The following is a 57671-nucleotide window of genomic DNA, read 5'->3' as shown; positions in this document are numbered from 1 at the left end:
CGGGACGTTTCGGCGGGCTGCAGTGTGTGGGCCTGTCGGCCGATACTGCGGATGAACTCCGTCAGCAGCGCGCCGGTGGCTGCCCGGCCGGACAGCTTCCGTCCGAACAGGTGGCGCATCTTGTGTGCGGGGACGGGCAGCAGGGACGCGGGTAGGTCGAGGCCGAGGCCCTCTACCCGGGAACGCGCCGGGCCCCCTCCCTGGGAGCCGAAGAACCGCGTGTCGTACGCGTAGGAGCTGTGCACCAGGTTGATATCACCAGCCTCGATCAAATCGAGGCGGCCAGTGCGAGAGGCGGTGGACAGTCCGTGGCCCGAGGTCAGAAACGTCAGGTGGACCATCTCCTCGTCGGACCGCCTGATCATCTTCTCGGTACGCCTGGCCCGGATCGAGGGGAAGGACGTCTCCAGGAGCGACACCGGTCCCAGCTCGAGCTGCCTCATCCGCGCGGTGAACGTCTCGACGTGACCGCTGGTCAGTTCCGCGGCCCTGGTCCGTCCCATCGCGTCGCGCCAGAACTCGAAGCCCTCCGGCCCCGAGGGTCCCGCCTCCCATGCCCCGTCCGTCCACTCCATCGGCATCCCCTTCCCGAGTAACCTGTTCGTCTCGCGTTCCGGTTGGCCCCGTCGACGACCGGCACGGCCCTGCGGGAGGGCGGCTTTGCCGTCAGGCGCGCCGTCCGCGCGAACGGGCCAGCATGATCATCCAAGGCCGGCTCCGCCCGCGTGTCACCGCCCCCGTCAACCGGCCCAAGGCCGCGTACGCAGGCGGTCCTTTGCCCCGCCGTTCGTTCAGTGCGCCGGCTGTCGAGCCTGCTCGTATGAGTCCAGGTCCGGTACGACCTTCCCACCGCGTGCGGGGCCGTGTCGAGTATGCCCACTGCCACAACAGGGCGGCAATTGCACGCGATCCGCCCCATCAAGGACGTAGATGTCGCGGCGGCCGCCCTTTCTGCACAGGATGGGAATTGGGCTCAGGGAATTTCGCGTGCCGCCCTGAATCTTCTTGGTATTTCCTCGGTGTCTGGAATCAGTCGGAACCAGTCCCCTGCCTGACACTCGGTCCGCGCCGGCCCGTCTTTGGCCGGCTGCGAGTTGGCACAGGGTCCACATCTCTTGGCAGCGCGTCCAGATTATTCCGGCCTCACCGCCGCGTTCGGCGCCCTTGCGGCTGTGGCAGGCGGCCGGCCGCAGCCGCTCTCCCGCGGCCCTCGCCGCCGTCGGCGGGCCCGGCCGCCAGCTGCGCCAGTCCGGCGCGCGAGTCGTAAGTTCCGGCCCGCGGGACAGCCCTTCCCGTCCAGGAGCCGCGATGGGGAGCCGCCCGCTGCGGCACGCGGCCGATCGATGCCGAATCGCCTCGCCGCCGGGCGCGCGGAGGGATTTCCGACCTTAAGCTACCGCGCGATCATTATGTCGAATATTTCCTTAAACCGCCGGATCGGCTTGATTGTCAGAATGTATCCCCCTTGTGTCGGATGCCCCTCGCTGTGACCCTTTGGAGGGCCTGTTACTTCAAGGCCTCTTGGTCATTGCTTTGTGGGACATTCACCTTCCGGTCGGCGCTGGATCCGGCTGGGAAACCGATCTTGGGAGTGGTTTTGCCACGGAATTCTCAGGCCTCATCCGCGTTCGCGGGTGGGGCTTTCACCATGCGAAGGACGCGACGGATAGCCGTCCTCGCCGCCCTCGGCCTGCTGGTGGAGACGGGAGTGGCGCTGGACGCCCTCTCCGCCTCCGCGGCGGCCGCCGACGCCAAACCGTCCGCGCAGCAGACGGCCTCCCAGGTCACGGAGGCGCCCGACCAGTCCTCCGCGCTGCTGGCGGCGCGGCTGAACAACCGCCGGATCGAGGTCACCGGCGCTCGCACCGAGACCACCACGCTGTGGGCCGAGCCGAATGGCGGCCTCACCCAGGAGCTCTCGGCCGGCCCGGTCCGGATGCGGGTCGGCGACGCCTGGGTGCCGGTCGACACCACCCTGGTGGAGACCGGCGACGGCTCCGTCGCCCCGAAGGCACACCCGGAGGGCCTGGTCTTCTCCGGCGGTGACGCCTCGGTGAAGGTCGGCGACGCCCTGCCGGGCACCACGCCGCCGGCCGCGCCGTCCGCGTCCGCAGCACCTCCTGCCGCTGCCGCACCTTCCGCATCCGCGTCCGCGTCGGCGTCCGCATCGACCTCTGCGTCCGCGTCCGCCGCTGCTTCGCCTTCCGCCTCCGCTGCCACCTCAGCCTCCGCGTCCTCCTCCGGGCACGCGTCGCGCGCACTGGAGCGCCCGACGCTGACCGCCGCCGACGCGGCCCCGGCGGAGCGGGAGTTGGTGAAGCTCGGCTCCGGCGGGGGCCGGGTCGAGCTGGGCTGGCTGGGCCGGCTGCCCAAGCCGAAGCTGTCGGGTTCGACCGCCACCTACACCGACGCCCGTCCGGGCGTGGACCTGGTGCTGGAGGCGACCCGAACCGGCTTCGAGCAGTACCTGGTCGTCAAGAACAGGGGCGCTGTCTCGCAGGCCGGCACGCTCACCCTGCCGCTGGACACCACCGGCTACCGGGTGGAGCCCCAGGAGGACGGCTCGATCCACCTCACCGACCCGGCGGGCGCCAAGCCGACCGTCCGGATCCCGGCCCCGGTGATGTGGGACGCCTCGGTGGACGAGAAGTCCGGCGAGCACCTGCACCGCGGCGCGGTGTCGATGGAGCTGAAGGGCGAGGGCGCGGACGCCGAGCTGGTGTTCACCCCGGACGCCGCGTTCCTGGCCGACCCGGCGACCGCGTTCCCGGTCACCGTGGACCCGGTGGTCGACGTCGGCACCAACTTCGACACCTTCGTGCAGAGCGACACCACCTCCGACCAGTCCTCGGCTACCGAGCTGAAGATCGGCACGTACAACGGCGGTGCGGTCAAGGCGCGTTCGTTCCTGCACTTCCCCGGCGGGGACTTCAACGGGAAGCAGATCAAGAGCGCCAAGCTGTACCTGGCCAACTTCCACTCCTACTCGTGCACCGCGAAGCAGTGGGAGGTCTGGTCGGCCCAGTACGCCTCGACCGGCAGTCGTTGGAGCAACCAGCCCGGGCTGATCTCCCGCTACGCGGTCTCGGACGAGACCCGCGACATCGCCGGCGACGGTGACAGCTACGACTGCTACGGCAACGGCGGCACCTACTGGGTCGGCGCGGACGTCACCAACCTGGTCCGGGACTGGGCCGGTATGGGCGTGGGCACCTACGCCCTCGGCCTGAAGGCCGCGAACGAGAGCGACTCGTACGGGTGGAAGAAGTTCGAGTCCTCCGAGGGCGCGCACTCCCCGTTCCTGTCGATCACCTACAACTCGGTCCCGCCGACCCCGCCCACGGTCGAGGTCCTGCCCTCGCAGCAGGGCAACCCGCGCTACACCTCCTCCGCGAACCCGGTCTTCCAGGTCCTGGCCAGCGACCCGGACGGCGGCACGGTCGGCGCGGACTTCGACCTCTACCGGGACGGCGCCTTCGTCAACCGCTTCTACAAGGAAGGCCCGAACGGAAGTTACCTGTCGGCCCGCCCGTCCGACTTCGGGCTCAGCCGGCTCGACGAAGGAGTGTCCTACTCGATCGGCGCGCGGCTGTGGGACGGCCAGGCCAACTCCGGCTGGACGCCCAGCGTCACCGTCATCGCGGACACCGCCAAACCCGGCGCCCCGCTGGTCGCCTCCGCCACCTACCCGTCCGACGGGCTGTGGCACGGCGCGGCCGGCCAGGCGGGCGCCTTCACCTTCACCCCGGCGAGCGGCGTCACCGACCAGAGCGCCTTCGTGTACAGCCTCGACGGCGCCGCCGCGGTGACCGTCGACGCGACCGGCACCGCCAACGCCAGCATCACCCCGGCCGCAGACGGGCACCACACGCTGAAGGTGCAGTCCAAGGACCGGGCGGGCAACCTGTCCGACCCGACCTCGTACACCTTCTCGGTCGGCCAGGCCGGCCTGGCCTCGCCGGTGGACGGCAGCCAGTCCGCCAAACGGGTGAAGCTGCAGGTCGACGCGCAGACCCAGTACAAGCGTGTGGTCTACCAGTACCGGCGCGGCCCGGGCGCCACCGAGTACGACGTGCCGACGGCCAACCTCACCAAGGCCGACAACACCCCCGTCACCGACCCCAAGCCGCTGCTCGCCGACCTCGGCCCGCACGCCAACTGGACGGTCGTCGACACCCTCGGCAACGTCGGCGGCGTGGTGCAGATCCGCGCCCTGCTGTTCCCGCAGGACGGCTCCGGCAGCGGCTACGCCACCGCCTGGAACACCATCACCGTCGACCGCAACGCCGACGGCGCGGCGGGCGCGGAGATCGGGGCCGGCTCGGTCAACCTGCTGACCGGCGACTACTCGGTCGGCGTGACCGACGCCGACGAGGCCGGCTCCTCGGTGGCCCGCTCCTCGTCCTCGCGCGACCTCGCACGCGGCTGGCAGCCGCAGGGCGAGCGCCTGACGCCCAACCAGCGCCAGGTCACCTACGACACCACCGGGTTCGTCACCGGCCAGAACACCGTCGAGCGCTCCACCGCACGCGGCCACGACAACTCGACCGACTCGCTGCGAATCGTGCCCACCGGCACCGACTCGTACGCCGCCCTCGGCGCCGACAACGCCCTGGCGATGGGCATGAAACCGGGCAAGACCTACCGGCTGACCGGCTGGATCTACGTCCCGGCCGCCACCGGCCTCAGCCCCGACTACACCGACCGCGGCCTGCGGCTGGCCGGCTTCGTCCACACCTCGGCGGGCTACGCCCAGACCACCTCCAACAAGGCGTCCTTCACCGACGGCTGGCAGCAGCTGACCGTCGACCTGGCCGTCCCGCAAGGCGCCACCGAGGCGTTCTTCCGCCTCTACAACGGCTTCTCCGCCTCCGGCAAGGAGGTCTTCTTCGACGACCTGTCGCTGAAGGAGATCGTCGCGCCGTTCGGCCCGCAGTGGTCCGGCGGCCCCGACGCGGGCACCGGCTCCGACTACCGCTCGCTGTCCTTCCCGGAGTCCGACCTCGCGGAGATCAAGCTCAACGACGACTCCTCGCTGACCTTCGCCAAGGGCACCGGCGGGACGTTCTTCCCCGAGCCCGGCGCCGAGTCGCTCACCCTGACCGCCCAGCCCGGCGCGTCCGGCCCGATCACCACCCCGACCACCGGGCGCTGCCTGGACGTCAACAACTCGAACACCGCCAACGGCACCGCCGTCCAGACCTGGGACTGCAACCCGTCCACCGCCCAGCAGTGGACGCTGGCCGACAACGGCTCGCTCCAGGCCCTCGGCAAGTGCCTGGACGTGCCGAACTCCTCCACCGCGGACTACGTCAAGCTCCAACTGTGGGACTGCAACGGCACCGGCGCCCAGAAATGGGAGCTGCGCCCGGACGGCAGCCTGATGAACGCCAACTCCGGCAAGTGCCTGGACGCCCCGGATTCCGGCGGACAGGGCACCCAGGTCACCCAGCACTGGTGCCACGGCGGTCTCAACCAGAAGTGGAACCCGGCCAACACCGGCACCACCTACACCCTGACCGACCTGGACGGCTCCACCACCGTCTTCGCCCGCGGCTCCGGCACCGACCAGTTCCAGGTCCGCAGCGAGAGCGGCCCGGAGGCAGCCTCCACCACCCGCTACGTCTACGACGTCACCGACGGCCGGGTGCTGCCCAAGCGCGCGGTACCCGCCGTCGAGCCGGGTGTGGACGACGCCAACAAGTGCACCGTGGACCCGCTGCCGCGCGGCTGCGACGCGATGGACTACGAGTACGCGACCACCACCACGGCGGCCGCCGGGACCCCGGGTGACTTCACCGACCGGATCCGCGCGGTGAAGTCCTGGTCGTGGAACCCGGCCACCTCCAAGCAGGAGGCCGTTGAGGTCACCCGCTACCTGTACGACGAGCAGGGCCGGCTGGTGCAGGTCTGGGACCCGCGCCTGGCCCAGCCGCTGAAGACCGCCTACAGCTACGACGCGGCGGGCCGGGTCACCCGGATCGCCCCCGCGGGCGAGCTGCCGTGGGACTTCGACTACGGCGCCGCGGCCGGCGACCCGGACGCCGGGCGGCTGCTGAAGGTCCGCCGGGGCACCCTCGCCGCGGGCTCGAAGAGCCAGGTGAACGGCGAGATTGCCACCAAGGTGGTCTACAATGTGCCGCTGACCCGCGGCGCGGGCGGCCCGTACGACCTGTCCGGCGCGGATGTCGCGCAGTGGGCCCAGACCGACGCCCCCACCGACGCCACCGCGGTGTTCGGACCGGAGGACGAGCCCGGCACCCACACCGCGACCGCCACCGCCCCCGGCAAGGACGGCTACAAGCCCGCCGTGGTGCACTACCTCAACGCCTCCGGCAACGAGGTCAACACCGCCACCCCGTCGGTGACCGACAAGGGCGACATCGACACCAGCGAGTACGACCGCTACGGCAACGTCGTGCGCACCCTGGATGCCACCAACCGCTCGATCGCGCTGGGCACCCACCCGGACACCGCGCGGTTCGCCGCCGAACTCGGCCTGCCCGCCGCGTCCACGGACCGGGCCCGGCTGCTCGACTCCCGCACCACCTACAGCGCCGACGGCCTCGACGTGCTGGAGACCCTCGGCCCGCTCTACCGCGCCACCCTCGCCGAGGACGTGGCCGGCGCCACCACCCCGGCGACCGTGACGGTCGAGGGCGAGGCGATGCCGCGCCTGGGCACCACCGCGCAGGTCATCACCCAGAACGGCGACGCCGCCTGGGTGGCGGGCGGCGGCTGGTCCGGCAACGCGCAGGTGATGCTGGTCGGCACGAAGGCCGGCGACAGCGCCTCGTTCCGGGTCACCGTCCCGGAGGAGGGCAAGTACCTCCTCTCCGCGAGGATGACCCGGGCCGTCGACTACGGCACCGTCAAGTTCGTCCTGGACGGCACCGACGTCACCGGCAGCTTCGACGGCTACAACAACGGCGTCACCACCTCGCCCTGGTCGGCCGGCGCGCCCGTGCAGCTGGCCCGCGGCGACCACCAGCTCGACCTGGTCGTCACCGGCACCAACCCGTCCGCCACCTCGCCCTACTACCAGGCGGGCATCGACACTCTCACCCTGACCAAGACCACCGTCAACCCGTCGCTGGCCGCCGGCACCCCCGTGCTGGCCCGCGACCACAACACCAACACCTACGACGAGGGCAAGCCCGACGGTCAGGCCTACCACCTGGTCACCACCGCCACCGACGGTGCCCGCATCGACGGCTACGCGCAGGACGCCGAGCAGCGGGTCACCAAGAACGGCTACGGCGCGCCGATCGGCGGCACCCCGGGCTGGACGCTGAAGACCGCGACGTCCGTCACCACGGACGCCGCTCCCGGCGGCGCCAACCTGACCGCCACCGTCAAGTTCGACGCCTCCGGGCGCGCGCTGGAGTCCCGCAAGCCGGGCTCCACGGGCACCGACGCCTCCACGGTGAGGACCGTGTTCTACACGGCTGGCGCCAATGCGGACGACGCCGCCTGCGGCAACCGTCCCGAGTGGGCGGGCAGCCCGTGCACCACCGGCCCCGCAGGTGCGATCACCGGCGCCGACGCCGCGCGGATGCCGACCACCCTTCCCGTCAAGCGGGTCACCCGCTACTCCCGCTTCGGCGAGGCCGAAGAGGTCACCGAGACCAATGCGGGCAAGTCCCGCACGTCGGTGACGGTCTACGACGGCGCGGACCGGATCGTCTCGGCCCAGATCACCTCCGACCAGGGCCAAGCCCTCCCGCAGGTCACCACCGAGTACGACCCGGCCAGCGGCGACATCGTCAAGACCACCGCCGGCGGCAAGTCGCTGACCCGCGTCATCGACGCCCTCGGCCGGCTCATCTCCTACACGGACGCCGACGGCGGCACCACCACCACCGAGTTCGACAAGTACGGCAAGCCGACCAAGGTCACCGACCCGACCGGCTCCACCACCTACACCTACGACCGCGCCAAGGAACCCCGCGGCCTGGTCACCTCCGTCACCGACAGCGTCGCGGGCGAGTTCACCGCCAAGTACGGCCCCGACGGGCAACTGGTCGAGCAGACCTACCCCGGCGGGATCGTCCGCAAGGACACCTTCAACGCGGTGGGCGAGGCCACCGGCCGCACCTACACCCGCACCTCGGACGGCGCGACCGTCTGGGCGCAGTCGAGCGACGTCTCCACCCAGGGCGTCGTCGCCACCGACACCTCGTCCACCGCGACCCGCTCCTACACCTACGACCGCCTCGGCCGCCTCACCAAGGCGCAGCAGAGCACCGTCGCCGCCGGCTGTGTGACGCGTCAGTACACCTTCGACGCGCACTCCAACCGCCTCGCCAAGTCCACCTCCCCGTCCACCGCGAACGGCGGCTGCGCCACCGCCAACCCCGTCACCGAGACCCACACCTACGACAGCGCCGACCGCCTCACCGACCCGGGCTTCACCTACGACGCCTTCGGCCGCACGGTGACCACCGGCACCGGCTCCACCAACACCTACTGGGCCAACGACAAGGCCGCCTCCCAGCAGAAGGGCGACGACAGGCAGACCTGGCAGCTCGACCCGGCCCACCGCTTCACCGCCTTCACCACCGAGAAGAAGCAGGCCGACGGCTCCTGGGCCAACGCCACCAGCAAGCTCAACCACTACGGCGACGACGGCGACGAGGTCCGCTGGACCATCGAGGACACCACCCAGGGCACCTTGACCCGCAACGTCTCCGGCCCCGACACCGACTTGGTCGCCACCACCAGCAAGACCGGCGACGTCCAACTCCAGCTCACCAACCTGTTCGGCAGCGTCGTAGTCACAACCGACACCGCGCTGACCGCCCCCAAGGTGCTGGACTTCGACGAGTTCGGCATCCCCCAGGACGGCCAGACCGGCGTCCGCTACGGCTGGCTCGGCGGCAAGCAACGCTCCGCCGAGGCCCTCGACGGCGACATCCTGATGGGCGCCCGCCTCTACAGCCCCGCCCTCGGCCGCTTCCTGCAGACCGACCCCGTCCCCGGCGGCAACGCCAGCCCCTACGACTACTGCACCGGCGACCCGATCAACTGCACCGACCTCGACGGCAACTGGGGCATGCCCAAGTGGCTGAAGAAAACGGTCCAGGTCGTCGCCAAGGTCGCCGAAGTCGCCTCCTACATCCCCGGCCCCATCGGCGGCATCGCCGCCGCCGTCTCCTCGGTCTCCTACGCAGCCACTGGCAACTGGGCCAAGGCAGCCGAGATGGCTGTGTCTGTGGTAACAGCGGCGGTAGGTGCTACGGCAGTTGTCAAGGGTGCCACGCTTGCGGTCAAGGCAGTAAGGGCGTCTAGGGCAGCAAAGCCCTTGACGAAGATGAAGGTCGCCTTCAATAGCAAGTTCCGGCCTGGCATCAATTTTCAGCAGCAGAAGAACCACATTCTGAACAGTAAGAATTATCTCAACCGAATCAAGGGGGGTAAGGACACTTCCTACTGGACCGTTAGTGAAAAGAACGCTACCCGACTTACCAGGATTGCGTGGGTTTTCGGCAAGAAGACTGGCAGGTCAGGCGGGGAGAGGGTGCTTAATGTTCGGCGGCCCATCGGCAGGGCCCCGGCATCCAAGGGCGGTGGCCCGCAGAGTAAGGTTCGAGTAACAGGAAAGCGAAACAAGCGCACCGGTAAGATGGAGATCCACGGAACTCCATGGTTTTAAGTATGCCGCGTGATACGGGTAAAGAATGGAGTGTGGTGGGCGTGGAAGATGCTGACCTTCTCTCTGCTGCAGTGGCTGACGCTATCCGAGCGTACGGTTCACTCGAAGAGCCGAACTTCGTCTTCGCCTCCCGTTGCTTCGAGCGTCAACCGCACAAGGCACTCGTGGGTGAGTTGGCGAGCTTTGCGCGCGTTGGGGACCAGACCAACCTGAACGACGATGTCTGCTTTTACTACAAGGTAGATTCTGCGGATGGAAACTGGCATCTCCTGCTATCCATGGTGGGTCCATATGCAATGCTCTTTCGGGCGCCGAGGGCCCACTGGTGGACATCGCGGGTCGTTTTGAGTCCGATCACCAGTGGCTTCAACGAAGAGGAATCGGTGATTGCTGATCTAATTCTTCAGAAAGGCTTCACCCTCCTGTCTGGAGAGCAATCAAAAATCCCGGTAGATTTTCAGTCGTGGCCGGGCGGCCCAATGGAAGGGGGGCCTCTTTTCAGGGTTCTGTTCAGTGATGTCTTTGATCTTGCATGGTGAAGTAGCCTGCAACGCATAAACGAGAGTGGGTGGACTCTGTTCCGCCCACCCTCGATTTCCTTTATGTGACCGGATTAAACCGTGGTGTTTCGACAGCTGCGAGGTCACTGCTGCGCCGTTTCTGGAACCGATTATCCGCGACGTATTGAATAGTATTTCATGCTCTCATGAATAGATGGTTTATGCCGCACTGAAGGGAAAATTCTGACGTCAGGAGTGGCTGTTAAATTAATTTTCCGTGTCTGGTTTGAACCCCCCTGTGGCAGCCAGCCGAACTTGTCGGCGGGCTGTTCTGTGTCTTACTTGTTTTGCGGCAAAACTCGTTCAACATGATCCTCAGAGTTAGAGGTCATCTCATTTGGATGGCTAGACTCTGGGCGTGCTGATCGTGGAGCGTCTCGTACCGGACGAGTTGTGGGAACTGTTCCAGTTGGTGGTGCCGACGGCGCCGACCCGGCCACAGGGCGGTGGCCGGCGCCGCTACGGGGAACGCGAGGTGTTGGCGGCGATCGTCTTCGTGGCGACCTCCGGATGCACGTGGGCTCAACTGCCGCCTTGCTTCGGTCCATCCGGGCCGACTGCCCATCGGCGGTTCGCCGAGTGGAGCAAGGCCAGGGTGTGGGTCAAGCTCCACCGGGTCGTCCTGGACGAACTTGGCGCGAGGGGCGAACTGGACTGGTCCCGCTGCGCGGTTGACTCCGTGAACATGCGGGCCCTGAAAAGGTGCCCCTATGGCTTTCGTCAAGCGGCGGTGGCGGCCGGGGGTTGGTAGAGGGTGCCATCTCTGAGCATGGCGAAGAGCACATCGATGCGGCGTCGGGCGAGTGCGACGAGGGCGGCGACGTGGTGCTTGCCTTCGCGTCGTTTCCGGTCGTAGTAGGCGCGTGACTCCGGCTGGGACAGCGACGCGAACGCGGCCAGGTAGAAGGCCCGTTTGAGCTGCTTGTTGCCTCGTCGGGATGGGTGCTCGCCGCGGATGGAGGAGCCGGAGGCGCGGGTGACGGGTGCCAGGCCGGCGTAGGCGGCCAGGTGGCCGGAGGTCGGGAAGCCGCGGGCGTCGCCGACGTCGATGAGGATTCGGGCGGCGGTCCTGATCCCGATGCCGGGCATCGAGGTCAGGACCGGGGAAAGAGGGTGGGCCTCCAGCAGTTCCTCGATCCTCACGGCGAGGAGTTTGCGCTGGTCGAGCACGGAACTGAGTGAGTTGGCGAGGCTGGGGACGATCAAGGCGGCGGCCTCGGTGCCGGGGACGACGACACTCTGCTCGTCCAGGGCGGTGAGGATGTCTTCGACCAGGCGCTCGGCCATCTGCGGGGCCTTAGGCCGCAGCAGCGTGATCAGTCTCCGCCGCCCGGCCTTCCTCAACTGGGCCGGGGAGCCGTGGCGTTCGAGCAGGGCGAGGACGGCCGGGTGGTCGAGCCGTGGGCCCAGGACGCGCTCGAGCGACGGGTGGATCTGGGTGAGCAGGCCGCGCAGCCGGTTCTTGATCCTTGTCGACTCGTCGGCGAGGTCGTCGTCGAATCCGGCGATCATTTCCAATTCGGCGACGGTCTCGTCGCTGGGCGCCAGGTCGCGCAGGGTGTGCTGCATGGCACGGGCGGCGTCCGCGATGACGTGCGCGTCGCGGGCGTCGGTCTTCGCCTCGCCCGGATAGAGGTCGGCGATCCGGCGCATGGTCAGGCCGGGCAGGTAGGCGATGCGACAGCCGGCGTCGCGGCCGACGGCCAGCGGAAGGGCTCCGACGGTGGCCGGCTGGTCGACCACCACCAGCATCGTCCCGTGCTTGGCCTGCAGTTTCGTGAACAGCTCACGCAGCCTGGGCTCGCTGTTGGGCAGTGCCTTGTCGAAGACCTTCTTGCCGGCCGGCGTGAGCGGGGTGGCATGATGTTCGCCCTTGCCGACGTCCAGGCCGAGATAGAGGTCTATGCCATCGGTGCTGGTCAACTGCCCCTCCCCAGGTCTCGCTCTCCCCGGCCCTGCGGCATCGGCGTGCCGGCATCCACGTTACGGAGAGCCTGCCTCACCCGGTGCGGGATCGGCGCTCAAGCCCCTCATCAGCGGTCTGCCACCGCCTCCGAGCCCGGTGACACCACCTTTTCGATCATGCTCGACGAGGGATCTCAGTCATGCCGGGCCGGGAGGCCGGGAACCCCATTGCGGGGCCACGAAGAAGGTAACGGGGACCTGACAGGTCCGAATCCTGTCGATCGGGGCAAGTTCGGGTCGAAGATCCACTTGCTCACCGAGCGCACCGGTTTACCCCTGTCGCTCGCGATATCCGGTGCCAACGTCCACGACAGCCAGGCGCTGATCCCGCTGGCCGACGCCATCCCGCCCATCCGATCGCGCCGCGGCCCCAGGCGACGCAGGCCCGGCAAGCTCCATGGCGACAAAGCCTACGATCATCGCTTCATCCGCGCCTACCTGCGACGACGACAGATCCCGGCGCGCATCGCCTGCCGAGGCGTCGACTCCTCCCAGCGCCTCGGTCGACACCGATGGGTGATCGAGCGCACCGTCGCCTGGCTCAGCGGCTTCCGCCGACTCCACCGCCGCTACGAACGCAAGGGCGAGCACTTCGCCGCGTTCGCCAGCATCGCCCCAGCAGTCATCTGCCTACGGCGAATCCCCAAATGAGATGACCTCTAACAGCGTGTCCCATGTGGTGATTGGGTCGTTGGATTGGTTATGGGGAGTGGTGGGTGGGATTGGATCGTTCCTGACGGCTTGTGGGATCTGGTGGCGCCGTTGCTGCCGGCAGCTCGGGTGTGGCCGCAGGGCGGTGGGACAGCGAACTTGGACGACGAGGCGGTGTTCGCCGCGATCGTCTACGTGCTGACGACCGGATGCGCGTGGCGGCACCTGCCGCCGTGCTTCGGGCTGTCGAAGTCCACGGTGCACCGCCGCTTCATGCTCTGGACCAGGGACGGCCTGTGGGGCCGGCTACGGCGGGCGATGCTGGAACGCCTGGCCGCTGCGGAGGTGCTCGACGTGTCGAGGGTGATCGTCGACTCGGTGCATGTCCGCGCGAAAAGGGGGGCGCCCACACCGGTCCGAGCCCCGTCGACCGGGGCAAGCCCGGCTCCAAGGTGCACGTCCTGTCCGACCGCAGCGGGCTGCCCCTCATCGTCGGTATCTCGGCCGGCGACGTCCATGACCAGCACGGACTGATCCCGCTCGTCCAGGCCCTCCAAATGAAACACGATCCGGACCGAGGCCTGCACTACCGTCCCCGCAAGGTCCACGCGGACAAGGCCTACGACAGCCCCGAGCTGCGGAGATGGCTTCGCCGACAGCAGATCCTGCCCCGGATCGCCCGCAAGGGCATCGAGTCCAGCCAGGCGCTCGGCCGACACAGGTGGGTCATCGAGCGAACGATGGCCTGGCTCACCGGCTACCACCGTATCGCCCGCCGCTACGAGGACGATCACCTGCTCTACCTGGCCTTCTGCGACCTCGCCGCCACCATCACCTGCCACAAACGACTGGCCAAACTCACCACATAGGACAAGCTCTAACTGGGGCCTCGGGAACGAGTACGAGGGCTTTCCGCTGATGTACCACTGGCGCATCCTGCCCGACTCCCCTCCCGAAGGGGTCGCCGACGAGTTCGGGGGCATCGATGGTGCGGTCGCGCACTGGGAGGGGTCATCGGCCGTGCGTGAGCGGCTGGAGGCCATCGGCCGGTCCTCGTCCAGCCTGGTTCTCTTCCTGGAACACCTCCCGCAGACCCTCGGTGACTGGCTGCACGACTACAGGACCGCCGCGTCGGAAGGCAGGAAGAGCTCGCCGTACCCGTGGGTGGACCAAGCCCTGACGCGCGGCACCGCCTTCATGAGCTCGCACGGACTCGTCCACTTCGACACCCACTTCGCCAATGTCCTGACCGACGGCCAGATGCTGTACTTCGCGGACTTCGGACTCGCCCTGAGTTCCGGCTTCGAACTGTCAGCGGCTGAAGCGGAGTTCCTCTCCGACCACCTCGCGTATGACCGCTGCCACACCGTGAGCCATCTGCTCCGCCATCACCTGCCCGATGGCCTGCGCGGCGGGATGGAACACGAGGCGTTCCTGCGCGAGTGGGACGCAGGCCACCGGCCCGATGGCGTCCCGGGCGAGATCGCCTCGATCATCAACCGGCACTCCCGAGCTGCCGTGATCTTCGGCGAGTTCGCCCGTCGTTTGCTCACCGAGAGCAAGCGGACGCCATTTCCGGCCTCCGAGGTCGGGCGGGCCTGGAGCCCTGCGGTCGCGGCACCCCATTGAGACCAGCCTTTGGCAGAAGATCGTCGTCAGGACGTCGCGGGACGGGTTGTGTGCCGGGGGCCGAGGCGGCGTCGTAGTTCGAGGTTCTCGCTCTGGGGGGCTTCGAGGGCCTGCCGCAGGGCCTGGACCTCGTCGCGGTGCCGCCGCTTTGGGCAGTGAGGGGGCGCACGACGCTGCTGGGCGAGTCGTCGGGCGGCTGCGTGGCCGGTTGTGGTCAGGTGTTCTCGCTGCCGCGTTGGTTCAGGGCCCGGGTCAGGTCCCGGTTGGCGGAGCGTGCGGCGTCCAGGTCGGCGCGGGCTTCCTCCAACTCCAGCGCACGACACCTCCCTACTGGAGCGACCTCGGCTACTGGGAACAGGAGTACAGGGAGCAGCCCGTGCGCCTGCTCGTCCGCTGCCAGCACAGCGGCCACCGGGAGCCCTGGAACCTGGCCTACGAGAAGGAGTTCTTCGTGCAGGACTGGATCCTTTTCACCATTGAGGAGAACGGTTGACACCGTCCCCGCAAACACAACGGGGCCGTCACCTCCAGGAGGTGACGGCCCCGCCGTTGTTCGGCGCCGGCTACCTGAGCACCAGGCCGTGCTTGGCCAGCGCCGCGATCTGCTCCTTGCTCAGCGTGGCCCGGCGGGTGCGCTGGTTGCCCACCCAGCTCCCGAGATTGATGGGGGCCGCCTCGATGCTCTCCACCGCGTCCGGGCCGACCACCACCCGCTCCAGCACCTCCACGTGCGACCGGGGCACGGGCTTGCCCCGGCCCTCCCGGGCGACGAACTGGGCGAACGCGGCCACCGCGAGCGCGAACCGGTCGGCCCGCGAGACCGCCTCCTGCCACCAGGTCCGCGCCGCCACCTAGGCGCGCTGCCAGGTGATCGGCCAGACCGTTACCCCGTACGAACTGATCTCTTAAGGCATGCTTCCAGCCCGGTGCCGGTTCGTTCGGCTCCCCTACTGGTTCGTTGTCGCCTGCGCGGTGTGGGTGGCGCGTTGGCGGTATTCGTGGGCGGCGTCGGGTTGTCCGTCGACGTCCAGAGCATCGGCGGCCAGGAGGTAAGCGCGTGCGAGCAGCGGCCCGTACAGGCTTGGATTGTCGATAAGGTGCGGGCCAACGGCCTGGACCACCTCGGCGCCATCCCGCCAAGCGCCCGTTTTGTCGTCGGGTAGAAGGGAATATCCCCGTTCGGTCAGGATCATCGCCAGATTCACACGCGAAGCCATCGTCTCCCGGTGACCAGCCCGGAGAACCCGCGTCCTGTCCTCCATCACGGACCGCAGCAGGTCAACGGCCTCGTCGGTGCGCCCGGTCTGGTGGTAGGCGTGGGCGAGGTTGTTTTTGGACGTGAGAGTGTCGGGCGCGTCCTCGCCCAGGATCCTGATCCGTTCTTTGAGGTTCTGTTCGAACAGGGGGATGGCGCTGTGAAGGTCGCCAGCGTCCTGGTAGGCCTGGGCGAGGTTGTTGCGGGAATGCAGGGTGTAGGGGGCGTCCTTGCCCAGCACTCGGATCATGGACCGCAGGGTCGGTTCGTGGATGGCGATGGCACGGGGGAAGTCGCCTGCGGCCCGGTAGGCGTTGGCGAGGTTGTTTTGGGAGGCGAGGGTGTCGGGCGCGTCCTCGCCCAAGATCCTGACCCGGCCTTCGAGGGTCTGTTCGAAGAGGGGGATGGCGCGTTGGACGTCGCCGGCGTCCTGGTAAGCGTTGGCGAGGTTGTTGCGGGTGGTGAGGGTGTCGGGTGAGTCCTCGCCTAGGATCCGCGCCGTGGCCTGCAAGGTCTGCTCAAGGAGAGGGATGGCGCGGGTGAGGTTGCCTGCCACCCGGTAGGCGTTGCCCAGGTTGTTGCAGGCGGTAAGGGTCCCGGGTCTGTCCCAACCCAAGATCCGGATCATGGACAGCAGGTTCTGTTCGAAGAGGGGGACGGCGCGTTGGACGTCGCCGGCGTCCTGGTAGGCGTTGGCGAGTTCGTTGCGGGAGTTGAGGGTGTCAGGTGCGTCCTCGCCCAGGAGTTGCTTCCTGGTGTTGAGGGAGCGGCTCAGGTGGTTGACGGCGCGCCGCGCCTGTCCCTGCTGGTTGAGGAAGTAGCCGGCCGCGTCGAAGACGGCGGCGGTGTTCTCGCTGTCGGTGCTCGCAGAGGTGTGATCGGCGAGGGCGTCGACGTGGGGAAGCAGGGCGCGCAGGGCCGACCACTGCGCGGGTTGGTCCGGGTCGAGCAACAGCGCGACCTGTAGGCACAGGGTGGCCTGGTGGAGGGCAGTGGTGATGTCGCCGTTCTGGCGGTGGGGGTCGTCGGGGGCGGGGGTGCGGGCGAGGGTCTGGACGAGGCGGTGGACAGTGAGGGTGCCGTCCGGGCTACCGGTGATCATGTTGTAGGCGAGGAGCCGGCCGATCGCGGTGGCGACTTCGGGCGGAGCGCCGAGGGGGTCCAGGAGATGGCGGGGGATGCGGTCGGGGGCGTACCAGGCCAGGATCCGTAGGATCTCTCCGGCGAGGGGGGTGTCGGTGAGGCGGTCCAGGGTCAGGCGCCAGATCCGGGCCACGGTCCGGTCGGAGTCGGTGCCCTCCCCGCCCGCGGCGAGCATGTCGGCCGGATACTGGGCCAGCATCTCCAGATACCTGCTCGGAACCGTTCCGGTCTGCGCGCAGTACGCGGCAGCCTGCTCGACGGCCAGCGCCAGGTGGCCGACCTCCTCGCATACCGCTCCGGCGCCGTCCGAGGACCGGGGGCCGTCGTGGGTGAGGACCCGGACGAACAGGTCCACGGCGTCGTCCTCGGTGAGGACACCGAGTCGGACAGTGGTGGCATGGTGATGCCAGCCGCTCGCGCGCCGGGTGGTGATCAGGACCCGCCCACGAGGAACACGCTCCAGCAGAGGTGCGATGTGGGCGGGGTCCTCGACGTTGTCCAGTACCAGCAGCCACCCGCCGTTTCTGGCCAGCCAGGCCACCGCGCGCTGCGTCTGCTGGTCTTCGGGCAGGCCCGCGAGTGCGGGCTTCAGGGTTCGGGCGAGTTCGGCGAGTCCGGCCTGCAGTGCGGTGGGGGTGTCGGCGGTGATCCGCCACCTTAGCGACTCGTTGCGCCGTGAGGCCCAGTGGGCGGCGAGGGCGCTCTTGCCGATCCCGCCCAGGCCGTGGACGGCATGGACCACCACCTCGCCCGCCCGCTCGAACGCCTGCTCTAGGAGGGCGAGTTCTTCGGTGCGGCCGACGAACAGCCCGCCGGGGATGTTCGAGACCCCTTTTGCGGCGTCCGGCGGGATCGGAGTGAACGCCTCCACTGGCAGCACGAGAGCGTGTTCGGCCTGCACTGAGTAGGTAGGGGAGTTGACGACGTTCCCGCCCGCGACGATCGCACCCCCGCTGCCCCACTGCCCCGCTCCGGCTTCCTGCCAGTTGCCTACGGCCTCATGCTCGACACCCAGCTCGTGGAGATTTGCGCTGGCTTCCGCCTCCATGTTGTCATGGTCTTGTCGCGTAGCCTTCTTCTTGAACCACTTCACGGACGCTGTTCCGTCTGGGAGTTGGTCACGTTGCCGCGTGCAACGATGGCCCCGGTGCTGCCGTGCGTCCCCGACGTCGGTCCGGGGCCGGAGGCCGGGGCGGTGCCGCTGGCGGAGGTCGAGGAGCCGGCCACATCCCCGCCAGCGACGATTGCGCCACCGCTGCCGGTCATCGGCTCGACTTGCGGGGCTGGGGGAGTGGGGGTGGGTGTGTTGGTGCGCAACTGCCACAACGCCACCACGACCGCGGCGACCCCAGTCACCGCGCTCACTGCGCCCCACGCTTGCCCGGCGCCGTCCGGGTGCGTGCCCGTCACCCACCACACCGCCCCCGCCGACGCGCCCGCACCCACGACGCCCAGTGCCCACCAACACATCCGCTGCAAACCAGTCATGCCATTATCGTTCCACCCCTCCAGCATGATCACGTACGTCCAACTCCCGACCGCAGCGGACCTGTTGCACATCTCCTCCTTGGCTCCGCGATTCAGCCGGAATGCGGACATGCCGCCCGCGGGATGACGGCCCCGCCGTTGTTCGGCGCCGGCTACCCGAGCACCAGGCCGTGCTCGGCGAGAGCCGCGATCGGCTCCTCACTCAGCGAGGCCCGGCGGGTGCGCTGGTTGCCCACCCAGCTCCCCAGCTTCACCGGGGTTGCTTCGGTGGTCTCCACCGCGTCCGGGCCGGCCACCACCTGCTCCAGCACCTCCACGTGCGACCGGGGCACCGGCTTGCCCCGGCCCTCCCGGGCGACGAACTGGGCGAGCGCGGCCAGCCCGAGGGCGAACCGGTCGGCCCGCGACACCGTCGGCTTCTTCGGCCAGCCCGCGGCCGCCGCCTTCCGCGCCTTCTTCACCGCGGCGGCCTGCGCCAGCGCCGGGTCCTCCTCGATGCCGATGGCGACGAGCAGGTCCTGCTGCTCCTGCTCCAGGTCCGCGAACACCCCGCGCTGGGCGGCGACCCAGTGCCCGAGCTGCTCGCCCTCGAACACCGTCTCCGCCGGGAGCACGGCCCAGTCGACCCGGCCGTCCGCCTTCTGCCACCAGGTCCGCGCCGCCACGCAGGCACCCTGCCAGGTGATCGGCCAGCGCGGCGCCCAGTGCGGGTCTATCTCCTCCAGCGCCTCCCGCCAGGCCGGTCCAGCGCGCCCGGCTCGCCCTCCGGCACCTCGGCGGCCGTCCGCAACCGGGCCAGCCACTGCCCCAAGGCGAAGTCGTTGCCGATCAACACCCGCGCCGGAACGGCCAGCGAACAGTAGTGTTTGCGCGCCCACGTCCGCGCCCAGGAAAGACCATCTCGAACCGCGCAGACTCACCGAGCGACTCCACGGGGATCACGGTGACCGCACGACCGGCCCGCGTGGACCAGGCTCCTCCGGCACTGGTCGGCTACTCGGTCGTCTTCTCCAGCACCTTGACGGCTTCGTCTTCGGCATTTGCTCTGCGGTACGCCGCAGCCGATCGCTCCCGCACGGTCTGTACCTCGCTCGCCGGCCGACCGGCAGCGAGCAGGGAGTCGGCGAACTCGTCCAACGCTTCCCCCAGCCGGTACTGGTCTCCCAGCCCCTCGAACAGAGCAACGGCGCGCTCACCGGCCTCCACCGCCCGTCCGCTCTCACCACGCGCACGCAGGGCGGTGCCGAGGTTGCTCCAGGCCATAGCTTCGCCGTGGTGGTCGCCGAGGGCCTGGTACTGGGTGAGGGCGGTGCGGTGGGCCTGTTCGGCTTCCTCCAAACGCCGCAAGTCCTTCAGTGCGATGCCGAGGTTGTCCCAGGCGATAGCTTCGCCGTGGTGGTCGCCGAGGGCCTGGTGCTGGGTGAGGGCGGTGCGGTGGGCCTGTTCGGCTTCCTCGAAGCGGCGTAGTTCCTGCAGCACGCCGCCGAGGTTGTCCCAGACTATGGCTTCGCTGTGAAGGTCGCCGAGGGCCTGGTGCTGGGTGAGGGCGGTGCGGTGGGCCTGTTCGGCTTCCTCGAAGCGGCGTAGTTCCTGCAGTGCGCTGCCGAGGTTGTTCCAGGCGATGGCTTCGCCGTGGTGGTCGCCGAGGGCCTGGTGCTGGGTGAGGGCGGTGCGGTGGGCCTGTTCGGCTTCCTCGAAGCGGCGCAGGCCCTGCAGCGTGCTGCCGAGGTTGTTCCAGGCAGTGGCTTCGCCGTGGTGGCCGCCGAGCGCCTGGTATTGGGTGAGGGCGGTGCGGTAGGCCCGTTCGGCTTCCTCGAAGCGCCGCACCTCCTGCAGCGCGCTGCCGAGGTTGTTCCAGGCAGTGGCTTCGCCGTGGTTGTCGCCGAGCGCCTGGTATTGGGTGAGGGCGGTGCGGTGAGCCTGTTCGGCTTCCTCGAAGCGGCGTAGTTCCTGCAGCGCGCTGCCGAGGTTGTTCCAGGAGCCGGCCTCTCCGGCCGGGGCGCGGCTCTCGCGTGCCGCGGCGAGGCCGATCTCGGCGACCTCCAGGCGGCTTTCGAGATGGTGACGCAGACCGAGATAGACGCCGAGATGGGAGGCGAGGTCCTGGGCGATGCCGTGGCGGCCGGCAGCGTGGGCGGTGTGGACGGCGGCCACGAGGTTGGCGCGCTCCGCGTCCAGCCACCCCGATGCCTCCGTCCGCCCGGCAAACCGTCGCCCCAAGCGCAGGTCACGCCTTCTGGCGTCCGTCATGTCCACGTGTGCGTCCGCGTCTCGTGTGGTGAGGGTGTAGTACTCGAGGAGGCGGTGCAGGGCCGCAGCGGTATGGGCGGGGTGTCGGGCGGCTTGTTCGGTGGCGTAGGCGCGCACGAGGTCGTGCATGCGCCACCGCTGAGTGTCGGGGTCTTGGCGGATCAGGCTGGCCCTGGACAGGGCGATCAACCGCGCCCGGACGTCCTTGAGCTTGCCGACACCGGTGAAGGCCGCGGCGGTTTCGGTGGACAGATCCGGCCCGGGGTTGACCGCTAGGAGACGGAACAACTCGGCGTGGGTGGGCGCCAGCCGCTGGTAGGAGCGCTCCAGCACGGTGCGCACCGCACGCCCCCCGTCCTCCAACTGATCGAGCCGCTCACCGAGATCCTCCAGATACTCGGCGAGCCGACCCGGCTTCAGGCCGCGTTCGGCCACCAGCTGGGCGGTGGCGATCTGCAGCGCGAGCGGCAGGTACCCGCACAGCTCGGCGACCCTGGCCGCCCCCTCGGGGTCGGCGCGGATCCGCTCGTCCTTGGGCAGGGTGAGCCGCAACGCAGTGTCCATCAGTTCGACAGCCCGCTCGGGGGAGAGGACGTCGAGGTCCACGAGGCGTGCGCCGATTGTGGGGGCGAAGTCGTCGCGGGAGGTGACCAGCAGACGGTGCGGCCCACCGGAGGGGACCAGCTGCCGGACCTGGTCGGCACGGCAGGCGTTGTCGGCGAGGACCAGGACCCGCTCCCCGGCCCGGGTCCGCGCGGCGAGCTGGGCCCGGTAGAGGGCGGCGCGCTGATCGGTCTCGGGCGGGATCTGCTCCGTCTCCGTACCCAGGGCACGCAGCGCGCTGTCCAAGGCCTGGCCGACATCGAGGGTGCTGTCGTCATAGCCGTGCAGGTCCAGGAACAGCACACCCGTGAACACCCCACGCGCAAGGGCCGTGTGGGCGGTGGCGAGGCCGAGGGTGGTCTTACCCATCCCGCCCATCCCGAGCACGGAAGCCACCACAACAGCCTGCTCGCCCTCGCCCTCACACCCCGCGCCAGGCGAGGGGTTCAGGAGCGCCAGCAGGTCCTCCAGCTCCTGCCCCCGTCCGGTGAAGCCGTCCGGCACCCGCGGCGGCGGAGCCAGCAGCGGCGGCGCGAGACCGCCCGAGGCAGCGGCAGGCGCCTCCCGTCTTGTGCCCGGATTTTCCTCTTTGCTAATGCGGTCGAATTCCTCGACGAGCGTGACCAGCCGGGTGTAGGAAGTCTTCCATTCAACGAGATCCGTGCGGGCCGCCGTCAGAACCTGCACATTCTGCTCGTCATGCTTCCTGCAAGCACAGACGAACGCGGAAACAAAATCCCAATCGTACACACGGAAGACCCCGGACCGGCCCTTCTGCAACTCACTGATCGCCGTCGCCGTGAGCTTCCTCTCCTCATCCGCAGCCATGAGCTGAGGCCCACTCGGATTACCGGCATCCCGACGCAACTGATCCAACCGCTGCCCAAACTCCCGCAGCACCCGCTGCGCCTGCGCACTCTCACCAGCCAACGTGTTCCCCTCTCACCCCGGAAGCCAGCCCCGGTAGTCGGCTGCAGCAGCAGTCCCCGTCCCACCCCGTACGTAGACAGCCCCCAGGACGAGCCCACCAGACCCCCGGTACCTGGATACGTGCCGGTGGCCGACAAGGTGATCCGCCGGTGTCCGCGTTGGTCCGTGATCGTCCGTCGAACCGGAGTCCAACTCTAGTGCCCACCTGCATGAACGCGGTCCCGTTTCCGGAACGCTCCGGATGCATCCGCAGATCGTCCACGGGCCTTTCCCAGCCGAGAGCGTGGTGGTCAAGCCGGTCGGCTGACCCCTACTCACCACATCCCGCAAGACGAGGACCTGATGTCCCACATGCATAAGACATCGTTTCTTTTGGTGCTTCGGAGTCGTTTGGCTGGTCGTGGAGAGTCTTGTTGAGCGACTGGTCCCGGACGAGCTGTGGGAATTGTTCCGACGGGTGGTGCCGCTGACGGTCGTGCACCGGCCGCAGGGCGGGGGCCGACGGCGAGCCGGGGACCGGGAGGTGCTCGCTGCGATCGTGTTCGTGGCGACCTCGGGCTGCACCTGGCGACAGCTCCCACCGATCTTCGGGGCCTGCCGGCAGACGGTCTACCGGCGTCTCGCGCAGTGGAGCCGGGACCGGGTCTGGGCCCGACTGTACCGGGTCGTGCTGGACGAGCTCGGCGCCCAGGGGACGCTGGACTGGTCGCGGAGCGCCATCGACTCGGTGAGCATCCGCGCCCTCAAGGGGGCCTCTGACCGGACCGAATCCGACCGACCGCGGCAAGAACGGATCGAAGATCCACCTGATCTGCGACCGCAACGGCCTGCCGATCTCGCTCGCCATCTCCGGAGCCAACCTCCACGACAGCCAGGCCCTGGAGCCGTTGGTGCTCGGCATCCCGCCCATCCGTTCTCGGCGCGGACCTCGCCGACGCCGGCCCGCCAAGCTCCACGGGGACAAGGGCTACGATTACGACCACCTGCGGCGATGGCTGCGCGGACGCGGCATCACCCCGCGCATCGCCCGCCGCGGCGTCGAGTCCTCCCAGCGCCTGGGCCACCACCGCTGGGTTGTCGAGCGCACCATGTCCTGGCTATCCGGATGCCGGCGCCTGCACCGCCGCTACGAGCGCAAGGCCGAGCACTTCCTCGCCTTCGCCGGCATCGCGGCCACCCTCATCTGCTACCGCCGCCTCACCCATCCACCCAGGTGATCTCCGGACGGACCCTCGGCAGCGCCCACGGCTCCAGGGCACCACTGACCAGATCGGCCAGGAACTGGACGACCCCACCGGTGTAGTGCCACCAGCCGCCGCTGCGCGAGGCCACGGTGACGATCCAACCTTCGGGCCCGGCAGGGTCGGTGGTCCACAGGAAGAAGTCTCCCTGGTTGGAGCCGGCCCAGGGAAGCAGACCGCCCGGCGCCGGATAGGGATGCATCGCCACGGCCAGATCAGCGTCCTCGCACCACTCGGCGATGGTCTCCAGCGTCTCGTGGATTCCGTGCACCCATGCCACCTCTTCGCCGGGCATCGGTCGGCTGACGCACATGAAGTCGCTCAGCTCGAAGCGTGGGTAGTACTCGCAGAGCAGCTTGTAGTCGGCAGGCAGAGCCGTCCCCAACTCACCTTCCAACCGGGACCAGTCAAGGCTCTGAGGTGCCGGGCGACGGTGGGACGCCAGGCCGGGCACAGCCCGTTCAAGCTCCACCACCGCCTCATCCGGGCCGGCCAGAGGGCGACACGGTGCCTGAGTACCAACGAGATCATCCACCCGAGCAGACTGCCACAGCGGTACGACGCCGACACGGCCAGCCCACTGCCAAACACCAAAGGAAACGGCGTCTAAGGACCCAGGTGTGATCAGAGCTGGGCTCCAGTGTCGCCATGGCAAATCTGCACACATCATCATCACTCTACCTTTACCTGGGAGTTCCCTGAGCTTCATATTCCGCTTGAATAACGACCGCGACCCCCAAGGTGACCGCCTAGGCAGCCTTGTCATGGCTAACTGCAATATGTCGCATTTATTCCCTGTGTACGATCCGTTTTCTCTCGCCGAAGTGGCGAGTCGAAGACAGGGAGTTCGCGTGCAAAACCGCAGATCAGGGCGTGTTGGGCGGATGATGCCGCCGGGCATGCGGGGGGTGAGCGCCGTGTTGGCGCTCGCCGTGTCGATGTCCCTGCTGGCAGGGACGGAGGATGCGCTGGCTGCGCCGAAGCCGGACAAGTCCGGTGGGGCGCAGAGCCCCACGTGGGCCACGGAGGCTGCTGACATACCGTCGGCGCGAGTCGCGGCGCGGTTGTCCGGGCAGCGGGTGGAGGCGTTGTCCGAGCGGTCCGAGACGTCGACGACGTGGGTGAACAAGGACGGTTCGCTGACCAGTGAGCTGTTCGCGGGCCCGGTGCGCTTCCAGCGCGAGGGCAAGTGGGCGGACGTCGACTTGACGCTGCAGCGGCAGATGGACGGTTCGGTGGCGCCGAAGGCGCACCCGGGCGGTCTCAAGCTGGCGGCGCCGGGCGGTATCCGCGCGAAGTCGTTCGCGGACTCGCAGGCCGGCAAGGGCGAGGACCGCACGCTGGTGTCGCTCGGCGAGGGCGACCAGCAGGTCGAGCTGCAGTGGAAGGGTGGCCTGCCCGAGCCCGTATTGGACGGGGCGAAGGCGACCTACCCGGACGCGATCAGCGACGGCGCCGCCGACCTGGTGGTCGAGGCCACCCGGACCGGCTACGAGCAGTACACGGTCCTCAAGCAGCGCCCGGCGGCGGCCGGTTACTCGTACACGATGCCGTTGAAGGCCAAGGGCCTGAAGGCCGAGGCGCAGGCGGACGGCAGTGTGCTGTTCACCGACCGGAAGACCGGCGAGAAGAAGGCCGTGCTGCCCGCGCCGGTGATGTGGGACGCCGCCACTGCGGCGGAGGGCTCGCACGAGCACCCGAACCGGGCGAAGGTCGACCTGAAGGTCGTCCAGCGGGGTGAGAACCTCGATTTGGTGTTCACCCCGGACGCGGCGTTCCTCGCCGATGCGAAGACCCGGTACCCGGTGACCGTCGACCCGTCGACGATCGCACTGGGCGATGTGTTCGACACCCGGGTGCAGAAGGGCGAGAGCGTCGACTGGTCGGCGGACACCGAGCTGTACTGGGGCAACCCGGGCACCAAGAACGCCGACGGCACCTCGCGTGAGGCCCGGGCCTACATCAACTGGAACACCGCGCCGATCGCGGACGCGCTGGTGATGAACGCGACCGTGTCGCTGTGGAACTTCCACTCCGGCAACAGTGACTGCGCGGGCTACGCCTGGGACGTGTACGACGCCGGGCTGGCGTCGACCGCCTCCCGGTGGACTTCGCAGCCGGCCTGGACCTCCAAGCTGGCGTCCTCGACGGAGACCGCGGGCCGCACCGGCTGCCAGAACGACGGCTGGATCAACGCCGACGTCACCAACCTGGTGCAGACCTGGACCTCGGCGAAGAAGGCCACCTCCGGCATGGGCCTGCGCGCCCCGGACGAGACGAACACCAAGTACTGGAAGGAGGTCAACTCCTCCGAGGCCGGCTCCAACGTGCCGAAGCTGACGGTCACCTACAACTACCGCCCCCGCACCGGCACCGACCAGCAAGCCGGCTCCCCGTTCTACAAGGACGGGAACGGCACCTGGTGGGTCAACTCGACCACCCCGACGCTGCGCGACACCTTCGCCGACCCGAACAACGACAAGGTCAACGGCACCTTCCAGGTCTTCGACAACGACACCGGCACGCAGGTGGGCAACCCGCTGGTCTCCCCGTTCGTCGCGGCCGGCTCGCCCGCCTCGGTCACCGTCCCGACCGGGCTGCTGACCAACGGCAAGACGTACAAGTTCCGCACCTCACCGTTCGACGGCACGCACTACAACGTGTCCTGGTCGCCGTGGGCGTACTTCACCGTCGACACCTCCGCGCCGTCCGCGCCCGGCGCCGTCACCTCCACCGACTACCCGTCGGGGAAGTGGGTCAAGGGCGCCGGCCAGTCCGGAGTGTTCACGGTGACCCCGCCGTCCGGTGACCAGAGCGCCCTGGAGTGGACGCTCGACGGCACCAACTGGACGAAGGTCCCCACCAGCGGCTCGACCGCACCGGTGGCCCTGACCGTCACCCCGGACAAGGCCGGCACCCAGACCCTCCAGGTCCGGGCCGCCGACAAGGCCGAGAACAAGTCCGAGGCGGTGTCGTACACCTTCCAGGTCGGCGCCGGCGGCGTCATCTCGCCCAACGACGGCACCCGCACCGCCGCCCGCCTCCCGCTGATCGCCGAAGCCGACGCCGCCAAGTACAACGCCGTCTCCTTCTCCTGGCGCCGCTCCGACGCCGACCCCTGGACGACGATCCCGGCCGCCGACGTCACCAACGGCGGCACCCCGGTGACCTGGCCCGTCGCGCTGAACGCCGGCAAGAGCCCTTCGCTGACCTGGAACGCCACCTCCACCGTCAACCCCGACGGCACCGTCCAGCTGCGCGCGGACTTCACCGGGCCCAACGGCGCCGCGGTCTCCTCCGAGCCGATCAAGGCTGTCGTCGACCGCAAGGCGTCCGGCGCCGCGACGCAGCAGGTCGGCCCCGGCTCGCTCAACCTGCTCACCGGTGACTTCAGCGTCTCCGCTACCGACGCCTCGTTCTTCGGCCTGACAGTGGGCCGCACGCACTCCTCGCGCGACCCGAATGCCCCGGCGAACAAGGACGGCCAGGCGCCGATCTTCGGCCCCAACTGGACCTCCGGTGTGGCCTCCGAGATCTCCCAGTCCGGCTACACCGAGATCCGCAAGACCTCCAACACCTCGCTGGACGTGGTCCTCGCCGAGGGCGACACCATCTCGTTCACCGCCAACGCGGCCGGAAACGGATGGGTGCCCGAGCCCGGCAGCGAGGACCTGACTCTGCGCGGCTCCTTCGCCTCCGGCGACTTCACGCTCTCCGACACCGAGGGCACCGTCACCACCTTCTCCAAGGTCGACCCCGCCGCCGCTACCTGGACGGTCACCTCCAGCCTGCTGGACGGCCTGGCCAACTCCACCACCACCGTCATCTCCGAGAAGACCGTGGTCGGCGGCAAGACCCTGGCCCGGCCGAAGTACCTGATCGCGCCGACCTCCGCCGCCACCGCGGCCGCCTGCACCGCCGACCCGTCCACCAAGGGCTGCCGCGTCCTGCAGTTCGTCTACGCTGGCTCCACCACGGCCACCGGCATCGACTACGCGGAGACCGGCGACTTCACCGGCCAGGTATCCACCATCAAGCTGTGGGCCACCGCCCCGGGCGCCGCTTCCTCGACCGCCACCGACGTCGCCGCCTACCGCTACGACAACCTCGGCCGCCTCCGGCAGGAGTGGGACCCGCGCAAGGGCCAGTCCACCTGGACCCAGTACTCCTACTACACCCGCGCTACCGCGGACGGTGCCCTGTACGCGGTGTGGCCGGCCGGTTCGAACGGCGGCTACCACATGGAGTACGGCAACGTCGCGGCCAACCCGGCCGCCGGCGACGGCATGCTCACCAAGGTGTGGACCAACACCCTCGCCCCGGGCACCAACACCACCAACGGCACCGCCACCACCACCGTCGTCTACGGCGTCCCGACCAGCGGCAGCAAGGCCCCCGAGGACCTGTCGGTCACCGCCGGCGCCCGATGGGGCCAGAGCGACCTGCCCACCGACGCCACCGCCGTCTTCCCCGCCGACCAGATCCCCGCCACCAACAGCGGCGCCGACCTGAACGCGGGCGACTACACCCGGGCCACCGTCAACTACCTCAACGCCTCCGGCCGCCAGGTCAACACCGCCTCCCCCGGCCACCGCATCACCACCACCGAGTACGACAAGTGGGGCAACGGCGTCCGCACACTGACCGCCGCCAACCGCGAACTCGCCCTCGGCACCACCGACGCCGCCAAAGCACAGCTCGCCGACCTCGGCATCAACTCCCTGCCCAGCGGCGAGCGCGCCCAACTGCTGTCTACCACCAGCGTCTATAGCGCCGACGGTCAGCGAGAGACGGAGAACTCCGGCCCGCTGCACCGCGTCACCCTGGCCGCCGACGTCGTCTCCGGCGGGGCGACGGTCGCCAAGGCCGGCACCCAGACCGTCGCCCGCACCCGCACCGTGAAGACCTACGACGAGGGCCGCCCCACCGACGGCAGCGCCAAGGTCAAGGACCAGGTCACCACCACCGTCACCGGCGGTGCCCCGCGCGCCTGGCCCGAGGTCTTCGCCGAGACCCGCACCAACAAGTCGGTCTTCGACTGGGCCCTCGGCGTCGCCACCCAGCAGATCCAGGACGCCGGGGGGCTGAACCTCACCACCACCACCGGCTACGACGGCCAAGGCCGCGTCACCTCCAAGCAACTGCCCAAGTCGACCGGCACGGACGCGGGCACCACCCGCACCACCTACTGGTCCGCCACCGGCACCGGCGCCTGCGCCGGCCGCCCCGAATGGGCCGACTTGGAATGCCAGACCAGCCCGGCCGGCGACATCACCGGCGGCGGCGCCAACCCGGCCCAGCTGCCCGTCAAGACCGTCCAGTACGGCCTGTTCGGCCAGACCGCCCAGACCGACGAGACCGCGAACGGCGTCACCCGCACCACCACGATCACCTCCGACGCGGCCGGCCGCCCGGTGACCACCACCGTCAGCGGCGGCCTCGGCACCGCCGTCCCCACGGTGACCACCACCTACGACAGCGTCACCGGCGCGGTCACCAAGCAGACCTCCACCGGCGGCGGCACCATCACCAAGGCGTACGACGCGCTCGGCCGTCTGACCTCCTACACCGACGCCGACGGCGCCACCACCACCACCGAGTACGACGCCCTCGACCGGCCCACCAAGGTCACCGACAGCGCCCCGTCCACTACCACCTACACCTACGACACCGCCATCGACCCCCGCGGCCTGACCACCTCGGTCACCGACTCCGTCGCCGGCACCTTCACCGCCCGCTACGACGCCGACGGCACCGCCGTCACCCAAGGCATGCCCGGCGGCTACACGATGACCGACCGCCGCGACCCCTCCGGCACCACCGTGGGCCGCACCTACACCCGCGACAGTGACAGCACGGTAATTGTCTCCGACACCGTCACCGAGACCGTCCAGGGCCAGTGGGCCACCCACACCGGCACTCCCGGCGTGACCGCCGCCCAGAGCTATGCCTACGACAAGGTCGGCCGCCTCACCACAGTCCAGGACACCTCCGCCGACGCCGTCTGCACCACCCGCAGCTACGGCTTCGACAACAACACCAACCGCACCACCCTCGCCACCGCCGTCGCCGCCCGCGGCGCCGACTGCACCACCACCGGAGCCACCACCCAGAGCAACACCTACGACAGCGCCGACCGCCTGGTGAACCCCGGCCACACCTACGACGCCTTCGGCCGCACCACCGCGCTGCCCGGCTCCACCGTCGCTTACTACACCAGCGACCTCGTCCAGCAGCAGACCACCGGCGCCAACCGCCAGACCTGGACCCTCGACTCCAACCAGCGCCTGCGCACCTGGACCACCGAGACCAGCACCTCCGGCAGCTGGACCACCACCGGGACCAAGACCAACCACTACGGCTCCGACAGCGACAACCCGCGCTGGACCGGCGACACCACGGGCAACTACACCCGCAACGTCGCCAGCGTCGGCGGCGATCTCGGCGCAACGACCGCCAACGGCAGTGTTGTCGTCCTGCAGTTCGCCAACTTGCACGGCGACGTCACTCTGCAGCTCCCGCTCGCCGGAGGCGCTCCCACCGTCCTCGACTTCGACGAGTACGGCCAGTCCCGGGTCGGCCAGGCAGCCACCCGCTACGGCTGGCTCGGCGTCAAGCAGCGCGCCGCCGACACCCCAGCCGGCCTGGCTCTGATGGGCGTTCGCCTCTACAACCCCGCCACTGGCCGTTTCCTGTCCATCGACCCCGTGTACGGCGGCAACGCCAATGCCTACGACTACGTCCACGGCGATCCCTTGAACAGGTTCGACCTCGATGGCCGCCTCAGCTGCAGCTGGTGCAAGAAGGCCGCCAAGGCGACCTGGGGCGGCCTCAAGACCGGTGCGAAGGTGGCGTGGAACAACCGCAGCCAGATCGCCTCGGCAGTCGGCGTCGGAGTCTGTATCTATGCAACGGTAGGCGTGTGCGCGGCGGCTTCTGTCGCCGTCTACGCCATCGGCGTCCAGCACAACGGCTTCACCAAACGAGGACTGGCGGTCAACGCCCTCACCATCGGTTGGGGGGCAAAGGTCGGTCTGCTGACGCGCGGCGTCACCTTCGCCACCCGGTGGGGCGGTTACGCCTTCAACGCGCTGTACGCCGTCCCGTCGATCGCCTGCACGATCCGCTGGGGGCGCTGCCCGTGATCCAGTGATACGGTCTGCCGGCCCAGGCGACGGCCTGGGTCGGCGGCCCCCTTCTACCAACACCGCCCAAAGGATCAGCACCATGGACGCCAAGAAGTACAAGAACCCGACCTACCGCTACCTCTGGCCGTTGTTCGCCGGATTCGGCCTCGTCTTGGCCCTGTCCGCCACCAGCTCCGACAACGCCGCCCAAACCATCGCGCAGGCCGCAGCCGGACTGTTTCTCGTCGCCTTCAGCGTCCTGATGATCCGTACCGGACTCACAGCCACCCGCACCGAACTGACCGTCCGCAACGCGTTCTCCACCAAGGTGATCGCCTGGGAGCAGATCGACAACTTCGATCTCGACCTTTTCCTGGTCATCAGGCTGACGAACGGAAAGGCCGTCCGCTGTAGCGCGGTTCAGCCGGCCAACGCCTCCCACATCTCCGGGCGAGGCTATGCGTATCGGGTCGTCGCCGAACTGAACTCCGAACTCGCCGATCGTCGAGCTCACCTCAACGACTGAGCTTGACTCTGTCGGGGATCTTGGTGTTCGGCCGCAGCCAAACACCAAGATCCCCGACAGTGAGGATGGGGCAGCACCGCTCTAGGGTCTGACCCGATCCCCGATTGACGCTTCGGCTATCCTCGTTCTGAATCGTCGGCCTTCCGGGTGGTGTCAACGCCTGCACCGGCCAGTGACCGTGACCTCATAGAAGCTTGACCCGAGCGGTCCCATCGCAGTCGTGTCCGTCCGCCGACCGGTGCGCGCGAGCCAACTTGCCGCGCACGGAAGGAACCCGGCGACCAATGTCACAGCATCTCGAGGTGATCGGCGGGATCGACACCCACACCGACGTTCACCAGGCCGCGGTCATCGACACCATTGGCCGGCACCTGGCCACCGAGGCTTTCCCTACAACGCCTACGGGCTACCGGGATCTGCTGGACTGGCTACGACGGCCAGGTGCTGGTTGTCGGCATGGAGGGCACCGGCTCCTCCGGTGCCGAACTCGGCCGATACCTCCGCACCAACCAGATCACCGTGGCCGAGGTGGACCGACCCGACCGTCGGGCCCCCGGGCGGCAGGGAAGTCGGACTCCATCGACCCCTACACCGCCGCCACCGCGGTACTCGCGAGCCCCACCGCCCGACCCGGCCCCCGCCCGGCGCGGCTTTGTCCACCGCCGGTCCGAGCCGACTGCCTCCCCCGGGCACCTACCGCGCTGGCCGAAGCACCTGAGCAGCGGGGCGCGGCCTGGCTCCGGCTCCGGCGACCCCGAGTGCGCGACAGCTCTTGTATCTTCGACCCGCCCGGCCGGGCCGGACCACGGTGACGTCCAGGCCGCCGGTCACCCGGGGCCGCTGCTGGCCGCTGCGTCGGGTGGGGTGTGATCAGTCAGTCCATCTCGTATCATTTCGCATCGGCCGGAGACATCGGGGCCACGTTCATCAACGGATCCCACTGGGGTCGCTTCGGAGGGCTTTGGTGACAGCCGCCACGGTCGCGGCCGTCATAGGGGCCGCCGCCCTGCCGCTCATCGGCTACGCCCGCCCGTCCGGCGCGAGATCCGGCTCGGGCTCGCGGCGCTCTGCCTCCTCGCGGTCGTGCTCGGACTGATCGGCGCACCCGGCAGCGTCGGCGCGGCGGCCTTCGCCCTGGTCTTCGCCTCCGGGCTGGTCACCTCGTTCTGGCGCATCGAAGCCATCGTCGACGGCAATCGCCGCGCCGTACTGGGACTCGCGCCGCTCATGAAGGGCGATCCGGCGATCCGGGGGCTCTACGACATCGTCTGGCTGCTCCGGTACCGCAGGAGGATGCGGGGAAACCCGATTCCTGAGTGAGCGGCCCTGCTCCGGGCGCACCTGCCGCCCGCGGTCGACCGCCCATGAGCCGAACACCCCGTATGAACGGCCGCCCGCCGCGCCATGTCTGCCACGTCATGCGTAAGTTGATTGACCAGCGCACCTGGCTGACAGTTTTTCCGCTTCCCGCCTACTCGCCCGACCTCAACCCCGTCGAGTGGGTCTGGGCACACGTCAAGCACAGCCTCGCCAACCTCACCGTCATGGCACTCGACCGGCTCGGAGCACCCGTCCGCAACCGGCTCAAACGTCTGCAGTACCGCCCCGACACCCTCGACGGCTTCACAGCCGGCACCGGCCTGACCCTCGACACCCCAATCTCACCCTGACAAGCCGAAGTCAGTAACGCCAGGAAAATGATCTGCCACACCATGGCGGTGCGCCCCGGCCTTACACGTCTCCGCGCACGAGTCCTGCCCGGCATGGTCCAGACCCCCGAGTACACCGAGGCGGTGCTGCGCTCGATCCAGCGTGCCCGCGTCGACGTCGACGACGTCACCGACGCCGTGGAAGTCCGCCTGGAGCGGCAGCGGATGCTGTTCTCCGGCCGGCATCGCTTCGGGCTGCTCATCGAGGAGTGGGTGCTGTGTGCCACGGTGTGCGACTCGGAGACGATGGTCGCCCAGCTCGGGCACCTGCTGGCCGTCGTCTCCAGCCCGTTCGTCAGCGTCGGCGTCATCCCGACCGGGCCCGACCGCCCGCACCTGCCGGTCGAGGACTTCTACCTGTTCGACGAGGCCGAGGTGGCCGTCGAGCTGACCTCCGGCTACCTGCGGATCACCCAGCCCGGCGAGATCGCCCACTACGTCCGCACCTTCACCGACCTGGCCGCCATGGCCGTCCACGGGGCCGAGGCCCGTCAGCTGATCACCTCGGCGATAGCCGCGCTCGGGTGACGTCGCGCAAGATGGCGCAACCTCGTTGAGGGCCCAGCAGCACACTCCCTACCCTCGATTCGTCTGGTTGTCGGGGTGCATGCCTGTGGGTGATTGGGGGCACGCGAGTCGCATGAATCTCAAGGTGATCACCAGCCCCAAGCGCAGGACGGCGAGTTCTCTGGAGCGTGTCGAGCGGGCCATCGCCGAGCATGCCCGTACCCGCCGTGAGCTGTGTCAAGGGACAGTAGGAGTTCCCCACTCGCGGACAGTTGATCTCCCCACTGGCGGACGTTGAAAGTCCCCGGTGGACAGCCGATCTCCCCACTTGTGGGTCAGCCGAGCGGGACGACGCCTCGTCCGGTGGTCGCCTCGGCGAGGCGGTAGCTGTCGCCCTGCGTGACGACGACATGAGCGTGATGCAGGAGCCGGTCGACGGTCGCAGTGGCGAGGGTCTTGGGCATGATCTCGTCGAATCCAGAAGGATGAAGGTTGCTGCTGACCGCCAGACTTCGCCGCTCGTAGGCGGCATCGACCAGGCGGTAGAAGCCCTCGGCAGCGTCCGGTGAAACGGGCAGGAGCCCGATGTCATCAACGATGATCAGATCGGTTCGGGTGATCCGGGCGATGGCCTTGGAGACGGAGTCGTCGACGCGGTGACGGCGGATCAGAGCCCCGAGGTCCTCGATGGTGAACCAGGCAACTGTCATCCCGGCGTCGACCGCCGACTGGCCGAGCGCCTCGCTGAAGTGCGACTTCCCGGTCCCGGAGGGTCCGACGACACAGAGGTTCTCGCGCCGGCCCACCCATTCCAGCGTTCGCAGCGAGGACTGCGTCGGGATCGGAATCGAGGACGCCTCCTCGTTCCAGATGTGGAAGGTCTTGCCGGTCGGGAAGGCCGCGCGGGTTCGACGGGTGCGGAGGTTGGCCGCGTCGCGGCCGGCCGCCTCCTCCGCGAGCAGGGCCCGCACGATCTCGGCGGGATCCCAGCGCTGGGCCTTCGCGGTCGGGATGATCTCGGCCATCGCCCGGCGGATGTGCGGCAGCTTCAGCCGTCGGGTCAGGGCGATCGCCTCGTCGAACGCGGCGCCGGACGTCGCGGCGACCGCGGAGGCCGGTGCTTGCATCCGTGGCCGCGTCGCGGCCGGTTGGGCGGGACTGTCGTTCATGAAACGGTGCTCTTTCCAGGTCGGGGCCGACGTCGAGTGCCCGTCGGCCGAGGTGGTGGTGCTGTCGTGGGGATCGGATAGGTTGCCCGGATGACTGACACGGACCCGCTGGTGCCCGTTCTTGCCGGACTCGTCGTCGACGTCGTCTGGTTCCTCGACAGCTGCGAAGACGACGAGGTCGACCCCGACTCCGCGGTGAAGATGATGGAGAGCGCGAGCTGGGTGCTGACGCGGCTGCCGCAGGACCAGCGCGACCGGTTCCTGGCCGTGCTCGCCGACCTGGCCGAGGCCGAGCAGGACCCGGGCCGGCGGGAGTTCCTGGAGAGCTTCCCCTTCGCCAGCGGCCTGGTCGAAGAGGAGCCCGAGGGCTCAGGTCGAGCCGAAGCCTGACCAGGCGGAGGTGCCCGGCTGCAGGCTGTGGTCCTCGCTTCGGCGGATCGGCTCGATGCGGTCGTGCTCGCCCTGGTGGCCCAGGATCGACAGCAGGTCACCGTCGGCGAAACGGCCGACCGTCGCTGCGGTCCCGAGTGCGCGGTCGACATCGGCGCTCCCGTAGAGCTTGGAGAGCGCAACCGCGTCGGCCATCTTCGCCCTGATCCGTCGGACGCCGGTCGCCGCGGCCTCGATCAGCCAGGCCGCCGCCCCGGACCCGACGGCCAGGAACTGGGCCTCGGCCGGGTTCGTCGGCTTCGGCGTGCGCTCGCCGCGCGGGGCGTCGGGGTAGTGCTCGTCCGCGATCCGCGGACTGCCCGGCGCGGAGCGAAGGTGGCGGGCGACCTCGACCGCGCTGCCCGCGGCCATCGCGGTGACGATCAGCTCGTCGCCGTGGAAGCGGACCCAGACCCGCTCGTCGACGAGCTCGTGCGGGACCGAGTAGCGGACCGACTCGACCGAGATCGTGGAGTCCTTGCCGACCCTGCGGGTCTCGCCGAACGCGGCGGTGAACGGCTGCTCGGGAACGGGGTGCAGCCGCAGCCGTTCCTCGGCCAGCAGCTCGGCCGGGATCCGGCGGGTCTCGCGGTGGATCCGGCCGTTGACCTCGGCCATGAAGTCCTCGCAGGCCTGCTGCAGTTCGGCGAAGTCGCCGTAGTTGGGTCGGAGGTTGACCGCGGTGGGGACCAGGTCCCTCTTCGCGATCCTCACCGTCGCCTCCGTGCCGCCCTTCGAGGCAGGGTCGGCCGGCATGCACGAGCGGACGACCGTGCCGTAGTAGCGGGCGATCGGCACCAGCTCAGGGTTGCGGACCGCGATCCGGGCCACGTGCTCGACCGTGACGGTCTTCTCGTTGTCGGTCAGGCAGTAGGTCGGCACCCCGCCCAGCGTGCGGAACGTCGCGTCCAGGCAGGCCGCGACCGTGGGCAGGGTCTTGTCGAGCACCGGGATGACCACCCGGAACCTGGACCAGGCCAGCCACGCGCACCACAGGCTGGTGCGTCTGTCGTCGATGCGCGGGCCTTCGCCCCAGTCCCACTGCAGCCACATCGCCGGCTCGGGTATCCACGGCCGGAAGACCCTGCGGTTCCCGGCCCGGTAGGACTCCTTCGCCGCCGCGACGGCCCGGCGGGTGGTGCGGTCCGTGCCCGTGAAGCCCATCACGGCGATCTTCTTGTGAACAGCGTCGGCGCCGACCCGGCCGCGGGACCGTTCCACCAGTTCCTCGACCTTCGGCAGGAAGTCGTCGATCAGCTTCGACCGCACCGCCCGCTCGGTCGGGTCGACCCCCTGCCCGCGCAGCTGCACGTAACGGCGCACGGTGTGGTGGTCGCAGCCGGCCAGCTCGGCCGCCTTCCGGTAACTCCCGGTGAGGTCGTAGGCCTCAAGAATCTCCATGATCTCCTCATCGCTCTTCACCCCGCCCACTGTGCGTTACGGGCTGGGTGGGTCTGCAGGGAGATCAGCTGTCCGCCACTGGGGAGATCTCGTGTCCACCAACGGGGAGGCCAACTGACCGCCAGCGGGGAGTCTTCCGTGTCCTCTGACACGGATCCAGGCCGCGGCGCGCACGCCCGTCCCGGCGGCCTCGGCGATCGCCTCCCGCTCCGGGCCGCTCAGGCTGTCGTAGTCGGGGCCGCCGTCGTCCGGCTTGCCGCCGGACAGGGCTAGGTCGAGGGGTGGCCGGGCTCGCCAAGGTGCTGCCGAGCCCGGCCACCGGGTAGATCAGTCTCCTATCACCAGGTGCTGGTAGGTGGGTACATGGTGTTCGCCGAGGTTCAGGAGATTGCCTAGCGCAACGAACCTGCGGTACGTCGAGTCGTCGATCCTGACCCAGTACTGGTTTAGGCAGCGCAGCAGGAGGCGGAATCCCAGGTTCGGGCCCGCCGCGTGAATCGTTAGCTGGATTGCTCGGGCCACCCTGTCGATCGGGTAGTACAGGCTCTGCGTGGTTGCGAGATCGAGCGCGCCAGCGAGTGCTTCATGCTCTGCCAGCACCCTGTTTACCAGTTCTGGCTGCTCCTTTGGAGGGCTGGGAAACACTCCTCCTCGCTCGATCTTGGCTTCACATAGCCTTGCGACCTCCGCCAGCCAGGAGCGGACATCGGACATGCCCACGAGCCCTGAGGCGGCTCGCCATGCAGCCGATGCTGCCCACTCCGGGAGGTCTGGGTGGCTGAGTTTGACGATGTCGTCCTTCAGGCACTTGGCATCGTTGTCTGCCCATTTTCGGGCAACGTCGATTGGCATTCCTTCGAAGTCCATGTGGAACTGGGTGGAAAGCCCTGTGAGGCCGTAATCAAACTGATAATGGGGATTCACTGGCGGCACGGATCTCCTCAGATGGGGTAAGCGGTAAGTACGTAGAATCCTCCGGGCTTGTAGCCCGGTGCGGCCTTCAGTACGACCGTGAACTTATTGGTCGAAGGGCCAATCAAACCATTGACCCCATATACGTTTCCGATCGGGTTTTGCGCCCCGAATGACCCTTCGATCGGAAAATCTCTTCCCGCAAATGGGCCCCTTCCTCTGAGCCAGTCCCTGATCGCGTTCGGGCTCTTCGCCATTTTGTCGGCGATGGCGTAGTCGATCACCTGTTGGGCGGTCTGTCGGTCGATGAAGACGCCGGTGTACGGAGGGCGACCCTTCGCTTGGTTTTTCAGTGCCTCCTGTTGCGCGTCTTGGGGCGTGATGTCAGTGTGCTTCGAAAGTGTATGGGCGTCGGCGAAATTCTGTTCTGCGCGGATCAGGTCGTTGCAGTTGTGGACCAGCGTTCCATTGCCCTTGCCGGGGCGGATGAAGAACGTGTGGTCTCCGGTGACTGTCAGGTCGTAGACGTGCTGAGATTTCGTGCTTTTTCCGTGTGTGACAGCAGTGATTCGATCCCCGGCTCCGGCCGGACTGCGAAGAAGGTCGCCCTCCTTCAGTTGAGTGGCAGGAACCCAGCCGGATCCCTCCACGTAGAACCGGTGTCCTGCAGTCGTGGATATGCTACCGCTTTGGTCTGTTTTGATCTCCGTCAGATGCTCCACGTCATGGGAAAACGTGGCGGTGACGGCCTGCGGGCGGTTCGTCCCGGAGGCGGGGTCGGATGCCAGGACCATGTCGCCCGTGCGGATTTCGGCGATGTCACGGTAGGTGTTATCTGCCAGCAGTACCTGTGTACCAGCCGGGAAGCTGTTGACCAGGCAGTTATCGAGCGATGTGGTGGCCCTGCGAGCTTGGTCGACCTCGGTCTCGATCTCCGCCTGCTTGACCAGGTCCGGGTCGACGTCGCGGATGGATTTGAGGGTGTTCATCGCCTGTTCGGTGCTTTTGCCGTTGGCGATGGCGTCGCGGAGGTCGGCCATTGCTTTGCTGGCGGCTGCGGTTTTGGCAATGGTGTCGAGCCCGTACTTGCTGAGGGCGGCTCCCACAGCTGCATTGGCGCTTTCGATGCCGATGCCGGTTTCGAGAGCTACCCGGTATTCCAGGATGGCCTTTCCTGCTGCGGCGATTTCGCCGACAGGCAGGACCATGGCGACGGAGGATGCGCAGTCGGCGTTAACGCTCCAGAAGTCCGTAGTGAAGCATTTGACGATGCCGTCTTTCCAGCCCTCTGCCATTCCCTTTATGACACCCTGGGTGGTGTGGTTCTTTTTCCAGTCGGACCACTTCACCTGGTAGGTGGTCTCGATGTCGGCGCCTTCCTTGTCGCCGGTTTTGATCTTCTCGGTGGCGAGGAGGAGGGGGATCCAGTCGCTGTACTTGCCGCGGCATTCGGCGATGGTGAGGTTGGGTTCGGGGCAGGTGCGCAGCCAGTATTCGACGGTGCCGGTGACGTGGACGGTGGCTTTAACGTCGCAGACCAGTTCTCCGGCGTCGTTGTTGTACCAGGGATAGAGCTGCGGGTCCTGTCCGGGTTTGCGGGGTTCCGGCCCGTAGTTTCCTTGTTGGGCTGCGGTGCAGCGGATGGAGTTGTCCTTGGCCTTCGTGGACTGGAAGTCGCTTTGGGTGACCGTGTCGATGAAGGAGACGTGGCCGAGGTCGTCGACCATGGCGGTCTTGGACTCTGCCTCGCTTGCCGAGCTTGTGTCTCCCAGCTTCTGGTAGTAGGCGTCGATGGCGTCGCGTGCGGCTTGGCGGGCTTCGTCGGCGCTGGCCTGCGCTGCGAGCTTGGAGGCGAGTGCCTGGGCGGCGGCGTCCTTGGCCTGGGCGGCGAAAACGTGCGCCTGGCTGGCGGAGATCGCGGCCGCGGTGGCGGAGGCGGAGGCCCTGTTCGCGGCGGCGTCGGCGTCGGCTGCGGAGACGCGGGCCTGGGCCGCGTACGCGGCGGCTTGGTTGGCGCTGATCTTGCCCTGGCGGGCGGATTCGGCTGCTTGGGCGGCCCAGTTGGCTGCCTCGGTGGCGGAGGCCTGGGCTTGGTTGGCGTAGCCGGCTGCTTCGTTGGCGGCGCCGCGGGCGGTGGCGTAGGACTGGGCGGCCTGCGCGGCCGACTGCCGGGCGAGCGCGACGTTGCCGTCGATGGCTTGGAGGTAAGAGGTGATGGTGGTGACGTGGGCGGCGGTGGCGGCGTCGCGCTGCCGGGCCTTGGGCAGGCCGATGGCGAGGAAGGCGGGGAGGTTGGAGTTGGGGCCGGACAGGGCGACGTTGGCGGCGGCACGGACTTCGGGGCCGCCGGTGGACATGGCCTGGGTGACCAGGAGCCGGTTGTCGGTGTCCCTGGCGGTGTACTGGGCGGTGGTCAGGAAGGCCTGGACGTCGGCGGGGGTTCCGTCGAGGGCTTTGTTTGCCGCCTCGCGGACGATCGGGCCGCCCTGCGACATGATCTGGGTGACCTTGATGCGGTCGTCGGTTTCCTTGCCCGGGTAGGCGCCGGTGGCCAGGAAGCCGCGCACCTGCTGGATCGTGCCGACCGAGGCGGTCTCGGCCGCCAGATGCTGCTCCATCTTGGTGGCGGCGGCGGCCTGGGTGAGAACGCTGGTGCGGTCGTCGTGTTCTCGGGCGAGGGCGAGGTCGGTGCTGAGGAAGGCGAGGACGTCGGCGTCGTGGCCCTCGAGTGCGCTCTGCGCGGCTGCCTGGACCCAGGGGCCGCCGGCGGTGAGCAGGCGGGTGGCGGCCAGGCGCCCCTTGGCCATGGCGACTGCCTGGGTGACGCCCGGCGCGGTGGCGTCGGTGAGCAGTTGCTGGGTGTCGGCGGCGAGTTCGTTGGCCTTGCCTGCCTCCCAGGCGGCCTGCTTGGCCTTGGCGGCCTCGTCGCGGTAGGCCTGTTCGGCGGCGGCGACCTGGGCGGCCTGCTCGGAGGCCAGGCGCTCGGCGTCCGAGGCGCGGGCGATGTCGCTGACCTTGTGGGCCTGGGCCGCGGCGTTCGCAGCGCTGTCTGCGGCTGCCTGCGCCGCGGTGGCGGCTGCCTGTGTGGTGGCGGCTGCGGTGGCGGCGTCGCCGGCGTGGGCGGCGGCCTGCTCGGCTGCGGTGGCGGCAGCTGCGGCGTGGGTGGCCGAGGAGTTCGCCGCGCGCTGGGCATCGGCGGCGGCGGCCTTGGCGTCGGCTGCGATCTTCTGGACCGCGGTGGCGGCGCGATGGGCTTCGGTGGCGGCGGCCTTGGCGCGGTCGGCGGCGGCCCCAGCCCGGCTCTTGGCCTCGTCGGACACACCGGCCTGGCTGGCGGCGTCCTTGGCGGCCTGCGCGGCGGCGTCGGAGTTGGCGGCCGCGGCCATGGCGGCCGCAGATGCCTTGTCGGCCTGCTCGGAGGCGTGCAGGGCCCACTCGGCGCGCTCGCCGATGCTCTTCGCGTCGTTGGCGAGTTTTTTCGCGATGTCTGCGGCGTTCTTGGCTGCCGCGGCGTCGCCGGTGTTTCCGGCGGCCTTGGCTGCGGCGTCCTGGGCCTTGGCCGCCGCATTGCCCGCGAGGGTGGAGGCACGGGCCGCGTCCGCTGCGGCATCGGCGGCCTGTCCGGCGGCCGCATTCGCCTTGGCCGCGGCGTTGGAGGCGGCCTGGGCGGCCTTGGCGGCACGTTCGGTGGCGTCTGCGGCCTTGGCCGCGGCCGCGGAGGCCTTCTTCGCGTCTCCCTGGGCGGCCCTGGTCTCGGCAGCGGCCTTCTCGGCTGCCTGCCTGGCCAGGTCGCTGGCGGCCAGCGCCTGGTCGGCACCATCCTGGGCGGCCTTGGCCTGCTGGCCGGCCTGGTCAGCGGCATTGCTGGTCAGGTCGGCGAGTTGGGAGATGGTGAGGGTTTCGGCGTCGTGCGCGGCAGCGGTCTGGTAGCCGTAGCGCAGGAACTCCTGGACGTCCTCGGTAGTGCCGTCGAGGGCGAGGTTGGCTGCGGCGCGGACCTGGGGGCCGCCGGTGGACATCAGTCGGGTGGTCTTGACCCGATTGTCGTTGTCGCGGGCGGTGTACTGGCCGGTGGCCAGGAAGGTGTTGATGTCCGCGGACGTGCCGTCGAGGGCTTTGTTCGCGGCCTCGCGCACCAGCGGCCCGCCGAGCGACATGACCTGCACCGTCAGGATCCGCTGGTCGACCTCGAAGGGGCGCTTGTAGCCGCTGTCGAGGAACGCCTGCACATCCGCGGCACTCCCGGCGAGTGCCGCGGTCCCGGCGGCACGGACCTCGGGCCCCGAGGAAGCGATCAGCTCCTCGACGTGAGCACGCAGGTCCACCTCGGCCGCGGCCTGTCGGCCGGAGGTCACGAAGGTGTGCACGTCGCTGTCGGAGCCGGCCAGCACGATCTCGGCAGCGCGCTTGACGGCCGCTCCGCCGTCCTTCCACGCCTGTACCGCCGCCACTCGGTCGGCGACCGGGCCCACGGGCGGCGCCTGGTCGGCGAAGGCCGGTATGGCGAGCAGGCCGGCGAGCAGACCGCCGACCGCTATCCCGGCTGCACCATGCTGCCAGGGTGTCCGTCTTTTACTGGTGATTTTCATCGAAGGCCTGAAGTCCCCTCAGGTGGTTGTGGAGATCGGGGGTTGGCGCGTGCGGGTATGCGCCATCGGACGGTCTTCCTCGTCGGCCGTGGGGTGTGGCGGAAAAAGGGCACCCGGTGCGACGTCATCGGCGCACCAGGCAGTGGAGCCTGTGGACGGCTGAGGAGTCCGCTTGTCCGACCCGTCTGACAGGCGAGTCCGATGGCAGCTGGCTCGGACCCCTTGAGGCGTGGTGGACGCGGCACCTCTGCCGACCGCTATCCCCGCGGCACCACGCCGCCAAGGTGGCCATCTGTTCCGTTTCATCGGCGAGTTCGGTGTCTTGTCGAGAGAGTGGGCTGCCGGACCCTGTCCGACGGCGGCAAAAAGGCGTGCGACGCGCTCGGAGAGCGCTGTCTGTCCTCCCCGAGCGCCCCGATGCTGCGGCGATCGGGCGCCACGCTCGGGGAGCTGTTGGGCGGTGCGGCGGCAGGCCGGCCGCGCTCCCGCGCCTTCCCAGGCCAGGAGGAGTGCCTGGCTGCCCGGAACGGAAGCAGCTCCGTTTCCGGGCAGCCTGGTGGTGCCGGTGGTCAGCTGCTGGTGGTGAAGGTGCGGCCGGGCATGGTCTGCCAGCCGCTCCAGGTGGTGGCGGTGGCGGTGGAGCGGGAGATGGTGCCGTCCAGGCCGGTCCCGAACAGGGTGATCTCACCGGTCACGGCGTTGTGGACGAGGGAGAGCAGGCCGGTGAACTGCCAGTCGGACAGCGCGCTCCAGGCGCTCCAGCCGCTGGCGGCGGTCCAGGAGATGCGGCTCATCACACCGCTCTGTCCCAGGGCCACCACCTCCCAGCCGTTGGTGGTCGGGTTGTGGATGGCGCTGATCCTGCCGGTGAACGACCCGCCGATGCCGGCCAGGGCGCTCCAGGCGGAGCCGTTTTGGCTGTAGGTGTGGAAGACGGTGCCGTCGGTGCCGACCGCGAAGACCTCGGCGACGTGGGTGACGGGGTTGTAGGCGACGCTGGGGGAGCCGGCGAACTTCCGGGAGTCCAGGACGCTCCAGCCGCTCCAGCCGCCCGCGGCGGTCCAGGAGTTGCGGCACAGCTCGCCGCCGCGCCCGATCGCGAACAGGTGCCAGCCGCCGGTGGCGGCGTCGAACGCCACGCTCGGGGTGCCGTTGAACGCCCAGTCCCCGATGCTGGCCAGGGTGCTCCACACGCCGCCGTTGCTGCTGTAGGCGTGGGAGACGACCCCGTCGGTGCCGACGGCGAACACCTCGGCGGTGCCGCTGCCCTGGTTGAAGGCGACGCTGGGGGAGCCGGCGAACTTCCGGGTGCCCAGCAGGTTCCAGCCGCTCCAGCCGCCCGCGGCGGTCCAGGAGTTGCGGCACAGCTCGCCGCCGCGCCCGATCGCGAACACGTCCAGGCCGCCGGTGGCGGGGTTGTAGAGGGAGGCGGGGGTGCCGTTGAAGGTCCAGTTGCCGAGGGAGGACCAGCCGCTCCAGGCGCCGCCGTCGGTGCTGTAGGCGTGGGAGACGATGCCGTCGGCGCCGGTCGCGAAGATCTCGGTGGTCCGGGTTGCGGGGTTGTAGACCGCGCTGTGGGCCGCGGAGGAGTTCGCGCTCAGGTCGGACCAGGCCTTGGTGATCCCGTTGGCCCAGGCGGCGACGTCGTCGGTGCGGGTCGCGCTGGCACCGGTGCGGGTCTCGGTGGTGGGGGTGCCCAGGCAGGTGCCCTGCCAGGCGCGGGTGACGGTGCCGGTGATCTCGCCTGCGGTGTTGAGGACCGGTGCTCCGGAGTCGCCGGCACACACCGCGGCCGCGCCGGCGGCGGGGGACAGGTCGAGGCCGGTGGTGCTTACGGTACCCACGGTCTGGTTGGTGGTGCGGGGGCCGTTGCCGGTGCCCCAGGTGCTGGCGGTGCGGCCGAAGCCGGCAACCTTCACACCCGTGCCGGAGGCGGGGATGGTGGTGGCGAGCTTGAGCGGGGTGGTGCCGGTGGTCGGTGCGGCGAGGCGCGCCAGGACCAGGTCGCGGTCGGTGCGCGGCACCAGCTCAACGAGGTCGAGGGTACGGCCGCCGACGTTGAAGGTGCTCTTGGCCGGCGGCGCGCCGGCTGCCAGGGCGCCGGTGGTGTCGGTGAAGCAGCTGGCCGAGGTCAGCACCCACGACGGGTCCACCAGGGTGCCGGTGCAGGAGCGCGATCCCGTGCGGCCCGGGGCGCCGATCGCGATGGAGCCGACGGCGGGGAACTCAGGGGCCGGGAGCGTAGCGGGGGCACCGTCAGCGGCAGTCAGTTCGAGGAGCACGGACTGCTGGGCCGTATGCATGTTGCCCTCGCCGACCTCCGTCCACTCATTCTTGATCAGGTCGACGCTGCTGGTGACGCCGTCGGCGGACAAGGTGGCCTTGACTGTGTGATTGTCGCTCTTGATCGAGTAGACACGGGGTATCTCGAGAGCAAGGTAGCCGCTGATGCCACTCACCTTGAAACAGACGCCCGTCATCACCGCGCTCGACACCCGCAGCAGAGAGGACTCGGAGGCACAGTCCGCCAGCTTGATATTGCCGTCGCCCGTCTTCAGCGTGATGTGCTGCTCCGTCAAGATCTTTGCTGCGTCCGGGTAGCCGAAGCCCTCCACAGCCAGCGGCACATCGGACTCCGCCGCCGACGCTGGCGCTGACACTGCGGCTCCTGGTATAGCCAACAGCGCCGCCAGCAGCAGCGCGGGTCTCTTGAAATTACGCAAAAGAATCCCCAAAATCGGAAAATATAGACACCATGGAGGCGTCGATACTGGATGACCGCAAACTATCCAACGATGTACGGCTCGTCAAAGGGTGGAAGTCTCAAAAATCTGAAATAAGCACCCAAGGTGATGGAAGTCGGCCATGACTGACTAAGCGTCACGATCCATGCAATTGGGTTGATTTTAGGACAAGTCGACTTGGACGCAAGGCGGCTATTGGTGACTAAATGTCACGATCCGGGCAGATCCCACTGCCTGATGCTGGGTCAGGTAAACGCCGAGGTCGGATCGCAGAAGGAGCTCTTGCTCCAAGACTTCAATTCCCGCTCGAGCATAGGCCGCCCCCAGAAAATTCACCCCAGCGTCACTACGCCTAAAAGAATCCAGTATGCTCACATTTTCCAGCCGACCCTATGCTACCGAACCCTGAAAAGTCGCCACCCAGATGGAAAGCCGGGAAAGACCGTACCCACCAGGTCGACGCCGCGTGCGGCTGCGCGCTTCGGATACTCGGCGACCGCGCGGGAGCGTTCGCCATCGGCTGGCCCGCCTGGGCGCCGGAGGACGTACCGCAGGCCCTTGCCACCGTCCCTTCGGCGGGCTGGCCCGCCACGGGCCTGCGCAGCGCCCCTCCCTCCCGCTCTGGTGGGTACGGACACCCGGGTGCTGCTGGGCCTTCCCCTGACCGGCCTGGAGCGCGCGGTGGAGGAGCTGCTGGCCCGTGCGCGCACCGCCGTGCGGCGGGCGCAGACCGCGTTGGAGCAGGAACTCGATGCCTCCTGGGAGGCATCAGGCCAGGCTGTCCGGACGGCCCGCCCAGATGGTGGAGCGGGTGCCGGCGAAGCAGCCCACTCGCTCGCCCAGGCCGCCGCGGCGGCCATCCCACCCCGACTCCTTGATATCTCCCGCGACGTATCGCTGGGACGGGGCGAAGCCTCCCGCGACGCACCGCCCGCGCCCGTGCTCCCCGCCCCCGCGGCGCCGGCCGCACCGATGGTCCTGGTGCCGCCCGCGCACCCCACCCCACCCCGCCCCTGCCCGCCCCCGACCTCTACGAGGAACTGGAAACCGTCGGCCCCGGCCGGCGCCTGTACGGCTGGGAAGACGCCGACACCCTGTACCTCGCCGCCAAGGACGGCCAGGGCGTCGGCTGGGTCGAGTACGGCGTCAACGGCTCCAAACGCTGGATCGCGGTGCTCAACCCCAACGACCAACCCTCCGTCTCCGACAGCGACGCCCCGCTGTGGCACACCAGCCCGCGTCTCGCCGCCCGCGCCATCGCCGCCCACCTCCGCCAGAACGCCCGCTGACCACCCGCCAGGTCCGACGGATACCCACCCCCGACACCACCCACAACATGCTCAACCAGCCCTCTGGTAACGGGACACGGCAGCTCTCAAACACGGCCTGATCCCGTTCTTCGCCCGCAGCACACCACTCGCTCCATCAGTGAGCACGTGAGCGGAGTGGGGCTTGCCCACCGGTTCGATGAGCAAGCCCCACTCCGCTGCTCCTCCCGGCTCCAGGCACGCATACGATCATCGGACCGCCCCGGTGTCCCCGGCACACCACAGCAGAGGCCCGCACCTTGTCCCGAGACACCGTCACCGTCTGCCTTCCGCCCACTCCGCCCCACACCGTCCCTGAAGCACTGACCGCCGCGATGGCCCCGTTCGACTACGACATCGACCCTCAGCCCGGCGGGCCGATCTGGCAGGGCAAGTGGGACGACTGGCGCATCATGGGAAACGTCGGCCTCGATCCGGGGTTTCGCGTCCGCCCCGGCCACGAGGACGATCCACGCCTGGTCTTCGGACCCGTCGACCAGTACGGCAGGCCTCGGGAAAGGTCGCCGCAGCACTGGGACGGCGGACCGCGGGAACTGCTCGACTTCGAGGCCGCGAAGGCATCGGCCGCGGCCCGCGCCGCAGCCGACTGGCAGGCGTGGCAGTGGTTCGCGGCACGCTTCCCGGCCGCCCGGCCTCATGCGGAGTTCCTGGCGCGCAGCCGGCAGGATCCCGAGGCGTACTCGGCCGAACAGGCCCGCGCGGACTACTTCACCCAGCCCCTCATCGACACGGCGAACACCTCACCGGAGGTCTGCGGGATCTTCCCCCGCTACCACGACCCGGTCGCGCACTTCGCGGGCACTCAGGAGCAGTTCGTCCGTCGGCGGACGTGCAGGATCATCCCCACCACCTGCCTGCTCACCCTGGACGGCCGATGGCTGGACGGCGATCTCCAGGATTGGGGCCGGGAACACCTATTGGCAGGCGACTACTACGAATTCGCCGACGACTATCTCGATCGCCTGCCAGACGACTGCCTCGTCGTCCGCCTGCGCTTCCACTACTGACAGCCACACCAACTGACCGAACCCGCCACCCTGCGAAAGCCGGGACTGGTCAGGATCACCCGTCAATCGGTCAAGGCCGCCTGTCACAGGTCAGGAACGGCCCCGCCGGCACGTCGCGCCCCGGCCCGGCCGCTCCCGCGTGCTGCGCTGCATCGCAGCCGCCACGCAGCGCCCCGCCGAGGGCCAGCCGCGCCTGGTCCTGGCCGCGCAGCGCACCGTCGCCTTCCTCGCCGACCTCGGCGAGCCGGACCTGCACGAGCCCTTCGGTGCCCTGACCGCCTGCGGCTGGTACGGGCGGCCCGGCTTGGTCGCCCTGCGCCGCGACGGCCCGGCGAATCGGCTGGGTCCAGGAAGGACTGCCCGACCTGCCCAACCTGCCCGATCTGCCCGGCTGGGCCTCCTTGGTCGGCGGCCGCCTCGTCCTCGATGTCACCGGCCAGCGGGCCCTCCTCGCCGCCTGGGCGCGCCCGGCAGCCGGCCTGCTGCTCCTGGCCCTGTGGCGGGGTCTGATCTGACCCGTCCGGCCCCGGCCGCACCGTGGTGCGGCCGGGGCGGGCTGTCTGCTGGTCGCGGCCCGGTCCGGGGTTCGATCTCGCTGTTCCCGGTCCTGCCGGGTGGCAGGGGTGTGGGCGGTAGCATCCGGTCGGTATTCGCCGCGGCCCTGGGAGAAGCATGATCGGACCGAAGGACGTGCGCCGCTGGATCGACTCGGCCGTCGGGCAGGCCGTGGTGACCGCCGGGATGGGGCTTTTCACGCTGTGGCTGAGTACGGGCTCGCAGCGGCTCCTCTGCGGGATCTTCTTCGTGTTGGGAGTCCTGAACCTGCTGTCGATGGTCCTCGGGCCGTGGTTGGTGCGGCGCGCGGCGGCGAAGGGCCGTCTGCGGGGCCGCCATTCCCGTACCTGAGCCACGACGGCGTGCCTCCTTGGACTCCTGCCGGCCGTGGCCTGAGCGGCGATACCGGCAGGTGCCGTACAGAGGGCTGATCAAACTCCGCTGAGACGGGTCGCTCCAGTCGCCGGACCGGCCCCGCCAGGCGGCCTGGGCAGGGCGCCCGGCCCGCTCCCCACGTAGGCACCACCGCACGCACCCCGCACCGGACGGACACTCGCACAGGTCAAACCCGGCGCGGGACGGCCCGGGCCTCACCGGGGTCAAAGGCCCACTACCGCCGCCGGCGCGGGAAGGGGGACTGGCACGCCGCCGCCCAGCGCAACCTGCTCAACCGTTTCCTGGGCCAGCTCTACCAGTGCCTCCAGGGCGTCGTTGAGGTCGGGGAGCGCTGACGCCGATTCGAGGGCGAGGCCGGCCGCTGACCGCGACCAGGCTGGTCAAGGACAAGTGAGGGCGCTGGCCGGCCGATGAGGGGGGCCTGCTCGCCGACTCCTGGGGTGACCAAGCCCCCATCATCCCCGGCACGGGTGCAAGTCATGTTGCCGGTGGTGGCGCCCGTCGGTGGTGGCGTCTTCGCCTTGGCGCGGGGCTGGGATGCCGCCGTCGACACTGCCCGGCGGGCGGGCCGTCGCCGGGCGGGTGCTTGTCGGTGGATCACGTCCCGGGCAGGGGCCGCAGGCCCGATGATGAAAGCGCGCACCATCTGCCCGCCCCTTCCCGTCCGCGCGCGTTCGACCGAGTAGGAGAAACAGGCCCGCCATGGAGCACCCCGTCCCCGAGCCGCACCGCGAAAGGCACGCTCCGCCACCCGGCCGTCCCCGCGCCACCACACCCGCCGCGCGTCCCGCCGGCCGCCCGCCGGCGGACCCCTACGCAGGCGCCCCGGACCTGGAGACGGAACTGCGCGCCCTCGCCACCCTGGCGATGTCCGCCGCCCCCGCACCGGGCCCCGGCGGCGACACGCGCACGGAGCAGCGCCTGGCCCACCGGGAGACACTGCTGCGCTTGGCCGCGGCTCTGGATCGCAAGTGGCGGCGCGAGGGCACGATCTCCTCCGCGGCCCTGGCCTCCACCGCGGCCGACCGACTGCTGGCCTGGGACCAGGCGATGCTCGCCCTCGACCCGCCCCTGGCCACCTACCTGGGGCCCGTGCCACCGGACAGCTCCCGCTGGCGCGCGCCGGGTGCGGCACGGGCCTGGATCCGCCAGGAGTACCCCACCTGGCTCGCCCGCACCCTCGACCCCCCGGCTCCGCCCGCCCCCTGACCCCCAGGGCCGGCGCGCCTCTCCCTCCGACCCGCACCCGACCCGCACCCGGAGCCGGACGGCGATCCCTCCGAACTCCCCCCATCCGCCCGCCGGCTTCTGGGGCGCGGGTTCCTCGCCGAGCCGCACTGACCCCATCCCGCGGCACCCGCGTCCCGGCCCCGTACGGCCCGCTGACAGCCCCACAGCCTCGCCCGGGCCGCGGGCACCCGGCCCAGTGCCTTCGACAGCCGGTGCACCAACCCGGCCCGGCGCAGGTACCCTTCCAGGCTCTCCTCCGGGTGGTTGTGCTCCCAGTACCGCAGCAGCGCCAGGCCGATGCGCACCGGCAGCAGCGGGACCGCGAGCCACGACGACCCGCCCCGCTGCGCCGGCCGCCCGGCCGCGCCGCCGAGTGTCGCTTCCACCTTCCGCGACAGGGTGCTCTTCCCGATCTCGCGGAAGACCAGCACGCCGCGCCGCGCGGCCTCCAGGTTCTGCCCGGCTGAGGATTCCGGGGGGCGTTGTTTGGGTGTGGGTTGGTCGTTGAGCTGGGGTGCTGTGGTTTGGGTGCGAGGGGTTTTCGGGGTGATGGGCGGTCAGGTCACATGGTGTGGGTTGGGGTTGTGGTTGGCGGGGTGATTCTGGTTTCGGGTGTCGTGGGTGTTGCCTCGATCTCATGGCTGTTTTGGTGTTTTTGCTGTTCAGGTGGCTTGTGGCAGCTGTGGTTGGGATGTTTCGGCCCGGCTGTGCGCAGGGTCTGGGGGTTGTCCGAGGATGGCTCGGGGTGCGGTTCTGCGGTGTTCTCTGTGAGGGCGGGGTGTTCTCGTCCGGTCGGGGATATCTGCTGGTGAAGGGTGCCGTATTGTTCAGCGGAGGACCGGGGCGGGTGGTCGGGCGTGTGGTGTTCGCTGTGAAAGTGGAGTGTTCTCGCCTGATCTGCGATACGGGTGGGCGTGCTCCAAGGTGGTAGCCGGCAGTGGCCGTTGGTGGTCAGTGCCGTTGTGGCGCGGTGCCGGCCGGGCTGCCGGTGACCGCGATGGTGGCACCCGGGGGTGTTTGCGTTCTACCGGGGGCGGGGCTGGCGTGGGGTGGGGAGTGGCGTCAGAAGTCGACCCGGGGCTGGAGCCCGGTCCAGATCTGGTTGGCGCCGTTGTTGAAGCCCCACACGACGACGGGGGTGCCGTCGGCGGGGTTGGAGCCGGGGACGTCCAGGACCAGGCCCATGGCGCTGATCGTGTCGATCGAGGGCGAGTTGACGCCGGGCACGGACCAGAGCTGGTTAGAGGCCGGGGGCCGCATGCCGCACTCCCACTGGATCACCTGGGTGCCCCACACCGTGCTGAACCCGGGGATGTCCAGGCACTTGCCGCTGTTCACGTTCAAGGTGAAGCCGTTGCTGTTCTTCGTCCACAGCTGGTTCGCCCCGCCGTGGCAGGTCCATTCGCGGACCGGCGCACCCAGGTCGGTCCGCCAGTCCGCAACCTCCAAGCACTTCCCGGTCGCCTGGTTGCGCAACTCGAAGTTCTTCGTGTAACGCGGGATCTGTTCGGCCTGGGCGGCACCGGGCACCACGACCTGGAGCCCGGCGACGAGAAGCCCGGCCACGACCGCGGACGGAACGGCCCGGAGACGGCGCCTCGGGGCGGGAACGGAATGGGTCACGACTGTCCTCCAAGACTGTGACGGGTGGCGGAACCGGCCGGGGAAAACCCAACTCCCTTACGGTGCGGCAGTGTTGGACAACCGAACGGGCAAAAGGGTTGTGCCGGCCGCGGAAACCCGCCCCACGGCGGGCCCGTCCGCCCACAGCCCGGACGTACGGCGGGCCCGGCAGGTCCCGGAGCGCGTGAGGACAACGCCGCGACCGGTGGCAGGGCGGGTCGGGACGGCAGGGGCAAGGCCGTGACTGTCGACGGGAGCGGTCTGCCGTTGTCCGTGCCGTTCCTCGTCGGCGTATCCGGTGGAGACGGCAGCGTCCGGTACGTCCACGCTCCGGTTGTCGCTCCGCGCGCGCTACGGTGGGGCGTCCCGCGTCGGTGCAGGACGGCAGCGGGTCGAGGGGGAGCGGATGGCCGACTAGAACGGTGTGGCGGAGCGGGGGTCTGCAAGGACGCCCACCAGGCCGAGCCGGACCGGCTGTCCGACGCGGCGCGCCGGGGGCCATTCCGGAAGTGTCTGCCGCCCCGCACGCCCGCCGCTGCTCCGCTCGGCACCGCGCCGCGCCCGGCTGGCCCGCTGCACACTGTGCAGGCGGGCGGCGGGCTGGGCGCGGCAGGGGGTGCGTGTCAGTTCTGGTGGCCGGGGACTGCGTGCACCTCGTCCCAGAGGAGGTCGTCGGGCTCGGCGATGAAGACCGGGACGGGGTAGACCCCCACAAGCTGGACCTGGCCGTTGTCCTGACTCTCGGAGACCGCCTTGATCGTCATTGCCTCGGCCCTGATCAGAGCTTCCAGTGGGGAGATGATCTCGTCGATCTCCGGAAGGCCCAGCGAGGCCACCTCCAGCGCCTGCAGGACCGTCTCCGTCTGCACGTCGACCATCTCGGCGGCCGCCCTGTTCAGATGGATGACGTAGTAGACGATCACGAAGAAGTCCTGCGTCTCGCAGTAGATCTGCGGCACGTCCTCATCCAGCCTCTCCACAACGAACGCCTCCCGGGCCTCACCTTCCAGCCCCAGCTGCGCCGCCTTCCTCTCCCACTGCGGCCGGACGGCCTCCAGCAGCTCGGGCCCGGACAGGCGCGGCCTCGCCCGCACCTCCAGCACCCCGCGCGCCAGCGCCTCCACATCCAGGTCCGCCGCCGGGCCTTCGAAGCCCTCGATCCCCTTCCAGCGCTCCACGTGCTTCCGGAGCTCGGCGGCCTTCTCCCGCACCTGCTCTTCTGCGACCGTGTGATCCGACATGACCCCTGCCTCCCCTGCCGCTCCCAGGCATCAACCCCTCCATTGAAGGACGGGACCTGTCATCCGCCCAGCAGACGATCCGGTCAGTTTTTCCGGCCACAGAGCCGATGGATAGTTCGCCGCCCGGTCCCGGACCTGCCGCGCTGCGCCACCCCTGGGCGGTGCGGCACGATGCGCGGCGGCCGCCTGCGGTGCGGCGGCCGGTGCCCGCCGTACCGCGCCCGGTCGGGGTCGGGGCGGGCCCGGCCGAAGGGGTGCGTCGGTGGCCGCGCCTACGATGCCGATCATGGAGACGGATACCTCCGCGCGAAGGAGTGAGGACGGCTCGGAGCGCATCTGCAGGGGCTGCGGCAAGGAGCTGCCACCGCACACCGGCCGGGGACGGCCGAAGAAGTCGTGCAACCGCTCGTGCGAGTCGAAGGCGTACCGGCGCCGAGCGCCACCAGGACGCCGTGGCCGCCAACCTTGTTCCTCCGCGCGGAGGTGACTGCGACGGGCCCGAGGCCGGCCCGGAACCTGCCGGCGCCCAGCGCCGGGAGTTCCTGGAGCTGGACGAGCGCACGCGGCGCGTCGCCTCCGGCTACCTGGAGCCGGTCGACTCCACCGTCGCCGGGACCAGCGACGACGAGCGCGCAGTGGAGGCGCTGCGCCTGCTGGGGACCAGCCTGACCGCCGTCACCGGCCGCATGCTGCGCCTGGGCCGCACCATCCGCTACGAGACGCTGCACGGGGATAGCGACTGGTCGCCGCTGGCCCGGATGCCCGCTCGGCAGCATGCACCCTCCGACCCGGCCGAGGCGACCCTTGTTCCTCCGCGCGGAGGTAATGGCGACGGGTTGGAAGGCAGCCCCGATGGCCCGATAGTCAGGCGCGGAGATAATGCGCCCGCTCCTCCGCGGCCCTCCGCCGACCGACCGCAGCCCGCTCCCGGCACGGCTCCCGCCCCGTCCGCGCGGAGCCGACCCCACTCCTCCGCGCGGAGGTAATCCGACCGACCTCACTCCTCCGCGCGGAAGTATTCGGGACGGCCGTGCCCCGGCCCCGATACCTCCGCGCGCAGGAGTCGGCGCTGCTGCGCCGGCCGCCCCCGCTCCTGCTCCCGCGCGCACCGCCGTACCGCGGCCACAGCGCAGCGCCCCCGCCGACGCGCGGCCGCGCCTGGCCCTCGCCGCGCAGCGCACCGTCGCCTTCCCCGCCGACCTCGGCGAGCAGGACCTGAGCCAGCCCTTCGGCGTCCTGACCGTCCACGCCTGGCGCAGCCGGTCCCACCTGGTCGCGCTCCACCGCGGCGGGCAGCGGATCGGCTGGATCCAGCAGGGGCTGCCCGACCTGCCCGGCTGGGCCGCCCTGGCCGACGGCCGCCTCCTCCTCGACGCCACCGACCAGCGGGCCCTCCTCGCCGCCCAGGCGCAGCAGGCGGCCGACCTGCTCGTCCTGGCCCTGGAGCAGGGCCTGATCTGACCCGCCCGGCCCCGGCCGCACCGCAGCGCGGCCGGGGCCGGCTACCTATCTCCACCTGTCTTTCCTGTGTCATGACACAGGTGTTTTCCCAGCTAGGAGCGTCGCGCGACACGACCTGTCTCTTCTGTCTCCGCCTGTGTCCAACTGCCGGACCGGTGACGTGTCTCAACGAAGCTTGACCGGCGGCGGTTTGTCTCAGCGGAGTTTGACCGCCAGGGTGCGGGACGCGATGCCCGCAGGGGGGATCGGTAGAGTCGCCGGACTGGCTGAAGAGGTGGAGAGGATCATGCGGGTCGTCGTTGACGGGACACACATCGGAAGCCAGGCGGACCTGCACCGGGTTCTTGCCGGGCCGCTGGACTTCGGTCCGTACTACGGGCACAACCTGGACGCCCTGTGGGACCGGCTGAGCAGGGATGTCGAGCGCCCGGTCGAGATCGTCTGGGAGAACGCCGAAGTCAGTCGTGACCGGATGGGCGATGAAGCGTTCGAGACGGTCGCATCCGTGCTGGTCCGAGCTGCCAAGGAAGACGAGTCGAACGCGCCGGACAAGAGGCTGACCGTACGTTTCGCCTGACCCGGAGTCCAGCAGCGAGCGGTCAAACTCCGTTGAGACTCGTCAAACTAGCTTCAGACAGGTCAGTCGGACCGGTTCCGCCCGGCGGCCTGGGATAGTGCCCTCGGCCCGACGGCCGGGAGCCGGGGCAGCGGCCCTCCAGGCCCCGCCCCGGCCCGCCAGGACCGGCCGCCGGCCCCCGGCGGCGGCCCGCCACGGGCCCGCGCAGCGGCCCTCCAGGCCCCGCCCCGGCCCGCCAGGACCGGCCGCCGGCCCCCGGCGGCGGCCCGCCACGGGCCCGCGCAGTGGCCCTCCAGGCCCCGCCCTGGCCCGCTCAGCACCACCTCCCTCACCCTCTGGCGGTACGGACACCCGGGTGCTGCTGCCGACCGCGAACCACCGCGTACGGAAGTAGTCGGCGTTCGCCGGCCCCGGTTGTCCCGCGCTCCCACCAGCGCAGACACCGCCCGCCGCCTACTATCCCGGAGCAACCTCCGAAGCAACCCGTCGGGCAACCTCCAGAGCAACCCCTGAAGCAACCTCCCCGACCCCGGCCCGGCGGCCTGTGCCTGTGCACGATAGTTGGCCAACTTCGCAGGCTGGTTGGCCAGGCTGCGCAGCGTTGTTGGCCAAGCGGTGCGGGCCCCCGTGGGCTTGCCTGATCAGCGCGCGTACGGTGTGCGTGGGCACTGTGTCGCCGGCCGATCGAGGCATGGTCGACCGTCACACCGAAACGGACGAGAGGTTAGGAACTGATGGGAGCGGACGCGGGGCTGCCGGTCGATCTGGAGGCGCTTTCGGCCGCATGGCAGGCGCGCTGGGCGCGGTGTCATCCGGTCGGGCATCTCCTCTCCGAGGCGTTCAAGGAGCGGTGGGTCCGCTTTCACTACCTGCCGGACTCGAAGCGCTATCCCGACAGCGAGGCCGAGTACCGCCTCCTTCTCCAGCGGCAGCACACGCTCTTCGCTGACCTGGACGCCCCGGCCGAACTCACGGTCATCACCTGCGCGTGGAACACGGGCGACCGGACGGAACCGGTCGGTCGCAGCCCCGAGCTGGAAGCCGTCGCACCCGGCACGTACTGGCGCATGGTCATGGAGGATGACCACCTCGACCCGGAGTTCCAGGTCCGCACACACCTCTACGCCGGCCAGATGGCCAACGTGCCGCGGGCACTGGACCCGCTGCTGCGCGCGATCGCCGACGAGGTGACGATCGGGGTCATCCTCGCCCCGCCGGGCCTCGACTGGCTCGCACACCCCTACGACGGCGGGGTCGACATCATCACCGCGACCGTCCCGGAGCGCGACGAGCTCAAAAGCCGGCATCCCGACTGGCTGTCGTCACACCCCCTGGGCTACTGAATACCTCGTCCCACCACGAGCGGCCCCACCGACCTGGCCAACTACGACGCACCGTTTGGCCAACCAACGTGCAAAGGCACAGGCCCCCGGCCCGGGCTCGGCGGCCGCCGGGCGAACGCGCAGCTCAGAGCCTCGCCAAGGCGTCCGGAAATTCCGACATCCCTCTATCCCTAGCCCCTCCTTCTCGCTGTGGTGGTGGGTGGGCGGTGGTGCCGGGCAGGATCGGCGGCGCTGTGCTGGGATCCACCTCGGCGGCCCGGCCGGGCCGGAGTACGAGGGCCACCAAGCCGCCGAGCACCGCCGCGCCGTGTCTCGTTCTCAGCAGTACGTCTCGATGAAGAGGAGAACACGGCCGTCGTCCGCCGTGAACTCGTAGGCCTCGTGGACCGGTAGGTCGGCCGCACCGAGCCGGGCTCGCGCTTCGAGCCAGGCAGCCGGCCGCTCGGCCTCCGTCAGGAAGCAGGGAAGCCACCATTCGACCTCGTCGTCGTAGGACGTTCCCATCGACATAACGTCGGCCTCGACCACGAGCCGCTTGGCCCGGCGAGGGTCCAGCGGCCCCCGGACGAGGCGCCAGTAGGTGCCGTCGGCATCGGTGAAACCGCGGGCTGCCACCGGCGGGTCGACGTACGGGCCGGCAGGCTCCGCCTCCGCTGGTGACGGTAGGGCCGCGACCACCTCGGCAAGGGTCACCGCGCGCTTCTGCTTCTTCGACACCGCCACAGCATGCCAGGCCTACTCCTGGTGACCACCAGCCAAGATCACTTAGCAACCGGTCAAGATCGCACGTTAGAGGAAACCGGCCTGTTTTCGCAGGTCAAGCCCGGCAAGGTCGCCCGGTCCGGTGCCGACTTACCCCTGGGAGCCCCTGACCCGGCCGACGAAGGAGGAGGGGGAGGGTGGTGGGCGGCGGCACCGTGGGGTTCGGGGGCGCTGCGCTGTGCTGTTTCCCCTCTCCGGCCGGGGCGGCTGGGGCAGCCGGGGCCGGTGACCGGGTCGGGCCGGCCTCGTTGGTCCGGGCATGACCGCCCTGACTCCACCCGGCACCGGCCGGCACCGACTGCCGACGCCACCGCCGATCCCGGAGCCCGAGTGCACCTGCCGCACCTGCGACCCCCAGCGGCTTCCGACCTGCCAGGCGCCGGAGCCCATCCGCCCGCCGCGGCGCACCGGCGGCCCCGCCCGGCCCAGCCGCCACCGCGCGCCGCGCCCTGACTCCACCCGGCCCCGCCCAGCACCGTCTCCCTGAATGCGTGCCCCACCCGCAAACGGCTCGCAGCCACCGCCTCGACCGCCTGACCGGGCTGTCACGCCCCCGCCGAGAAGGGCGCGACAGGGGGTGCTATCGCGCCCTGTGACCTGCACCAACACCCCTTAACCCCCACCCCTCGACTGGGCGCGACAGCACCCCGCCACGCCCCCTCCCACCAGCCGCGCCAACCATGGCACTCTGACCGCGATCACACCCCCCCGCGAGAAGGACCCACCATTGCCAACCCCAGCCGACCCGGGCCTCCACTTCCACCTCACCCCCCTGCACACCCCACCCCCGCCCGGGTACTGCGCCTGCACGGCGAGATGGACTACACCCACGGCCCCCACCTGCGCCGCGCCCTGAAGAGCGAGATCCAAGGCAACCCGCCCCTACTGGTCCTCGACCTCGCCGACCTCCAGTTCTGCGACTCCAGCGGCCTCAACGAGATCCTCCGGGCCCGCCGCAACGACCACCACGTCCCCCTCGCACTCGCCGCGCCTGGCCCCTACTTCCGCCGACTCCTCGAAGTCATCCAGACCGACAAGGTCCTCGTAGTGACCGAGAGCGTAGAAGCCGCGCTGAAATACCATGAATTGATCCCGGAAGAATAGCCGGATTCCCCGCAAGGGATTCGGCGGGATCATCCCGCAGCGGATTCTTATACACCATACGGCTGGAATCCGGCAAGAATTTCGGCTGCTTTCCCAGCCTGTCTCCGAGCTGCCGGAAGGAACTCGACTCCCTAGGAGGGAGGCCACATCAGACGGGATATTCTCGCACGCAGAAGTGATGCACATGCGCGAGGGCACGGCCACCCGGCCCCTCGCATCGCCCCTCCGACCGCAAAGGTCGGACCCCATCCGGCCACTCCTCGGCCTCAAGCTCCACGGGCCCGCACCAGACCCGCCTATCTCCAGGCAGCCCGGCCGAAGGCCGCCCCTCCATCAGCCAAAAACCCAGCTCAACGAGTTGACAGAGCCTCAGCCACCCCGGGCCGCCGGAGCGAAGCGGAGGCGCGCCCAGGCCGAGCGCGAAGCGCCGGCCGCACCACCGCGAAGCGGTGGTGCCGGACACGCGGAGCGGGTCTGCATCCGCGCGGAGCGCGGATGCCCGAGCGCGGAGCGCTCGGCGAACCGGAGGGCCGAAGGCCCGTAGGGACCCGCTCCGCGGGG

Annotated in this window: 34 protein-coding genes and 3 pseudogenes (1 of these 37 running past the window's edge); 20 read left to right on the top strand and 17 right to left on the bottom strand. The window is 69.5% G+C overall.

What is annotated here, in order from left to right; genetic code table 11:
* Nucleotides 1-575, bottom strand: partial view of a helix-turn-helix domain-containing protein gene (locus tag ACZ3J7_RS36415; protein WP_465627592.1) — the 5' portion only. 442 nt of this gene lie to the left of the window's left edge; 575 of the gene's 1017 nt are visible here — the first part of the coding sequence; the start codon lies at nucleotides 573-575; its stop codon lies beyond the left edge, outside the window.
* 1073 nt (nucleotides 576-1648) lie between these two features.
* On the opposite strand from ACZ3J7_RS36415, the gene ACZ3J7_RS36410 reads away from it, so the two are divergent.
* The 3 genes and pseudogenes from ACZ3J7_RS36410 to ACZ3J7_RS36400 all read left to right on the top strand — a co-directional run.
* Nucleotides 1649-9655, top strand: a complete 8007-nt coding sequence (locus ACZ3J7_RS36410) for a ricin-type beta-trefoil lectin domain protein (protein ID WP_465627591.1) — start codon at nucleotides 1649-1651, stop codon at nucleotides 9653-9655.
* Nucleotides 9656-9657: 2 nt separating this feature from the next.
* A complete protein-coding gene (locus tag ACZ3J7_RS36405; RefSeq protein WP_465627590.1) occupies nucleotides 9658-10194 on the top strand; it encodes a hypothetical protein in 537 nt (178 codons plus the stop codon).
* 373 nt (nucleotides 10195-10567) lie between these two features.
* Nucleotides 10568-10915: pseudogene (locus ACZ3J7_RS36400) on the top strand (transposase); the annotation flags it as partial.
* A gap of 20 nt (nucleotides 10916-10935) precedes the next feature.
* Here the strand turns inward: ACZ3J7_RS36400 and ACZ3J7_RS36395 are convergent.
* Nucleotides 10936-12138: an IS110 family RNA-guided transposase gene (locus tag ACZ3J7_RS36395; protein ID WP_465627589.1), complete on the bottom strand. Its 1203-nt coding sequence runs from the start codon at nucleotides 12136-12138 to the stop codon at nucleotides 10936-10938.
* On the opposite strand from ACZ3J7_RS36395, the gene ACZ3J7_RS36390 reads away from it, so the two are divergent.
* The 3 genes and pseudogenes from ACZ3J7_RS36390 to ACZ3J7_RS36380 form a co-directional block, all read left to right on the top strand.
* Nucleotides 12076-12831 (top strand): IS5 family transposase, encoded by a 756-nt coding sequence (locus ACZ3J7_RS36390; protein WP_465627588.1) that lies wholly within the window; start codon nucleotides 12076-12078, stop codon nucleotides 12829-12831. The two genes, ACZ3J7_RS36395 and ACZ3J7_RS36390, sit on opposite strands and share 63 nt — an antisense overlap.
* Nucleotides 12832-12882: 51 nt before the next feature.
* Nucleotides 12883-13700, top strand: a protein-coding gene (locus tag ACZ3J7_RS36385) for an IS5 family transposase (protein WP_465627587.1) whose coding sequence is annotated in 2 segments (ribosomal slippage) — nucleotides 12883-13225 and nucleotides 13225-13700 — 819 coding nt in all. Because the reading frame shifts where the segments join, the coding sequence is not laid out codon by codon here.
* Nucleotides 13696-14460: pseudogene (locus ACZ3J7_RS36380) on the top strand (protein kinase family protein); the annotation flags it as partial. The gene ACZ3J7_RS36385 and the pseudogene ACZ3J7_RS36380, both read left to right, overlap by 5 nt.
* A 563-nt stretch (nucleotides 14461-15023) precedes the next feature.
* On the opposite strand, the gene ACZ3J7_RS36375 reads toward ACZ3J7_RS36380, so the two are convergent.
* From ACZ3J7_RS36375 to ACZ3J7_RS36355, 5 genes are all read right to left on the bottom strand, one after another.
* The gene (locus ACZ3J7_RS36375; protein WP_465627586.1) at nucleotides 15024-15311 is read right to left on the bottom strand and encodes a hypothetical protein; all 288 of its coding nucleotides are present in this window, start codon (nucleotides 15309-15311) and stop codon (nucleotides 15024-15026) included.
* Nucleotides 15312-15407: 96 nt separating this feature from the next.
* The gene (gene fxsT / locus ACZ3J7_RS36370; protein WP_465627585.1) at nucleotides 15408-17951 is read right to left on the bottom strand and encodes an FxSxx-COOH system tetratricopeptide repeat protein; all 2544 of its coding nucleotides are present in this window, start codon (nucleotides 17949-17951) and stop codon (nucleotides 15408-15410) included.
* A complete protein-coding gene (locus ACZ3J7_RS36365) occupies nucleotides 17948-18379 on the bottom strand; it encodes a hypothetical protein (protein WP_465627584.1) in 432 nt (143 codons plus the stop codon). The genes fxsT and ACZ3J7_RS36365 overlap by 4 nt, the downstream gene beginning before the upstream one ends.
* A 119-nt stretch (nucleotides 18380-18498) precedes the next feature.
* A complete protein-coding gene (locus ACZ3J7_RS36360; protein WP_465627583.1) occupies nucleotides 18499-19011 on the bottom strand; it encodes a helicase associated domain-containing protein in 513 nt (170 codons plus the stop codon).
* A 328-nt stretch (nucleotides 19012-19339) separates the two neighbouring features.
* Nucleotides 19340-22027 (bottom strand): tetratricopeptide repeat protein, encoded by a 2688-nt coding sequence (locus ACZ3J7_RS36355; protein WP_465627582.1) that lies wholly within the window; start codon nucleotides 22025-22027, stop codon nucleotides 19340-19342.
* Nucleotides 22028-22523: 496 nt separating this feature from the next.
* On the opposite strand from ACZ3J7_RS36355, the gene ACZ3J7_RS36350 reads away from it, so the two are divergent.
* Nucleotides 22524-23346 (top strand): IS5 family transposase gene (locus tag ACZ3J7_RS36350; protein ID WP_465627596.1). Its coding sequence is split into 2 segments (ribosomal slippage): nucleotides 22524-22885 and nucleotides 22884-23346, totalling 825 coding nucleotides; the frame shifts between segments, so codons are not numbered across the junction.
* Here ACZ3J7_RS36350 and ACZ3J7_RS36345 read toward each other — a convergent pair.
* Nucleotides 23327-23767, bottom strand: a complete 441-nt coding sequence (locus ACZ3J7_RS36345) for an SMI1/KNR4 family protein (RefSeq protein WP_465627581.1) — start codon at nucleotides 23765-23767, stop codon at nucleotides 23327-23329. The two genes, ACZ3J7_RS36350 and ACZ3J7_RS36345, sit on opposite strands and share 20 nt — an antisense overlap.
* Before the next feature lie 490 nt (nucleotides 23768-24257).
* On the opposite strand from ACZ3J7_RS36345, the gene ACZ3J7_RS36340 reads away from it, so the two are divergent.
* The 5 genes and pseudogenes from ACZ3J7_RS36340 to ACZ3J7_RS36320 all read left to right on the top strand — a co-directional run bounded on the left by ACZ3J7_RS36340 (nucleotide 24258) and on the right by ACZ3J7_RS36320 (nucleotide 33260).
* The gene (locus tag ACZ3J7_RS36340; RefSeq protein WP_465627595.1) at nucleotides 24258-30515 is read left to right on the top strand and encodes a DNRLRE domain-containing protein; all 6258 of its coding nucleotides are present in this window, start codon (nucleotides 24258-24260) and stop codon (nucleotides 30513-30515) included.
* An 82-nt stretch (nucleotides 30516-30597) separates the two neighbouring features.
* On the top strand, nucleotides 30598-31023 hold the full coding sequence (locus tag ACZ3J7_RS36335; RefSeq protein ID WP_465627580.1) for a PH domain-containing protein: 426 nt from the start codon (nucleotides 30598-30600) through the stop codon (nucleotides 31021-31023).
* A gap of 1083 nt (nucleotides 31024-32106) precedes the next feature.
* Nucleotides 32107-32343: a hypothetical protein gene (locus ACZ3J7_RS36330; protein WP_465627579.1), complete on the top strand. Its 237-nt coding sequence runs from the start codon at nucleotides 32107-32109 to the stop codon at nucleotides 32341-32343.
* 83 nt (nucleotides 32344-32426) lie between these two features.
* Nucleotides 32427-32693 (top strand): annotated as a pseudogene (locus ACZ3J7_RS36325) (transposase); the annotation flags it as partial.
* A 27-nt stretch (nucleotides 32694-32720) separates the two neighbouring features.
* Complete coding sequence (locus ACZ3J7_RS36320; RefSeq protein ID WP_465627578.1) at nucleotides 32721-33260, top strand: Scr1 family TA system antitoxin-like transcriptional regulator; 540 nt, start codon at nucleotides 32721-32723, stop codon at nucleotides 33258-33260.
* A 314-nt stretch (nucleotides 33261-33574) separates the two neighbouring features.
* On the opposite strand, the gene istB is transcribed toward ACZ3J7_RS36320, so the two are convergent.
* Nucleotides 33575-34366, bottom strand: a complete 792-nt coding sequence (gene istB, locus ACZ3J7_RS36315; RefSeq protein WP_465627594.1) for an IS21-like element helper ATPase IstB — start codon at nucleotides 34364-34366, stop codon at nucleotides 33575-33577.
* 132 nt (nucleotides 34367-34498) lie between these two features.
* Here istB and ACZ3J7_RS36310 point away from each other — a divergent pair, with 132 nt between their 5' ends.
* The gene (locus ACZ3J7_RS36310) at nucleotides 34499-34798 is read left to right on the top strand and encodes a hypothetical protein (RefSeq protein WP_465627577.1); all 300 of its coding nucleotides are present in this window, start codon (nucleotides 34499-34501) and stop codon (nucleotides 34796-34798) included.
* On the opposite strand, the gene istA is transcribed toward ACZ3J7_RS36310, so the two are convergent.
* The 4 genes from istA to ACZ3J7_RS36290 form a co-directional block, all read right to left on the bottom strand.
* Nucleotides 34778-36259, bottom strand: a complete 1482-nt coding sequence (istA, locus tag ACZ3J7_RS36305) for an IS21 family transposase (RefSeq protein ID WP_465627576.1) — start codon at nucleotides 36257-36259, stop codon at nucleotides 34778-34780. The genes ACZ3J7_RS36310 and istA overlap by 21 nt on opposite strands.
* A 306-nt stretch (nucleotides 36260-36565) precedes the next feature.
* A complete protein-coding gene (locus tag ACZ3J7_RS36300; protein ID WP_465627575.1) occupies nucleotides 36566-37171 on the bottom strand; it encodes a hypothetical protein in 606 nt (201 codons plus the stop codon).
* 8 nt (nucleotides 37172-37179) lie between these two features.
* Nucleotides 37180-41739 carry a polymorphic toxin-type HINT domain-containing protein gene (locus ACZ3J7_RS36295; RefSeq protein WP_465627574.1) on the bottom strand — a complete coding sequence of 1520 codons (4560 nt, stop codon included), beginning with the start codon at nucleotides 41737-41739 and terminating at the stop codon, nucleotides 37180-37182.
* A gap of 569 nt (nucleotides 41740-42308) precedes the next feature.
* Nucleotides 42309-44399, bottom strand: coding sequence for a DUF8189 domain-containing protein (locus ACZ3J7_RS36290; RefSeq protein ID WP_465627573.1), 2091 nt, complete (start codon nucleotides 44397-44399; stop codon nucleotides 42309-42311).
* Nucleotides 44400-46125: 1726 nt separating this feature from the next.
* Here ACZ3J7_RS36290 and ACZ3J7_RS36285 point away from each other — a divergent pair.
* On the top strand, nucleotides 46126-46818 hold the full coding sequence (locus ACZ3J7_RS36285) for a hypothetical protein (protein ID WP_465627572.1): 693 nt from the start codon (nucleotides 46126-46128) through the stop codon (nucleotides 46816-46818).
* A gap of 70 nt (nucleotides 46819-46888) precedes the next feature.
* Here the strand turns inward: ACZ3J7_RS36285 and ACZ3J7_RS36280 are convergent, their stop codons facing one another.
* The gene (locus tag ACZ3J7_RS36280; RefSeq protein ID WP_465627571.1) at nucleotides 46889-47074 is read right to left on the bottom strand and encodes a hypothetical protein; all 186 of its coding nucleotides are present in this window, start codon (nucleotides 47072-47074) and stop codon (nucleotides 46889-46891) included.
* Between the two features lie 416 nt (nucleotides 47075-47490).
* On the opposite strand from ACZ3J7_RS36280, the gene ACZ3J7_RS36275 reads away from it, so the two are divergent.
* Entirely contained in the window at nucleotides 47491-47724 is a 234-nt protein-coding gene (locus tag ACZ3J7_RS36275; protein ID WP_465627570.1) for a hypothetical protein, read from the top strand.
* Between the two features lie 747 nt (nucleotides 47725-48471).
* Nucleotides 48472-48978, top strand: a complete 507-nt coding sequence (locus tag ACZ3J7_RS36270; protein WP_465627569.1) for a hypothetical protein — start codon at nucleotides 48472-48474, stop codon at nucleotides 48976-48978.
* Between the two features lie 1083 nt (nucleotides 48979-50061).
* Here the strand turns inward: ACZ3J7_RS36270 and ACZ3J7_RS36265 are convergent.
* Nucleotides 50062-50565 carry an RICIN domain-containing protein gene (locus ACZ3J7_RS36265; protein WP_465627568.1) on the bottom strand — a complete coding sequence of 168 codons (504 nt, stop codon included), beginning with the start codon at nucleotides 50563-50565 and terminating at the stop codon, nucleotides 50062-50064.
* A gap of 680 nt (nucleotides 50566-51245) precedes the next feature.
* On the bottom strand, nucleotides 51246-51863 hold the full coding sequence (locus tag ACZ3J7_RS36260) for a hypothetical protein (protein WP_465627567.1): 618 nt from the start codon (nucleotides 51861-51863) through the stop codon (nucleotides 51246-51248).
* Nucleotides 51864-52742: 879 nt separating this feature from the next.
* Between ACZ3J7_RS36260 and ACZ3J7_RS36255 the strand changes: the two genes are divergently transcribed.
* The 3 genes from ACZ3J7_RS36255 to ACZ3J7_RS36245 all read left to right on the top strand — a co-directional run bounded on the left by ACZ3J7_RS36255 (nucleotide 52743) and on the right by ACZ3J7_RS36245 (nucleotide 55244).
* Nucleotides 52743-53324, top strand: coding sequence for a hypothetical protein (locus ACZ3J7_RS36255; protein WP_465627566.1), 582 nt, complete (start codon nucleotides 52743-52745; stop codon nucleotides 53322-53324).
* Nucleotides 53325-53610: 286 nt separating this feature from the next.
* Nucleotides 53611-53901: a barstar family protein gene (locus ACZ3J7_RS36250; RefSeq protein ID WP_465627565.1), complete on the top strand. Its 291-nt coding sequence runs from the start codon at nucleotides 53611-53613 to the stop codon at nucleotides 53899-53901.
* Nucleotides 53902-54635: 734 nt separating this feature from the next.
* A complete protein-coding gene (locus ACZ3J7_RS36245; protein WP_465627564.1) occupies nucleotides 54636-55244 on the top strand; it encodes a DUF3885 domain-containing protein in 609 nt (202 codons plus the stop codon).
* Between the two features lie 318 nt (nucleotides 55245-55562).
* On the opposite strand, the gene ACZ3J7_RS36240 is transcribed toward ACZ3J7_RS36245, so the two are convergent.
* Nucleotides 55563-55961: a hypothetical protein gene (locus ACZ3J7_RS36240; protein WP_465627563.1), complete on the bottom strand. Its 399-nt coding sequence runs from the start codon at nucleotides 55959-55961 to the stop codon at nucleotides 55563-55565.
* A 627-nt stretch (nucleotides 55962-56588) separates the two neighbouring features.
* Between ACZ3J7_RS36240 and ACZ3J7_RS36235 the strand changes: the two genes are divergently transcribed.
* On the top strand, nucleotides 56589-57110 hold the full coding sequence (locus tag ACZ3J7_RS36235; RefSeq protein ID WP_465627593.1) for an STAS domain-containing protein: 522 nt from the start codon (nucleotides 56589-56591) through the stop codon (nucleotides 57108-57110).
* Nucleotides 57111-57671 lie beyond the last annotated feature (561 nt).

This window comes from Kitasatospora sp. NPDC015121 (genome assembly GCF_055562955.1).
This window is presented reverse-complemented; position numbering and strand designations above follow the sequence as displayed.

Excerpts from the sequence above, each read along its gene's own strand:
- ACZ3J7_RS36410 (WP_465627591.1), top strand. The coding sequence starts at position 1,649 with ATGCGAAGGACGCGACGGATAGCCGTCCTCGCCGCCCTCGGCCTGCTG.
- ACZ3J7_RS36405 (WP_465627590.1), top strand. The coding sequence starts at position 9,658 with ATGCCGCGTGATACGGGTAAAGAATGGAGTGTGGTGGGCGTGGAAGAT.
- ACZ3J7_RS36390 (WP_465627588.1), top strand. The coding sequence starts at position 12,076 with ATGATGTTCGCCCTTGCCGACGTCCAGGCCGAGATAGAGGTCTATGCC.
- ACZ3J7_RS36355 (WP_465627582.1), bottom strand. The coding sequence starts at position 22,027 with ATGGCTGCGGATGAGGAGAGGAAGCTCACGGCGACGGCGATCAGTGAG.
- ACZ3J7_RS36340 (WP_465627595.1), top strand. The coding sequence starts at position 24,258 with ATGCCGCCGGGCATGCGGGGGGTGAGCGCCGTGTTGGCGCTCGCCGTG.
- ACZ3J7_RS36335 (WP_465627580.1), top strand. The coding sequence starts at position 30,598 with ATGGACGCCAAGAAGTACAAGAACCCGACCTACCGCTACCTCTGGCCG.
- ACZ3J7_RS36320 (WP_465627578.1), top strand. The coding sequence starts at position 32,721 with ATGATCTGCCACACCATGGCGGTGCGCCCCGGCCTTACACGTCTCCGC.
- istB (WP_465627594.1), bottom strand. The coding sequence starts at position 34,366 with ATGCAAGCACCGGCCTCCGCGGTCGCCGCGACGTCCGGCGCCGCGTTC.
- ACZ3J7_RS36310 (WP_465627577.1), top strand. The coding sequence starts at position 34,499 with ATGACTGACACGGACCCGCTGGTGCCCGTTCTTGCCGGACTCGTCGTC.
- ACZ3J7_RS36295 (WP_465627574.1), bottom strand. The coding sequence starts at position 41,739 with ATGAAAATCACCAGTAAAAGACGGACACCCTGGCAGCATGGTGCAGCC.
- ACZ3J7_RS36285 (WP_465627572.1), top strand. The coding sequence starts at position 46,126 with ATGGCCCCGTTCGACTACGACATCGACCCTCAGCCCGGCGGGCCGATC.
- ACZ3J7_RS36275 (WP_465627570.1), top strand. The coding sequence starts at position 47,491 with ATGATCGGACCGAAGGACGTGCGCCGCTGGATCGACTCGGCCGTCGGG.
- ACZ3J7_RS36270 (WP_465627569.1), top strand. The coding sequence starts at position 48,472 with ATGGAGCACCCCGTCCCCGAGCCGCACCGCGAAAGGCACGCTCCGCCA.
- ACZ3J7_RS36260 (WP_465627567.1), bottom strand. The coding sequence starts at position 51,863 with ATGTCGGATCACACGGTCGCAGAAGAGCAGGTGCGGGAGAAGGCCGCC.
- ACZ3J7_RS36255 (WP_465627566.1), top strand. The coding sequence starts at position 52,743 with ATGCGCCCGCTCCTCCGCGGCCCTCCGCCGACCGACCGCAGCCCGCTC.
- ACZ3J7_RS36250 (WP_465627565.1), top strand. The coding sequence starts at position 53,611 with ATGCGGGTCGTCGTTGACGGGACACACATCGGAAGCCAGGCGGACCTG.
- ACZ3J7_RS36245 (WP_465627564.1), top strand. The coding sequence starts at position 54,636 with ATGGGAGCGGACGCGGGGCTGCCGGTCGATCTGGAGGCGCTTTCGGCC.